At 67.9% G+C, this 54,031-nt stretch carries 58 protein-coding genes (1 of these 58 cut by a window edge); 33 read left to right on the top strand and 25 right to left on the bottom strand.

Annotated elements, in window-relative coordinates; genetic code table 11:
• On the bottom strand, positions 1 to 468 hold the 5' portion of the coding sequence (locus AC5P7U_RS19445) for a TlpA family protein disulfide reductase (protein WP_414554913.1). Its footprint begins 105 nt before the window's first position; 468 of the gene's 573 nt are visible here — the first part of the coding sequence; the start codon lies at positions 466 to 468; the stop codon falls past the left edge of the window.
• Positions 465 to 1,739 carry a YihY family inner membrane protein gene (locus tag AC5P7U_RS19440; RefSeq protein WP_004154462.1) on the bottom strand — a complete coding sequence of 425 codons (1,275 nt, stop codon included), beginning with the start codon at positions 1,737 to 1,739 and terminating at the stop codon, positions 465 to 467. The genes AC5P7U_RS19445 and AC5P7U_RS19440 overlap by 4 nt, the downstream gene beginning before the upstream one ends.
• Positions 1,740 to 1,816: 77 nt before the next feature.
• On the opposite strand from AC5P7U_RS19440, the gene wrbA reads away from it, so the two are divergent.
• The 3 genes from wrbA to AC5P7U_RS19425 all read left to right on the top strand — a co-directional run bounded on the left by wrbA (position 1,817) and on the right by AC5P7U_RS19425 (position 3,307).
• A complete protein-coding gene (wrbA, locus tag AC5P7U_RS19435; protein ID WP_197564569.1) occupies positions 1,817 to 2,410 on the top strand; it encodes an NAD(P)H:quinone oxidoreductase in 594 nt (197 codons plus the stop codon).
• A complete protein-coding gene (locus AC5P7U_RS19430) occupies positions 2,407 to 2,742 on the top strand; it encodes a DUF2069 domain-containing protein (RefSeq protein WP_049457528.1) in 336 nt (111 codons plus the stop codon). Before wrbA ends, AC5P7U_RS19430 begins: the two co-directional genes overlap by 4 nt.
• Before the next feature lie 79 nt (positions 2,743 to 2,821).
• Positions 2,822 to 3,307, top strand: coding sequence for an asparaginase domain-containing protein (locus AC5P7U_RS19425; protein WP_040009892.1), 486 nt, complete (start codon positions 2,822 to 2,824; stop codon positions 3,305 to 3,307).
• A 184-nt stretch (positions 3,308 to 3,491) separates the two neighbouring features.
• Here the strand turns inward: AC5P7U_RS19425 and AC5P7U_RS19420 are convergent, their stop codons facing one another.
• From AC5P7U_RS19420 to sufT, 6 genes are all read right to left on the bottom strand, one after another.
• The gene (locus AC5P7U_RS19420) at positions 3,492 to 5,231 is read right to left on the bottom strand and encodes a S8 family peptidase (RefSeq protein WP_004154346.1); all 1,740 of its coding nucleotides are present in this window, start codon (positions 5,229 to 5,231) and stop codon (positions 3,492 to 3,494) included.
• 378 nt (positions 5,232 to 5,609) lie between these two features.
• Entirely contained in the window at positions 5,610 to 6,632 is a 1,023-nt protein-coding gene (locus tag AC5P7U_RS19415; protein ID WP_308308780.1) for a M23 family metallopeptidase, read from the bottom strand.
• 1 nt (position 6,633) lies between these two features.
• A complete protein-coding gene (locus AC5P7U_RS19410) occupies positions 6,634 to 6,969 on the bottom strand; it encodes a transcriptional regulator (RefSeq protein WP_004154344.1) in 336 nt (111 codons plus the stop codon).
• Entirely contained in the window at positions 6,966 to 7,622 is a 657-nt protein-coding gene (locus AC5P7U_RS19405; protein WP_004154342.1) for a hypothetical protein, read from the bottom strand. Before AC5P7U_RS19405 ends, AC5P7U_RS19410 begins: the two co-directional genes overlap by 4 nt.
• A gap of 170 nt (positions 7,623 to 7,792) precedes the next feature.
• Entirely contained in the window at positions 7,793 to 8,887 is a 1,095-nt protein-coding gene (locus AC5P7U_RS19400; RefSeq protein ID WP_004154341.1) for a branched-chain amino acid aminotransferase, read from the bottom strand.
• Positions 8,888 to 8,946: 59 nt separating this feature from the next.
• Positions 8,947 to 9,498 carry a putative Fe-S cluster assembly protein SufT gene (sufT, locus tag AC5P7U_RS19395; protein ID WP_004144911.1) on the bottom strand — a complete coding sequence of 184 codons (552 nt, stop codon included), beginning with the start codon at positions 9,496 to 9,498 and terminating at the stop codon, positions 8,947 to 8,949.
• 122 nt (positions 9,499 to 9,620) lie between these two features.
• Between sufT and AC5P7U_RS19390 the strand changes: the two genes are divergently transcribed.
• Positions 9,621 to 10,040, top strand: coding sequence for a hypothetical protein (locus tag AC5P7U_RS19390; RefSeq protein ID WP_049457537.1), 420 nt, complete (start codon positions 9,621 to 9,623; stop codon positions 10,038 to 10,040).
• 89 nt (positions 10,041 to 10,129) lie between these two features.
• On the opposite strand, the gene AC5P7U_RS19385 is transcribed toward AC5P7U_RS19390, so the two are convergent.
• A complete protein-coding gene (locus AC5P7U_RS19385) occupies positions 10,130 to 11,590 on the bottom strand; it encodes an NAD(P)(+) transhydrogenase (Re/Si-specific) subunit beta (protein WP_004154337.1) in 1,461 nt (486 codons plus the stop codon).
• Positions 11,587 to 11,907 carry an NAD(P) transhydrogenase subunit alpha part 2 gene (locus AC5P7U_RS19380; protein WP_004154336.1) on the bottom strand — a complete coding sequence of 107 codons (321 nt, stop codon included), beginning with the start codon at positions 11,905 to 11,907 and terminating at the stop codon, positions 11,587 to 11,589. Before AC5P7U_RS19380 ends, AC5P7U_RS19385 begins: the two co-directional genes overlap by 4 nt.
• A gap of 98 nt (positions 11,908 to 12,005) precedes the next feature.
• On the opposite strand from AC5P7U_RS19380, the gene AC5P7U_RS19375 reads away from it, so the two are divergent.
• Genes AC5P7U_RS19375 through AC5P7U_RS19365 form a run of 3 tightly spaced genes read left to right on the top strand, consistent with a single transcriptional unit; the run spans position 12,006 to position 13,379 of the window.
• On the top strand, positions 12,006 to 12,590 hold the full coding sequence (locus tag AC5P7U_RS19375) for an RNA polymerase sigma factor (protein ID WP_164138354.1): 585 nt from the start codon (positions 12,006 to 12,008) through the stop codon (positions 12,588 to 12,590).
• Positions 12,587 to 12,913, top strand: coding sequence for a hypothetical protein (locus AC5P7U_RS19370; protein ID WP_197564572.1), 327 nt, complete (start codon positions 12,587 to 12,589; stop codon positions 12,911 to 12,913). Before AC5P7U_RS19375 ends, AC5P7U_RS19370 begins: the two co-directional genes overlap by 4 nt.
• A 4-nt stretch (positions 12,914 to 12,917) precedes the next feature.
• On the top strand, positions 12,918 to 13,379 hold the full coding sequence (locus AC5P7U_RS19365) for a DUF3106 domain-containing protein (protein ID WP_197564573.1): 462 nt from the start codon (positions 12,918 to 12,920) through the stop codon (positions 13,377 to 13,379).
• Positions 13,380 to 13,442: 63 nt separating this feature from the next.
• On the opposite strand, the gene AC5P7U_RS19360 is transcribed toward AC5P7U_RS19365, so the two are convergent.
• Entirely contained in the window at positions 13,443 to 14,522 is a 1,080-nt protein-coding gene (locus tag AC5P7U_RS19360) for an NAD(P) transhydrogenase subunit alpha (RefSeq protein ID WP_004154332.1), read from the bottom strand.
• Positions 14,523 to 14,573: 51 nt separating this feature from the next.
• Complete coding sequence (gene pacR, locus AC5P7U_RS19355; RefSeq protein ID WP_308308778.1) at positions 14,574 to 16,895, bottom strand: PacR family protein; 2,322 nt, start codon at positions 16,893 to 16,895, stop codon at positions 14,574 to 14,576.
• A gap of 331 nt (positions 16,896 to 17,226) precedes the next feature.
• Here pacR and AC5P7U_RS19350 point away from each other — a divergent pair, with 331 nt between their 5' ends.
• Genes AC5P7U_RS19350 through AC5P7U_RS19335 form a run of 4 tightly spaced genes read left to right on the top strand, consistent with a single transcriptional unit; the run spans position 17,227 to position 20,081 of the window.
• Positions 17,227 to 17,808, top strand: a complete 582-nt coding sequence (locus AC5P7U_RS19350) for a nitroreductase family protein (RefSeq protein ID WP_065428689.1) — start codon at positions 17,227 to 17,229, stop codon at positions 17,806 to 17,808.
• Positions 17,805 to 18,740, top strand: coding sequence for a 5'-3' exonuclease (locus AC5P7U_RS19345; protein ID WP_308308776.1), 936 nt, complete (start codon positions 17,805 to 17,807; stop codon positions 18,738 to 18,740). Before AC5P7U_RS19350 ends, AC5P7U_RS19345 begins: the two co-directional genes overlap by 4 nt.
• Entirely contained in the window at positions 18,737 to 19,291 is a 555-nt protein-coding gene (locus AC5P7U_RS19340; protein WP_308308775.1) for an NUDIX hydrolase, read from the top strand. Before AC5P7U_RS19345 ends, AC5P7U_RS19340 begins: the two co-directional genes overlap by 4 nt.
• The gene (locus AC5P7U_RS19335) at positions 19,284 to 20,081 is read left to right on the top strand and encodes an N-formylglutamate amidohydrolase (protein WP_495221367.1); all 798 of its coding nucleotides are present in this window, start codon (positions 19,284 to 19,286) and stop codon (positions 20,079 to 20,081) included. Before AC5P7U_RS19340 ends, AC5P7U_RS19335 begins: the two co-directional genes overlap by 8 nt.
• Before the next feature lie 77 nt (positions 20,082 to 20,158).
• Here AC5P7U_RS19335 and AC5P7U_RS19330 read toward each other — a convergent pair whose 3' ends face one another.
• On the bottom strand, positions 20,159 to 21,574 hold the full coding sequence (locus AC5P7U_RS19330) for an MFS transporter (RefSeq protein WP_414554910.1): 1,416 nt from the start codon (positions 21,572 to 21,574) through the stop codon (positions 20,159 to 20,161).
• Between the two features lie 105 nt (positions 21,575 to 21,679).
• Between AC5P7U_RS19330 and AC5P7U_RS19325 the strand changes: the two genes are divergently transcribed.
• The gene (locus AC5P7U_RS19325; protein ID WP_197565136.1) at positions 21,680 to 22,564 is read left to right on the top strand and encodes a LysR family transcriptional regulator; all 885 of its coding nucleotides are present in this window, start codon (positions 21,680 to 21,682) and stop codon (positions 22,562 to 22,564) included.
• A 72-nt stretch (positions 22,565 to 22,636) separates the two neighbouring features.
• On the opposite strand, the gene pip is transcribed toward AC5P7U_RS19325, so the two are convergent.
• Both pip and prmC read right to left on the bottom strand, forming a co-directional pair.
• Positions 22,637 to 23,578 carry a prolyl aminopeptidase gene (pip, locus tag AC5P7U_RS19320; RefSeq protein ID WP_004154323.1) on the bottom strand — a complete coding sequence of 314 codons (942 nt, stop codon included), beginning with the start codon at positions 23,576 to 23,578 and terminating at the stop codon, positions 22,637 to 22,639.
• 48 nt (positions 23,579 to 23,626) lie between these two features.
• Positions 23,627 to 24,484, bottom strand: coding sequence for a peptide chain release factor N(5)-glutamine methyltransferase (gene prmC, locus AC5P7U_RS19315; protein WP_308308772.1), 858 nt, complete (start codon positions 24,482 to 24,484; stop codon positions 23,627 to 23,629).
• Positions 24,485 to 24,829: 345 nt separating this feature from the next.
• Between prmC and ahpC the strand changes: the two genes are divergently transcribed.
• From ahpC to AC5P7U_RS19290, 5 genes are all read left to right on the top strand, one after another.
• Positions 24,830 to 25,393, top strand: coding sequence for an alkyl hydroperoxide reductase subunit C (gene ahpC, locus AC5P7U_RS19310; RefSeq protein ID WP_004144811.1), 564 nt, complete (start codon positions 24,830 to 24,832; stop codon positions 25,391 to 25,393).
• Positions 25,394 to 25,618: 225 nt separating this feature from the next.
• Complete coding sequence (ahpF, locus tag AC5P7U_RS19305; protein WP_495221365.1) at positions 25,619 to 27,211, top strand: alkyl hydroperoxide reductase subunit F; 1,593 nt, start codon at positions 25,619 to 25,621, stop codon at positions 27,209 to 27,211.
• 85 nt (positions 27,212 to 27,296) lie between these two features.
• Positions 27,297 to 28,262, top strand: coding sequence for a LysR substrate-binding domain-containing protein (locus AC5P7U_RS19300; RefSeq protein WP_004154319.1), 966 nt, complete (start codon positions 27,297 to 27,299; stop codon positions 28,260 to 28,262).
• A 123-nt stretch (positions 28,263 to 28,385) separates the two neighbouring features.
• Positions 28,386 to 28,790, top strand: coding sequence for a nucleoside diphosphate kinase regulator (gene rnk, locus AC5P7U_RS19295; protein WP_004154317.1), 405 nt, complete (start codon positions 28,386 to 28,388; stop codon positions 28,788 to 28,790).
• A gap of 50 nt (positions 28,791 to 28,840) precedes the next feature.
• Entirely contained in the window at positions 28,841 to 29,797 is a 957-nt protein-coding gene (locus tag AC5P7U_RS19290; RefSeq protein WP_004154316.1) for a transaldolase, read from the top strand.
• Between the two features lie 550 nt (positions 29,798 to 30,347).
• On the opposite strand, the gene msrA is transcribed toward AC5P7U_RS19290, so the two are convergent.
• The gene (gene msrA, locus AC5P7U_RS19285) at positions 30,348 to 31,013 is read right to left on the bottom strand and encodes a peptide-methionine (S)-S-oxide reductase MsrA (protein WP_049457340.1); all 666 of its coding nucleotides are present in this window, start codon (positions 31,011 to 31,013) and stop codon (positions 30,348 to 30,350) included.
• A gap of 30 nt (positions 31,014 to 31,043) precedes the next feature.
• Positions 31,044 to 31,307 (bottom strand): putative signal transducing protein, encoded by a 264-nt coding sequence (locus AC5P7U_RS19280; protein ID WP_004154314.1) that lies wholly within the window; start codon positions 31,305 to 31,307, stop codon positions 31,044 to 31,046.
• A gap of 198 nt (positions 31,308 to 31,505) precedes the next feature.
• Between AC5P7U_RS19280 and AC5P7U_RS19275 the strand changes: the two genes are divergently transcribed.
• The 6 genes from AC5P7U_RS19275 (at position 31,506) to AC5P7U_RS19250 (ending at position 36,886) form a co-directional block, all read left to right on the top strand.
• Positions 31,506 to 33,254 (top strand): glutamine--tRNA ligase/YqeY domain fusion protein, encoded by a 1,749-nt coding sequence (locus AC5P7U_RS19275; protein ID WP_495221364.1) that lies wholly within the window; start codon positions 31,506 to 31,508, stop codon positions 33,252 to 33,254.
• A 43-nt stretch (positions 33,255 to 33,297) separates the two neighbouring features.
• A complete protein-coding gene (locus tag AC5P7U_RS19270; protein WP_495221362.1) occupies positions 33,298 to 33,960 on the top strand; it encodes a hypothetical protein in 663 nt (220 codons plus the stop codon).
• A 49-nt stretch (positions 33,961 to 34,009) separates the two neighbouring features.
• Positions 34,010 to 34,732, top strand: coding sequence for a DUF6348 family protein (locus AC5P7U_RS19265; RefSeq protein WP_197564431.1), 723 nt, complete (start codon positions 34,010 to 34,012; stop codon positions 34,730 to 34,732).
• 97 nt (positions 34,733 to 34,829) lie between these two features.
• The gene (locus AC5P7U_RS19260) at positions 34,830 to 35,390 is read left to right on the top strand and encodes a nucleoside deaminase (protein ID WP_004154307.1); all 561 of its coding nucleotides are present in this window, start codon (positions 34,830 to 34,832) and stop codon (positions 35,388 to 35,390) included.
• Complete coding sequence (gene rlmM / locus AC5P7U_RS19255; RefSeq protein ID WP_312560111.1) at positions 35,374 to 36,441, top strand: 23S rRNA (cytidine(2498)-2'-O)-methyltransferase RlmM; 1,068 nt, start codon at positions 35,374 to 35,376, stop codon at positions 36,439 to 36,441. Before AC5P7U_RS19260 ends, rlmM begins: the two co-directional genes overlap by 17 nt.
• Positions 36,442 to 36,490: 49 nt before the next feature.
• Positions 36,491 to 36,886 (top strand): EF-hand domain-containing protein, encoded by a 396-nt coding sequence (locus AC5P7U_RS19250; protein ID WP_312560110.1) that lies wholly within the window; start codon positions 36,491 to 36,493, stop codon positions 36,884 to 36,886.
• 147 nt (positions 36,887 to 37,033) lie between these two features.
• Here AC5P7U_RS19250 and AC5P7U_RS19245 read toward each other — a convergent pair whose 3' ends face one another.
• Entirely contained in the window at positions 37,034 to 38,215 is a 1,182-nt protein-coding gene (locus AC5P7U_RS19245) for a UbiH/UbiF family hydroxylase (protein WP_495221361.1), read from the bottom strand.
• A complete protein-coding gene (ubiH, locus tag AC5P7U_RS19240) occupies positions 38,212 to 39,420 on the bottom strand; it encodes a 2-octaprenyl-6-methoxyphenyl hydroxylase (RefSeq protein WP_495221360.1) in 1,209 nt (402 codons plus the stop codon). The genes AC5P7U_RS19245 and ubiH overlap by 4 nt, the downstream gene beginning before the upstream one ends.
• A gap of 107 nt (positions 39,421 to 39,527) precedes the next feature.
• Between ubiH and AC5P7U_RS19235 the strand changes: the two genes are divergently transcribed.
• From AC5P7U_RS19235 to AC5P7U_RS19190, 10 genes are all read left to right on the top strand, one after another.
• Complete coding sequence (locus AC5P7U_RS19235; RefSeq protein ID WP_008264471.1) at positions 39,528 to 40,112, top strand: hypothetical protein; 585 nt, start codon at positions 39,528 to 39,530, stop codon at positions 40,110 to 40,112.
• Positions 40,113 to 40,120: 8 nt separating this feature from the next.
• Complete coding sequence (locus tag AC5P7U_RS19230) at positions 40,121 to 40,675, top strand: cob(I)yrinic acid a,c-diamide adenosyltransferase (RefSeq protein WP_008265473.1); 555 nt, start codon at positions 40,121 to 40,123, stop codon at positions 40,673 to 40,675.
• Positions 40,676 to 40,684: 9 nt separating this feature from the next.
• Positions 40,685 to 41,623, top strand: a complete 939-nt coding sequence (locus AC5P7U_RS19225) for a histone deacetylase family protein (RefSeq protein ID WP_133933862.1) — start codon at positions 40,685 to 40,687, stop codon at positions 41,621 to 41,623.
• Positions 41,624 to 41,712: 89 nt separating this feature from the next.
• Positions 41,713 to 44,211, top strand: a complete 2,499-nt coding sequence (gene lptD / locus AC5P7U_RS19220) for an LPS-assembly protein LptD (RefSeq protein ID WP_197564424.1) — start codon at positions 41,713 to 41,715, stop codon at positions 44,209 to 44,211.
• Positions 44,208 to 45,551 (top strand): peptidylprolyl isomerase, encoded by a 1,344-nt coding sequence (locus tag AC5P7U_RS19215; protein WP_414555768.1) that lies wholly within the window; start codon positions 44,208 to 44,210, stop codon positions 45,549 to 45,551. Before lptD ends, AC5P7U_RS19215 begins: the two co-directional genes overlap by 4 nt.
• Positions 45,552 to 45,554: 3 nt before the next feature.
• The gene (gene pdxA / locus AC5P7U_RS19210; RefSeq protein ID WP_197564423.1) at positions 45,555 to 46,535 is read left to right on the top strand and encodes a 4-hydroxythreonine-4-phosphate dehydrogenase PdxA; all 981 of its coding nucleotides are present in this window, start codon (positions 45,555 to 45,557) and stop codon (positions 46,533 to 46,535) included.
• Complete coding sequence (rsmA, locus tag AC5P7U_RS19205) at positions 46,532 to 47,335, top strand: 16S rRNA (adenine(1518)-N(6)/adenine(1519)-N(6))-dimethyltransferase RsmA (RefSeq protein ID WP_133933859.1); 804 nt, start codon at positions 46,532 to 46,534, stop codon at positions 47,333 to 47,335. Before pdxA ends, rsmA begins: the two co-directional genes overlap by 4 nt.
• A 13-nt stretch (positions 47,336 to 47,348) precedes the next feature.
• On the top strand, positions 47,349 to 47,732 hold the full coding sequence (apaG, locus tag AC5P7U_RS19200) for a Co2+/Mg2+ efflux facilitator ApaG/CorD (protein ID WP_133933858.1): 384 nt from the start codon (positions 47,349 to 47,351) through the stop codon (positions 47,730 to 47,732).
• Between the two features lie 15 nt (positions 47,733 to 47,747).
• Positions 47,748 to 48,773 carry a symmetrical bis(5'-nucleosyl)-tetraphosphatase gene (locus AC5P7U_RS19195; RefSeq protein WP_197564422.1) on the top strand — a complete coding sequence of 342 codons (1,026 nt, stop codon included), beginning with the start codon at positions 47,748 to 47,750 and terminating at the stop codon, positions 48,771 to 48,773.
• Positions 48,770 to 49,423 carry a DUF1287 domain-containing protein gene (locus AC5P7U_RS19190; protein WP_312560108.1) on the top strand — a complete coding sequence of 218 codons (654 nt, stop codon included), beginning with the start codon at positions 48,770 to 48,772 and terminating at the stop codon, positions 49,421 to 49,423. Before AC5P7U_RS19195 ends, AC5P7U_RS19190 begins: the two co-directional genes overlap by 4 nt.
• A 77-nt stretch (positions 49,424 to 49,500) precedes the next feature.
• Here the strand turns inward: AC5P7U_RS19190 and AC5P7U_RS19185 are convergent, their stop codons facing one another.
• Genes AC5P7U_RS19185 through AC5P7U_RS19160 form a run of 6 tightly spaced genes read right to left on the bottom strand, consistent with a single transcriptional unit; the run spans position 49,501 to position 53,733 of the window.
• The gene (locus AC5P7U_RS19185; RefSeq protein ID WP_312560447.1) at positions 49,501 to 49,992 is read right to left on the bottom strand and encodes a dihydrofolate reductase; all 492 of its coding nucleotides are present in this window, start codon (positions 49,990 to 49,992) and stop codon (positions 49,501 to 49,503) included.
• A gap of 5 nt (positions 49,993 to 49,997) precedes the next feature.
• Positions 49,998 to 50,792 (bottom strand): thymidylate synthase, encoded by a 795-nt coding sequence (locus AC5P7U_RS19180; protein ID WP_414555764.1) that lies wholly within the window; start codon positions 50,790 to 50,792, stop codon positions 49,998 to 50,000.
• The gene (gene lgt, locus AC5P7U_RS19175) at positions 50,789 to 51,676 is read right to left on the bottom strand and encodes a prolipoprotein diacylglyceryl transferase (RefSeq protein ID WP_004154286.1); all 888 of its coding nucleotides are present in this window, start codon (positions 51,674 to 51,676) and stop codon (positions 50,789 to 50,791) included. Before lgt ends, AC5P7U_RS19180 begins: the two co-directional genes overlap by 4 nt.
• A gap of 51 nt (positions 51,677 to 51,727) precedes the next feature.
• Positions 51,728 to 52,222 (bottom strand): TPM domain-containing protein, encoded by a 495-nt coding sequence (locus AC5P7U_RS19170; protein WP_053511366.1) that lies wholly within the window; start codon positions 52,220 to 52,222, stop codon positions 51,728 to 51,730.
• Entirely contained in the window at positions 52,222 to 53,109 is an 888-nt protein-coding gene (locus tag AC5P7U_RS19165) for a TPM domain-containing protein (protein WP_414555762.1), read from the bottom strand. The genes AC5P7U_RS19170 and AC5P7U_RS19165 overlap by 1 nt, the downstream gene beginning before the upstream one ends.
• 3 nt (positions 53,110 to 53,112) lie before the next feature.
• On the bottom strand, positions 53,113 to 53,733 hold the full coding sequence (locus AC5P7U_RS19160; RefSeq protein ID WP_008266893.1) for a LemA family protein: 621 nt from the start codon (positions 53,731 to 53,733) through the stop codon (positions 53,113 to 53,115).
• Between the last annotated feature and the right edge of the window lie 298 nt (positions 53,734 to 54,031).

Here is a 54,031-nt window from a genome sequence, read left to right as displayed (position 1 = left end):
CCCACGCGGGGTGGCGAAATCGGCCGGCGGATCGAACGGGTCCACGATCACGATCGGGTAGGTCACCGGATGCTTGGTCAGGAACGCCTGCATCTCAGGCGCCTCGATGTCCTCATAGGCCAGGCCGACCACTTCGATGTTGCTGCGCATCGCATGCAGCGCCGACAGCTCCGGCATCTCCTTGCGGCACGGCGCGCACCAGGTCGCCCAGAAATTCACCACCACCCACTTGCCACGATGCGCGGCCAGGTCGTAGTCGCTGCCATCCACCGCCTTCATCTTCAGGGTGGGAAACTCGGCGGTGGCGCGCTCGGCCGGGGTCTCCTCCACGGGAGCCGGTGCACTCGGCGTCGGTGCCTGTGCCGGCGGCTGGCTGCTGGACGGGGTCGGTTCCTGCGCCGGCTTGCAGGCGGCAAGGGCCAGCGCCAGGGCCAGCGGGAGCAGCAGCAACGGGGTCTTGCGGGTCATGGCGTGTCTCCGGAATCGGTATAGATATCGCTGACCTTGCGCTTGAGGCGTTCGCGCAGGGGCAGTCGCAGGTCGTCCAATGCCGCCAGGGCGGCCCGGCCCAGGCTGTCATCGCGGTACGGCAGGTGCTGTTCGGCCACCGGGATGCGCAGCTGGGTGCATTCGTACAGGTCGGCCAGGCTGACCTGGTCCAGGTCGCGCGACAGCAGCCACTCGCCTTGCTCGTCGCGGCGCAGCAGGCCGATCTCCTGCAGGTTGCAGGCCAGGTCATGCAACAGGGAGTCCGTCAGCATCGGCTCCAGCCGCAGGATTTCATCATCGGCCAGGCCCCTGCCCTTCAAGCGTGCATGATGGAAGCGGCCGAGCAGGCGCAGCAGGCCGTAGAACTCATAGCCCTGCGGCAGCCGCAATTCAACCGGCTGGTAGCGGAAGGCGGCCATCGACGAGGACAGGGACGCGCCCAGCAGCACGGCCACCCAGCACAGGTAGATCCAAAGCAGCAGGATCGGCACGAAGGCGACCGTGCCATACAGCTTCTGGTAGGACTGGAAGCTGCCCAGGTAGGCGCCGATGCCCCACTTCACCAGTTCCAGGATCACCGCGGCCAGGATCGCGCCGGGCACCGCGTGCCGCCATTTCACGGTGTGGTGCGGCACCACCCGGAACATCAGCGTGATGCACACGAACTCGATCAGGATCGGTGCCAGCCGCAGTGCCAGTTCGGCCAGCCAGCGGCCCTCCTGTGTACCGAACAGCGGCATCGCGAACACCCGCGCCGATACCGCCAGCGAGGCGGCCGCCAGCATCGCGCCCAGGGTCAGTACGGTCCAGTAGACCAGGAAGCGGGTCAGCTTGGGCCGGGTCGAGCCGACCCGCCAGATCTGGTTGAAGGTCTCTTCAACACTGTTGAGGGTGATCAGCAGCGACACCACCAGGGCGATGAAGCCGGCCGCGGTCAGCTGGCCGGCACTGGCCGAGAACTGCCGCAGGTAGCCCTCGGCCGCACGCGCGGCATTGGGTACGAAGTTGGAGAAGACGTAATCGCTGAGCTGGTCGCTCCAGCGGTCGAAGACTGGGAAGGCCGAGAGCACGCCGAACACCACGATCGCCAGCGGCACCAGCGCGAACACCGTGGTGTACGCCAGCGCCGCCGCTGCCTGGAACAGGCGGTCGTCGAGGAAGCGATGCCACAGGAAGCGGCCGAAACTGATGGCCCGTGCGCGATCCCGCGCGCGCTCCATCCACAGGTTGAGCGTATCCAAAGGTTCCATCGGCGAAAGGGTACCCGATGCGGAATGCTCGCAGGATAGCCATACTGGTGGCCAGACGACGAGGAGAAGCGGGCACGATGGGCGAGATTCTGGTGCTGTACTACAGCCGGGGCGGTTCGGTGGCACGGCTGGCGCGCCAGATCGCGCGGGGCATCGGCGAGGTGCCGGGGATGGGCGCGCGCCTGCGCACGGTGCCGCCGGTGGCCGCGGTAACCCAGACCGCGCAGCCGCCGGTGCCCGACGATGGCGCCCCCTACGTGAGCGTGCAGGACCTGGTCGAATGCCAGGGCCTGCTGCTCGGCAGCCCGACCCGATTCGGCAACATGGCCGCGCCGGTGAAGCACTTCCTCGATGGCCTGGGCGCCGAATGGGTCAATGGCACGCTGTCGGGCAAGCCGGCCGGCGTGTTCACCTCCACCGCTTCGATGCATGGCGGCCAGGAGTCGACCCTGCTGTCGATGCAGGTCCCCCTGCTGCACCACGGCTGTGTGATCGTCGGCATCCCGTTCACGGAGCCGGCGCTGAGCCATACCACCAGTGGCGGCACGCCGTACGGTGCAAGCCACGTAGCCGGTGCCTCCGACGACCCGCAACCGACCGACGACGAGGCCGTGCTGGCCCGCGCGCTGGGCCGCCGGGTGGCCGACATCGCGCAGCGGTTGGCCCGATGAACCGGCCGCCGCGCACGGTCCTGCTGTTGGCCCTGATGGGGCTGGCTGCACTGTTCGCAGGCTGGTTCATCAATGACAAGCACTGGCTGGCCACCCAGCTGGTGTTCACCGCGCCGCCGCTGGCGCTGGCCTTTGCGCTGCGGCTGGGCTGGCGCAAAGCCGGCTTCTGGGCCTCGGTACTGGCCCTGGGCTGGTTCAGCCACGGCGTGATGAGTGCATGGAGCCACCCGGAAACACGCTGGCTGGCGCTGATCGAGATCGGCCTGGCCCTGCTGGTGATCTTCAGCGCCAGCCTGCCAGGGCTGCGCGCCCGCTTCGGCAAGCGACGCTGACGCTGCGGCCGCCGGGCCGTATCATCTGTGTTCCTGGCCCCGCGCCGCTGTACCTGTCCTGGTTTCGCGCATGCACATGATGGAAGAGCTCCTGGTCGTCACCACCGGCGGCACGATCGACAAGATCTACTTCGACGACAAGTCGGACTACCAGATCGGCGATCCGCAGATCGGCATGATCCTGCGCGAGCTGGGCGTGACCTTCCGTTTCAACGTGATTCCGATCCTGCGCAAGGACTCGCTGCACATCAACGATGAGGACCGCGAGCTGATCCGCGCCACCATCGCCGCGCAGCCAACCCGCCACGTGCTGGTGACCCACGGTACCGATTCGATGGTGCAGACCGGCAAGGTGCTGGCGACGATCCCGGACAAGACCATCGTGATGACCGGCGCGCTGAGCCCGGCCCGTTTCCGCGGCTCGGATGCGGAGTTCAACATCGGCTGCGCGATCGGTGCGGTGCAGTCGCTGCCGACCGGCGTGTACATCGCGATGAACGGGCGGATCTTTGATCCGCAGCACGTGCGCAAGAACGTGGCGGCGAACCGCTTCGAGTCGGTCTGAGGAACGGCGTGCCGACCAAGGTCGGCACCCACCAAAGCGCTGCCCTTGTAGTGCCGAGCCATGCTCGGCAACCGCGCGGCACAGGCATCCCAAACCAAAGGTCGTGCCGACCAAGGTCGGCACCCACCCAAAGAGAAAACGCCCCGGCCGGAGCCGGGGCGTGCCCATGGAGAGGGACTTGGGCTCAGTACTGGGCGTTGAGGGTCAGGCCCGAGAAGGTGCTGTACGCCTTGACCCGCACATACCAGGTGCCGGCAGCGGGGCTGTTGATGGTGCAGGTTTCGCTGTTGCCACTCAGGTACGGGCGGCAGGTGTAGGTGGTATCGGTCGGGGCACTGCCCTGGCGCACGTAGAGGTCAGCATCACCGCTGCCGCCACTGATCGCCACGCGCAGCTGGGTGCTGCCAGCCGGAACCGCGACGGTGTAGTTCAGCTCGGCACCAGTCGCGGCGCCCAGGCCGGTCACCGGCACGTTGTTCTGCAGCACGTTGCCACCCGGGTTCGGCCCACCACCGTTGATTGCCGCAGCAACGGCGGCATCGGCGTTGACGATGCCCGCGCCACAACCACCCGAGCAGGCACCGGGCAGCGGACGTGCGGTGCTCTTGATGATGCTCTCGACCTGTGCCGGACTCAGCGGGCTGGGCGCTACCGACTGCATCAGTGCAACCACACCGGCCACGTGCGGCGCCGCCATCGAGGTGCCGTTGTAGGAGGCGTAGGTGGCGCTGCCCGGCGTGGTGGTGCCGGTGTTGAGGGTGGACAGGATGCTCTGGCCCGGGCCGGAGATGTCGATGCCGGCACCATAGTTGGAGAAGCTGGCACGCGCACCGGCCGAGGTGGTCGCGGCCACCGCGATCACGTTCGCACAGTTGGCCGGCACCGACGAGGACACGTTGGTGTTGCTGTTGCCAGCGGCCACCACCACCGTGGTGCCACGGCCGACCGCACCGTTGATTGCGTTCTGGTAGGTGGACGAGCAGCTGCCGCCGCCGCCCAGCGAGAGGTTGATGACCTCGGCCGGATTGGCGTTGGCCGGCACGCCGCTGACGGTGCCACCGGAGGCCCAGACGATCGCATCGGCGATATCCGAGGTGTAGCCACCGCACTTGCCGAGCACGCGGACCGGCACGACCTTGGCGTTGAACGCGGTGCCGGCCACGCCGGTGCTGTTGTTGGTCACCGCCGCCACCGTGCCGGCGACGTGGGTGCCGTGCCAGCTGGAGTTGGAGGCCGGAATGCCCGGGCCGCACTCGTTGGCACCGTACCAGTCGCCTTCGTCGTTCGGATTGCTGTCGCGGCCACCACCGTCGCGCGCCATTGCTGCGTCGCTGATGAAGTCATAGCCGGGCAGGATGTTGGCGTTGAGATCGGGATGGTTGGTGATGCCGGTATCGATCACCGCCACCACGACGCCGGTGCCGGTCGCCTTGTCCCAGGCCGGCCGCACGTTGATCGAGGCGTTGGAGGTGCCGAAGCCCCACTGTTCGCTGAAGCGGGTGTCGTTCGGCGTCAGCGTTGCACGCATGATCTGGTCGACTTCGACGTATTCCACGTTCGGGTCGGCAGCGAGCTTGCGCATCAGCAGCTCGGATTCGGCCTGGTCGAGCGGACGATCGGTCCTGACCACGGTCGGGCCGACGGCCAGCTTGCGCACTTCCTGCAGGCCCAGCGCGCGGCCCTGGCTGCTGGCCAGGCCTGCGGCGGCACTCTTCAGCGAAGAGGCCAGTGCGGTGGTGTTGGCCACCGGCGCACTGCCGTCACGGTACTTCACGATGAAGCGCTGGTGCGTCGGCGCGGACTGCAGGCCGCTGAGCTGGACGTCACCGGCCAGCGCAGGCGTGGCCAGCAGCAGCGATGACAGAACGGACGCACCAAGGACCACCCACACTCGACGCACACGCGGTTGCGTTACCTGGGACATCGTATTTCCCTTTCTAGTGGTGTGAATGCCGGAATCGGCAGAAACACCGGCCCGAACCGTGGGCTGGCTTGCGTTGGCGAGGTTCGAAGTCCGGCGAGTCAGCGGATCCCCCTTTTGATCCGCCGTGCAGATGACGCTAATGACCAAAACCGGACACCACAAGATTTTCAGCGTCTTTTCAGCAAGATGAAATGTCTGATCTGAGACTTTACGGGTCGAGGGTTTGTGAAGGTGAAGGAACTTTCGCGCGCCCTGCACAGCCCTGACTGGGAGATGTCATGTCCACGCATGACTTTGCCGACATCGGCGTCCGCTCACCAACGGCGACGGCCGCCCGGCATCGCAACGGCCATCACGCATGTGCTTCAGGGAACAGCGCTACTGTGCCTGCGCACCACCGGCGGGACGAACATGCTGCCCCTTGACCGGCTCACCGCGCGCGACGGGCTGGCCATCGGCCAGGTAATCGGAGAACTGCGCCGGCAGCGCCGCGCCAACACCGAATACAGGCCCTGCCTGCAGCTGGTAGTGCAGGTGCGGCTCGGAGGAATTGCCGCTGTTGCCACAGTCAGCCAGACGCGCTCCGCTGCGGACCCTCTGCCCCGGTGCGACGCGCACGCTGCCCTGCCGCAGGTGCGCCAGCACCGAGTACTCGTCATTGCCGTGGTCGAGGATGACCCGGTTGCCGGTGAGCTGCGCCGCATTCATCTGGCCAGGCACGTTGTCGGCAACACTGTCGACCACCTCAACCACGGTGCCGTCGGCAGGCGCGAGGATCGGGCGACCGAAGCAGAAGTAGTCTTCATTGCGCAGCCCGTCGCCGCGGTGCGATCGCCCCTCGCGGACCATCAGCAGGTCCAGCGCGAAGCGCTGGCCGGCGTGGGCCGCATGGTAGTTCTGTTCGATGCTGCGCCCACCCCAGAACACGAAGAACTCGTCGGCGAACGGCAGTTGCAGCCGCGTGCGGGTGGTGTAGTCAAGGAACCGGCTGGCCGCAGCCTGTGGGGGCGAGGACTGTTCGGGGCGGATGTAGAAGCCGCTGATCCGCCCCTCGGCGTCGAGTGCCCACAGCACCTGGACGATGCCCGGGCGCTTTTCGAAACGAGCCTGGCGCAGATAGGTGTCGTTTCCGTCAGCGCTGCCAACCTTCTCGCTGACCACTTCCGTTTCCGCCCCCCAGCCGGAGATCACCTGCTCTCGCAGGGCCACCAGGTTCTGCCTGGACTGCAGCGCCGCCTGCATCTGCGGCGTCATCCGCTCCCACAGGGCGTCGATGTGTCCCTCGTAGAACTGCGTGGTCAACGCCGCCCCCTGCTGGCGCGGATCGCTCGTCGCGGCGCTGCCGCCGAAGGCTGGAAGGGCGAGAACCAGAACTGCAATCAGGCGTGGAAGCAATGTCATGTCAGGGCTCCTTGCGATCCGGAACGGGAATACCGGCGACGATTGCCGCCAGCTGCGTGCGGTACTCGGTAAGGGCCTGTCGCCCCACCGGCGTCAGCTGCAGGGTGGTCAGGGGACGCTTGCCCCGGAACGTCTTGTCGATGGCAACCAGCCCGGCCGCCTCCAACTTGCTCAGATGGCTGGACAGATTGCCTTTGCTCAGGCCACTGAGATGCTCGACGAAACCGAACTCGGCCGATTCGGCGCCGGCCAGGATCGACAGGATCAGGAGGCGTGCCGGTTCGTGGATCAGGCGATCAAGCTGCAGCAGCGTGCGGGCATCAGGCAATCTGCTCATTCGGGGTGTGCCCGCCCCGCCACGAACATGCGCATCTCGGCCTGCAGGCGGAGGAAGCGCTGGTGATCACGCCAGCCGACGACGATCAGCGCGATGGACGCCAGCGGGAACACGGCGGTGCTCGGCCCGAACCCATAGGTCTGCCCGGTGAAGGCCAGCGCGGCCTGGCACATCAGGAACACGCCCACGATGAACTCCAGGGGAGTACGCAGCCAACGCCACACCACCCAGGGCAGCATCGCCACCACCCCGAGGTAACCGAGTGCGCGCAGGTCCCAGGGCCGCTCCCCCATCGGGGCCAGGCGGGTCAGCACGCTGCCGACCACCAGCACGCTCACCAGCGCGGTGAAGGCGATGAAGAATCGCTGGAAATTGCGCTCGACCGGCGTGACCTGCTCCTCGACCTGGCCCAGCCGCTGGTAGTAGCGACGCGCAAGCCACTGCTTGCCGACGATCCACAGCACGGGCATGGCGATCAGCACGATGCGCAGCGCCAGGGTGGTCGGCAACAGGACGCCGGCCAGGAAAGAGGCCAGGCAGGCAACGCCACCAGCCATCGCCGACAGGCCGCCGGCGCTTCGCGAGTACCGCGAGTATTCACGGGTCAGCGCCTGCAGGCGCGAGGAAGGGTCGATGACGGATGGCTGCTGCATGACATGCTCCATCGGGGGCGCTTGAATTAAGTTTGCACTGCAAACCTATTTGCGTCAACCAATTCCGGCAGCGATCCGGCGGCCCCATAACGCAGAAAGCCCGTCACGGGGGACGGGCTTTCCGGGAACGCGGTCGAGCCTGGCTCGACGCTACCGTTCACTGCGGGCAATCAACCCAGCTTGACCAGCCAGTTGTGGCGGTCCGGCAGACGGCCGTACTGGATGTCGGTCAGTTCCTTGCGCAGCGACATGGTCACTTCGCCGGCCGGCGCGTTGATGTCGCCGACCGAGAAGCCCTCGCCCTTCAACTGGCCAATCGGAGTGACCACCGCCGCAGTGCCGCAGGCGAACACTTCGCTGATCGCACCGGAGGCCACACCGTCCTTCCACTCGTCGATGCTGACCTTGCGCTCCTCGACCTTCATGCCGCGGTCGCGCGCCAGCTGCAGGATGCTCTCGCGGGTGATGCCCTCAAGGATGCTGCCGGACAGCTCCGGGGTGACCAGCGTGCCGTCCTTGTAGACCAGGAACACGTTCATGCCGCCCAGTTCTTCCAGGTACTTGCCTTCGACCGGGTCGAGGAACAGTACCTGCGAGCAGCCCTGGGCCTGCGCCTTCTGCTGCGGCAGCAGCGAGGCGGCGTAGTTGCCACCGCACTTGGCCGCACCGGTGCCGCCCTTGGCTGCACGCGCGTACTCGGTGGACAGCCAGATCGATACCGGGGCCACGCCCTTGGCGAAGTACGGGCCGGCCGGGCTGGCGATGACGTAGTAGCCGGCCTTGTGCGCGCCGCGCACGCCGAGGAAGGCTTCGTCGCCGATCATGAACGGACGGAAGTACAGGCTGGACTCGTCGGCCGACGGCACCCAGGCGCTGTCCACCGCGATCAGCTGCTTCAGCGATTCAACGAAGATCTCCACCGGCAGTTCCGGCAGCGCCAGGCGCTGCGCCGAACGCTGCAGGCGACGGCCGTTGGCATCCGGGCGGAAGGTCCAGATCGAACCGTCGGCGTGGCGGTAGGCCTTGATGCCTTCGAAGATTTCCTGGCCGTAGTGCAGCACGGCTGCAGCCGGGTCCAGCTGCAGCGGGCCGTAGGCGCGCACGTTGGCGTTGTGCCAGCCGGCATCCTTGTCCCAGCGCACTTCCACCATGTGATCGGTGAAGTGCAGGCCGAAGCCCGGCTTCTCCAGGATCTGGGCGCGCTCTTCAGCGCTGCGCGGGTGGTCCGAACGGGTGACGGCGAAGCTGGGAATGGACTGGGACACCGGAGATTTCCTGTTCTGGTTGCGGGTAGTGCCGGGCCCGCGTCGCTGCGGGCCGTGGGTCAAAGCATGCCGGTCTCGAGCCGCGCCGCTTCGGACATCATGTGCTGGTTCCACGGCGGGTCGAATACCAGCTCGACGTCGGCCTCGGCCACCGTCGGGATCATTTCGAGCTTGCTGCGCACATCATCGACCAGGATGTCACCCATGCCGCAGGCCGGTGCGGTCAGGGTCATCTTCACGTCGATCTCGCGCTGGCCTTCGTCCAGGTGCTTGATCTCGACCTCATAGACCAGGCCCAGTTCGACGATGTTCACCGGAATTTCCGGGTCGAAGCAGGTGCGAAGCTGCTGCCACACCAGCTGTTCCACCTGTTCATCGGTGGCATCGGCGGGCAGCTCCAGCGGTGCCGGGGCCTCCTTGCCGATGGCGTCGCCGTCCTTGCCGGCGATGCGGAACAGGTTGCCCTCGACGAACACCGAATAACTGCCACCCAACGCCTGGGTGATGTACCCATAGCTGCCGGCGGGCAGGGTCACGGTATCGCCCTGCGGGACCATCACGGCCTCGCAATCGCGTTCGAAGTGGACAGGTTCGCTGCTACGGGAATACATGGGGACCGATATGGGGCCGTGGCCGAGGCCACGCAAGACGGCATTCTAGCCCAGCCGTCCTGCCACCGCCGGTGCACTGCGGCAAACCACAGTATCCTGTGGGCGATCTTCTGGGAGCTTCGATGTCCTCCAATGCCGCGCGTGCCAGGACCGTGACCTGGCTCTGGCCCTTCATGCTGTTGCTGGGCCTGGTTGTTGCTCCCCTTGCCTGGATGGTGCTGGCGCTGATGACCGGTCGGCAGGTCGGCTGGATGGCGGTACTGACCGCGCTGGAACTGGTGTTCATGCTGCGCATGGGCACGCTGGGGCCGGGCCGCCTGCGCATCGCGCTGGTCGTGCTGGGCACGCTGCTGGTCGCCGCCGTGGCCAACTGGACCATCGCCAGCGCCTGGATGGGCGGCTCGATCGGGCTGGGCCTGTGGGACGCCAGCCTGCGCATGGGTCCGCACCTGGCCTGGACCCTGATCACCCTGGCCAATGGCGCGATGGAATGGCTGTGGCTGGCCGTGGCCGTGATCGTCGGCGCCTGGCTGGCGCGCTGATCGTACCGGCAGGTAGTGCCGGCCGCTGGCCGGCAGAAGCGTGCGGACCAGGGTCCGCACCTACCGCCCCCGCGGATCCGACCCGGCCTTCAGTGCCCGCCGTCGAGCGCCTTCAGTTCACTTACCAGTGAGGCCGCCGCTTCAGCACCATCGCCGTACAGCATGCGGGTGTTGTCGGCGTAGAACAGCGCATTCTCGATGCCGGCAAAGCCGGTACCCTTGCCGCGCTTGATCACCACTACATTGCGCGCGTTGACCACGTCCAGCACCGGCATGCCGTAGATCGGGCTGGCCGGATCGGTACGCGCGACCGGATTGACCACGTCGTTGGCACCGATCACCAGCACCACGTCGGTGTTGGCGAACTCCGGGTTGATGTCATCCATGTCGGCGATCAGGTCATAGGGCACACCGGCCTCGGCCAGCAGCACGTTCATGTGCCCGGGCATGCGCCCGGCCACCGGATGGATGGCGAACTTCACCTTCACCCCGCGCTGGCCCAGCCGCTGCGCCAGTTCCCAGATCTTGTGCTGCGCCTGCGCGACCGCCATGCCATAGCCGGGCACGATCACCACGCGCTCGGCGAAGGCCATCATCGCGGCCACGTCGGCCGCTTCGATCGGCTTCTGCGAACCGGAGATCGCCTGCGCCTCGCCCCCGGCCCCGCCACCGAAGTTGGAGAACAGCACATTGCGGATCGGCCGGTTCATCGCCTTGGCCATCAACCGCGTCAGCAGGATGCCCGCCGCACCGACCATCATGCCGGCGATGATCAGCGCCTCGTTGCCCAGCACATAGCCTTCGAACGACACCGCCAGGCCGGTGAACGCGTTGTACAGCGAGATCACCACCGGCATGTCGGCGCCACCGATCGGCAGCGTCATCAACACGCCCAGCGCCAGCGCCAGCACGAAGAAGGCGACGATCGCCCAGGTGCTGAGCGTGGTGGCGGCGATGATCGCCAGCACCACCACCGCAAGCGCCACCACCAGGTTCATCACCTGCTGGCCCGGCCAGGTCACCCGCTTGTCGAGGCGGCCATCCAGCTTGGCCCAAGCGATCACCGAGCCGGACAGTGACACCGCGCCGATCGCCGCACCCACCACCGCCAGCAGCAACACCGTGCCCGACGGTTGGCGCGCGGCCAGGTCGGCCAGTGCCTGCTCGCTCCAGTGCGTGGTGTCACGGTGGGCCAGGAAGGCATAGCGCAGCAGCTCCACTGCGCCGATGGCCGCGGCCGAACCGCCACCCATGCCGTTGTACAGCGCCACCATCTGCGGCATGTCGGTGATGGCAACCTTGCCGGCCGACCACCAGGCCAGCCCCGCGCCGAGCAGCAGCGCCACCAGGATCAACGGCACGTTGTGCAGTTCGGGCAGGAAGAAGGTCGCCACCGTGGCCAGCAGCATGCCCAGCCCGGCCCAGCGGATGCCGCTGCGTGCGGTCAGCGGCGAGGCCATGCGCTGCAGGCCCAGCAGGAACAGCGTAGCGGCGACGAGGTAGCTGGCCTTGACCAGCCAGTCGAGCAGTTCGACGGTGCTGATGTTCAAGCCTGCGGCTCCTTCGGTTCGTCCTTGACGCCCTTTGGCGCGCTCGGCTTGAACATTTCCAGCATGCGCACGGTGACCACGTAGCCACCGGCGGCGTTGCCGGCGCCGAGCACCACGGCGAGGAAGCCCAGCGCTTTTTCCAGCGGCGTCTGCGCATGCCCCAGCACCACCATCGCACCGATCAGCACGATGCCGTGGATGAAGTTGGAACCCGACATCAGCGGGGTGTGCAGGATCACCGGCACCCGCGAAATGATCACGTGGCCGGCAATGGCCGCCAGCATGAAGATGTACAGCGCTACGAACCCGTCACTCACTGGCAACGCTCCCGCTCTGTCTTCGTCGGCCCATCATAACCACGGGCTGAACCCGGCGCGTACCCCGCGTCAACCGAAGCGACGCTCACGCGTTGTCGATGGTGACCCCGAGCGAGGAACCGTACCCTGTGCTGGTGAGCAGCCCCGTCCCCCCGAGCGCCGAGACCGATGCCCTGCCGGCGTCGCTGGAAGCGTTCCTGGCCAGCGTCGGCCCGCGTGCGTTCCGCTTCGCCGAGGCCGGCCTGCGCCAGCGCGAAGACGCCATGGATGCGGTGCAGGACGCACTGATGCGCATGCTGGACTATGCCGACAAGCCGGCCGCCGAGTGGGCGCCGCTGTTCTGGAGCATCCTGCGCCGACGCGTGATCGACCTGCAGCGCCGGCGCCGCTTCCGCCTGCCGTTCTGGCGCGACAACCAGGACGCCGACGGGGGCGAGATCGACTGGGCCGACCCCGGCCCGGACCCGGCGCAGGCGCATGAGCAGCGCCAGCAGTACCAGCAGCTGGTGCAGGCACTGCGCACGCTGCCTGCGCGCCAGCGCGAGGCCTTCACCCTGCGCGTGCTGCAGGACCTGGACGGGGCCACCACCGCCCGCGCCATGGGCTGCAGCGAAGGCGCGGTAAAAACCCATCTGGCACGCGCCCGGCAGGCGCTGCAGGACTATCTGGAGACCCACCCGTGAACCGCTCCCTGCCTTCCGATGACACCCTGCGCAGCCTGCATGCGCAGTCGCTGCAGGCGCTGTCGCCGGCCACGCTGGCCCGGTTGCGCCTGGCCCGCCACGGCGCCACGGCGGCCCATCGCGGGCGCTGGCGCTGGTGGCTGGCCAGTGCCTGTTCGCTGGTGGTCGCGCTGGGTATCGGCCTGCAGTTCAGCGGCCACGGCCCCCTGGCGGGCCCGGCACCGGCTCCGGTGCTGGCCTCGGTGGAAGACAACAGCGCGCTGTACGACGAAAATCCCGATCTGTACCTGTGGCTGGGCGATACCGACCTGGCGATGGAGTGAAGCCATGCCCCGTTTGAACATCCTGCCGCTGTTGTTGAGCCTGTCACTGCTGCCGGCCGTCCCGGCGCTGGCGCAGAGCGCCGCGCACGCTCCTGCCGCGCGCGCCCTGCCGGCCGCGCCCCTGCCGGCGTGGGAACAGCTGAGTGAAGCCCAGCGCGAATCCCTGCTGGCACCGCTGCGCGACCGCTGGAACGGCGCCGATGCCGGCCAGCGCCAGCGCATGCTCTCGCATGGCCAGCGCTGGCAGTCGATGAGCCCGGAGGAGCGCGACAAGGCCCGTCGTGGCCTGCGCCGCTTCGAGCACATGAGCCCGGAACAGCGCGAACAGGCGCGTGCCCTGTTCGGGCAGATGCGCGACATGCCACCTGCGCAGCGCGAAGCCCTGCGTGAGCGCTGGTCGCAGATGACGCCGGAACAGCGCAAGGACTGGGTGCGCGACAACCCGCCGCCGGCGAAGCCACGGTAAGCCTTCGGGATAGCGGGGATCAGATCCCTTTGCCAGCGGCAAAGGGATCTGATCCCACGTCATTCACGACTGCCAGCGCGTCTTCGCCAGCAGTTCGTCTTCCCAATCGAAGCCGAGCTGGCCCTCGCGCACGAACAGCGCGACGAAGTTGAGCAGGTTGCGCGCATACATTTCGCTGGCCTGCGTCGCACCACGACTGGCCAGGCCCAGCGGGCCATCGATGGTCACCCCTTGATGCTCGATGCACTGCCCTGGCTGGGTCAGCGCGCAGTTGCCGCCGCTCTCTGCGGCCAGATCGACAATCACGCTGCCGGTGGCCATGCCCTCCACCATCACCGCGGTCACGATGGTCGGTGCCGGGCGCCCCGGCACTGCCGCCGTGCAGATCACCACATCGACGCCGCGCAGATGGTCGGCCAGGCGGCGCTGCTGTTCGGCGCGCTCCTCATCGGTGAGCGCGCGCGCATAGCCGCCCTCGCCGGCCGCGCTCACGCCCAGGTCGAGGAAGCGCGCACCCAGCGACTGGATCTGCTCGCGGGTTTCCGGGCGCACGTCGAAGCCCTCCACCTGCGCGCCGAGCCGGCGCGCGGTGGCAATCGCCTGCAACCCGGCCACGCCGGCACCGATCACCAGCACCTTGGCCGGCCGCACGGTACCGGCGGCGGTGGTCAGCATCGGGAAGAAGCGCGGCGCGCGTTCGGCGGCGATCAGCGCGGCCTTGTAGCCGGCCATGCCGGCCTGCGAACTGAGCACGTCCATCGCCTGCGCGCGGGTGGTGCGCGGCAGCTGCTGCAGCGGGAACAGGTGCAGACGATCGTCGGCAGCGAGTGCAGCCAGGGCCGGATCGCTGGCCGGGGTCAGCAACCCGACCACGCTGGCACCCGGCTTGAGCTTTTCCAGCACCCCCGCAGGCGGTGCCTGCACGCACAGCAGGATGTCGATCTCGCCCCAGCGCTGTGCATCGAACGCACGGGCACCGGCATCGTCATAGGCGGCATCGGTGAAACCCGCCGCGAGGCCGGCACCGCTTTCGTACCAGACGGTGATGCCCAGGGCACCGAGCTTGCGCGCGGTCTCCGGCGTCAGCGCCACACGCCGTTCGCCCGGCGCGGTCTCCTTGATCCCCAGCAACGCCACGGCCATGCAGGTCCCCGCTGATCGGTGAGTTTTCCCGATCCTAGCAGGCGGCCCCGCTCAATGCAGGGTGGCGCTGCCCGGGTCCAATCGATCGATCACACCCTGCATCGCGCTGTCGAAGGCGCCATCGTCAACGTGGGCACGCAGGCGGCCCAGCCGCACCATCACCGCCAGCTCTTCCGGCGAGGCCACGCAGAAGCGCACACCGCGGCGGTTCACGAACAGCAGGCGCGAAGAGATCGGGCTGACCCAGGACAACTTGCCGGCCTGGACCTTGCCGTCCTTGTCGACGAAGTCCAGCCAGTTGCCGATTTCCATGCGACGGAAGCGATCGGCGTCGGCATTGTCGAAGTCATCGGCATCGATCTGGCCTCCCAGTTCCACTGCCGGCGATTCGGCCACCGGCGGTGCCGGCAGTGCGACCTGCGGCAGCTCCGGCAGCGCGCGCTGCAGCTCCGGCCGGGACTCGGCAATGCCCTGCAGGGTGTCATGCAGGGCGTCGATGGCGCCGGTCGCCGCGTCGCCATGTACGCCGACACTGGCGAACACCTTGGCCAGCGCCGGCTGCCAGGCCTGCAGCCACGGCTTGCCGACGATCTGGCGGCGGGCCTCGGCCACTTCCTCCAGCAGGCCGTCGCCCAGGCCCAGGGCCTCGGCCACCGACGCGCCCTCCTCGCCCTCGCGCAGCAGCGCCAGGGTCAGGTGGTGCTGCCACGGCTGGCGCAGGAACTCGGCGATGGCCGGCGGCAAAGTGGCGTCACCGATACGGCGATCCAGCTCCGCCCCGGCACGGCTGCGGGCCATCTCCAGCTTTTCCTGGCCGCGCTGGGTCTCGGCGGCACGGCGCTCGGCGATTTCCACACGGCGGCGATGCTGCACCAGGAACTCGCGGAATTCTTCTTCCAGGGTCAGGAAGATCGCCAGGTTCTCGTTGAACTCGGCCACCAGGCGCTCGATGATTTCCTCGACCTTGGCCATCAGCATGCGCTCGGCCTGGCTCTCGCCGGTGTTGCCTTCGCAGGCCTCGGCCAGCGAATTGAGCAGCTTGCGGGCCGGGTGGGTCTTCTGCACGAACATGCGGCGGTCGAGCATCGCGACCTTGACGAACGGCACCACCAGGCGGCCGATCAGCTCGCGCGAGCGGCCTTCCAGTTCGCGCTCGTCCAGCATCACATCGAACAGCATGCCGACCAGGTCGATCGCATCTTCGTCCTGCGGGTCCAGCCGGGTCTGGCCCGGATCGACGCCGAGGCGGGTGGCACTGGACAGCACCTCGCTCTTCAGGCGCTGCGCCAATGATTCACCATCCTCGCCGATCGCTGCACGCAGCGTCGCACTGGGCGTGGCCTGCAGCAGCGACAACACCGACATCATCTCGCGCTGGCTGAGCGGACGCTGCTGGCCGATCGCCACCTGCGCGGCCGACGTCGCATCCTCGCGTACGTGGCGGGTCTGCTGCAGCAGTTCGTGCAGCGCTTCCAGCAGCATGCCCTGCTGGCCGGCGTAGGCCTCGCCAGTCCCGCTGTCTTCGCCCGGCAGGTGCTGCTGCATGTGGCCACGCCGCTCGGACCAGCGCGCGGCAAAGCGCTGTGCCCAGGCCGGCGCGGCCTGTTCGTCATCGCCGAACTCAGTGTCGAAGCCCGCGCCCTGCCGCTGTTCCACCAGGTCGTCTAGGGCCGAGGCCATGCGCGGGTCGGGCGCGGCCGACGGCGGACGCCGTGGCGCCCCCATCTGCGACATCACGCCGGCCGCAGCCAGTTGTTCGTCGAGCTTTTCGTAGATGCGGCCGACCGGTGCGCGCAGGTCACGCTCGCACAGCTTGATCAGCACCAGGTGCACTTCCGGGGCCAGTTCACAGCCGGCAAAGGCTTCGTGGATGGCGACACCCAGGTGCTCGGGGCTGATCGGGTTGTGATCGGCATCCAGTTCGCTGCCACCGATCAGCCGGCCCAGTCGGCGGTCGAGCCGCGCCAGCACCGGTTTGAAGTCACGCAGCAGCACGGTGGCGAAGTTGCGCACCGCCAGCCGCGATTCCAGCACATGTTCCGCCAACAGGCTCAGGCCGTCCTCGGCCGGGCCGGACAGGGTCGTTTCGGCCGACAGCGGTTCACCGCTGGCCAGCGCCTCCCAGGCCCGCTGCAGATGGCCCGCAAAGGCGGCCGCGATATCCTCGCGGCGGCGGCGCAGTTCACGCATCGCATCCAGGAACAGCAGCTGCGACGAACCGGCATTGCCGGCCCGGTCGAACAGCGCATCGTCGAACCGCGCCAGTGCGGCCCCGAAGGCCTGGCACAGCGCCGGCAGGACCATGTCCCGGGCACGCTGGAGCTGGGCCGGGTCACGCCCCGGCGATCCCATCGGTGTGGGCACGCTCATCATTCGGGAAGGCTCCCCACCTTCTCTGGTACGACAGACAGCATGGACATCGCGACGGCCGGCACACCCCATGCACCGGTACGTCGATGGTAGGCCGGCCAGCCCGTCGCGGACAGTGAAACAGTCCTCACTTCAAACCTCATGACCGGCGGCCCGGCAAGATAGATATCGTAAGCCGTGCAAGGCCTGCGAGGCGAGGGGAAGCGGCCGTCCGTTTCCCGCCAGTGGCATGACGTTCATCACAGTTTGATATTCAAAGGCCGGACGCGACACAAACGGCGTCGTTGACCACCCCGACTATAATCAAACACCCGTGATGACCGGTTCAGACTCCATGCCCGACCCCGCCGCCCTGCTTGCCCTGGATGCCCGCCGCTCAGTGCCCTCGCGGCAGCTCGGCGAGCCCGGACCGGACCCGGCCACCCTGCAGCGGATGCTGGCTTCGGCGGTGCGCGTGCCCGACCACGGCAAGCGCGTGCCGTTCCGCTTCCTGAAGATCGCCGGCGATGCACGTCACACTCTGGGCGACTTCCTGGTCGAACGCAGCCGCCAGCGCGACCCGCATGCCGGCGAGGCGGTATTCGAGAAGGACCGCCAGCGCTTCAGCCACGCGCCGCTGGTGATCGTGGTGGTGGCCAGCCCGCGCCCGGACCCGAAGGTGCCCGAGCAGGAGCAGCTGATGACCGCCGGCTGCGTCTGCTTCGCCCTGCTGCAGGCGGCACAGGCGCTGGGCTTCGGCGCCCAGTGGCTGACCGCGTGGATGGCGTTCGACCCCGCCGTGCAGGCCCACCTGGGCCTGGCCGCGGGCGAAAGCATCGCGGGTTTCATCCACATCGGTACTCCGAAGGCCGAGGTTCCCGAGCGCGAGCGCCCCGACCCTGCGGCGCTGCTGCGCGACTGGACGCCGCCAGCATGACCCTGCCGGCACCGGCGCCCTCGCTGTACCTGGTTGATGCCAGCATCTACGTGTTCCGCGCCTGGCACTCGCTGCCGGACCAGTTCCAGGATGCACAGGGCTGGCCGACCAACGCCGTGCACGGCTTTGCCCGCTTCCTGCTGGACCTGCTTGAGCGCGAGCGCCCGCGGCACATCGCCATCGCCTTCGACGAAGCGCTGGACAGCGGCTTCCGCCACCGCCTGTACGCGGCCTACAAGGCCAACCGCGACCCGGCCCCGGAAGCACTGAAGCGCCAGTTCGTGCACTGCAAGGCACTTTGCGCCGCGCTGGGCCTGGTGGTGCTGGCCCACCATGACTACGAGGCCGATGACCTGATCGGCAGCGCCCTGCACCAGCACCGGCACAGCCATCGTGGCGTGATCATTTCCGCCGACAAGGACCTGTCGCAGCTGCTGCTCGAACACGACGAGCAGTGGGACTACGCGCGCAACCAGCGCTGGGACGTGGCCGGCGTCAAGGCGCGGCATGGCGTGCATGCACACCAGATCGCCGACTATCTGGCGCTGTGCGGCGATGCGGTGGACAACATTCCCGGCGTCAGTGGTGTCGGCAGCAAGTCCGCCGCCGTGCTGCTGGCGCACTTCGGCAGCATGGATGCGCTGTACGAACGCCTGGACGAAGTGCCGTTCCTGCGCCTGCGCGGCGCCGCGCAGATGGCGGTGCGCCTGCGCGAGCAGCGCGAGCACGCCCTGCTGTGGCGCCAGCTGACCACCATCGCGCTGGATGCGCCGCTGGAAGGCAGCCAGCCCGGACTGCTGCGCCAGGCCGCCGACCCGGAGCTGCTCGGTGGCCTGTGCCAGACCCTGCGTTTCGGCCCGATGACCCGCCGCCGGCTGTTCGATGCCGCCGGCCTGGCCGACCCTCTTCCCATCCACAGCGAGCCCGCATGAGCCAGCGCACTACCGAAGCCCCGCGTGTCGTCTATGAAGGCAAGTACCAGCGCATGCTGGTGCGCGGCACCTGGGAATACAGCGAACGTACCCATGCCGGTGGCCTGGCGGCGATCATCATCGCCGTCACCCCCGAGGACAAGGTGCTGTTCGTCGAACAGTTCCGCGTGCCACTGCAGGCACCCACCATCGAGATGCCGGCCGGCCTGGTCGGCGACATCCATGCCGGCGAGTCGATCGAAGTCTCGGCCGTGCGCGAGCTGGAAGAGGAAACCGGCTGGACCGCCGATCACGCCGAAGTGCTGATGATCGGCCCGACCTCCTCCGGTGCCAGCAGCGAGAAGATCGCCTTCGTACGCGCCACCGGCCTGCGCCGGATCGGCGAAGGCGGCGGCGATGACAGCGAGGACATCACCGTGCACGAGATTCCGCGCGCGCAGGCCGCGGCGTGGCTGGTGCAGAAAATGGGCGAAGGCTACGAGCTGGATGCCAAGCTGTGGGCCGGCCTGTGGATGATCGAGCACCACCTGGACGGGCGCGCGCGTGGCTGACGCCGATCTGCACGCGCTGCCGGCGTTGCTGGGTGCCGACGACCCGGCGCTCTACACGATCCACCAGCCGCAGGGCGCCTCGCCGTTCCTGCTGCTGGCCGACCACGCCGGCCAGCAGGTGCCGCGTGCCCTTGCCGGCCTCGGCTTGCCGCAGGCCGAACTGGACCGCCACATCGGCTGGGACATCGGCATTGCCGGCACCACCCGCGCATTGGCCGAACGGCTCGATGCCTGGGCGATCGAACAGACCTATTCGCGGCTGCTGATCGACTGCAACCGCCCGCTGGCCTCGCCCACGCTGATCCCGGAAGTGAGCGACCACACCAGGGTGCTGGGCAACGCCGGGCTGTCGGCGGCGCAGCGGCAGCAGCGCATCGATGCGATCCACGCGCCCTACCATGCACGCATCGACGCCGAACTGGACGCACGCCGCAATGCCGCCCGCCCCACCCTGCTGGTGATGATGCACAGCTTCACCCCGGTGATGAACGGCATGCAGCGGCCGTGGCAGGCCGGCGTGCTGTACCACCAGGACACGCGATTTGCGCATGCACTGCTGCAGGCGCTGCGCGACGAAGGCGACCTGGTGGTGGGTGACAACGAACCGTACTCGGTGAGCAGCACCAGTGACTACGCAGTGCCGGTGCATGGCGAAGGCCGCGGCCTGGTGCATGTAGAGCTGGAAATCCGCCAGGACCTGATTGCCGATGCCGCCGGGCAACAGGCATGGGCCGAGCGGCTGGCGCGGATCTTCAGCGCGCTGCAGCCGCAGTTGCTGGCCCTGGCATGACCCTATCCACGCATGGCGTGGATCTACCCCACGGCGGGTAGTGCCGGCCGCTGGCCGGCAACGTCAGGGTAGTGAGATCAATGCGTTTGCCGGCCAGCGGCCGGCACGACCGCTACCGCTGCCGGGCGCAGGCCCAGCGCGATCACCACGCCGAGCATGGCGAACAGCGCGGCGCCGTACTGTGCATTGACCATGCCCTGCAGGGCATCGGGACTGGTTGCTGCCTGCGTGCCGCGCGCGGCGTTGGCGACCATCACCAGTACCGCCAGTCCCAACGCGCCGCCGATCTGCTGTGCGGTGGCGGCCATGCCAGATGCCACACCCTGCTGCGGCCCCGGCACGCCCTGCCCGGCCACGATCCACATCGCCGTCCAGCTCATGCCCTGGCCCACGCTGAGCACCACGATGCCCGGCAGCAGCGGCCAGTAGCCGGCGCCATGCGGCATCGCCAGCGCCACCGCAGCGATACCGATGGCGCCGGCGGCGAATCCCCCGGCCAGTACATGCCGTGGCGAACGCCACCGCAGCATGCGTTCGGCAATACGGATGCCGAAGGTGCACACCAGTGTCGGCAGCAGGAAGGCCATCCCGGCCTGCAGCGGGCTCCAGCCGTAGCCGTCCTGGAAGTACAGCGCCAGGAAGTAGTACTGCACGCCATAGCTGCTCATGAACGCGAAGGTCAGGCCGAGGGCCGCACGCAGGCCAGGCAGGCGCAACAGCGAAAACTGCATCAGCGGGTCACGGCTGCGCTTTTCGATCTGTACGAACACCGTCAACAGTACGGCTGAAAGCAGCAGGCAGATGAGCGTGGCCGGTGCCGTCCAGCCCCACTCCGGGCCTTGCACCAGGGTGGTGACCAGCAGGCTGCCGCCGGCAGTGACGGTGAGGCAACCGGCCAGGTCGAATGAACGGCCCTGCACCCGTGCGCCATCGGCCGGCAGCCACGCGCCGGCCGCGACCGCGCACGCCGTGGCCAGGGGAACGATCACCGCCAGCACCGCCGGCCAACCGAACGCCTGGGTCAGCACCCCGCCCAGCAACGTGCCCAACGCCAACCCGACCGCGCTGGCCATGCTCCAGATCGCCAACGCGCGGTTGCGCACCGGGCCTTCCGCGTACAGCGTGTTGATCAGCGCCAGCGTGGCCGGGAACAACAATGCAGCGCCGATGCCCTGCGCCGCGCGCGCGATGATCAGCAGGGTGGCGTTCGGCGCCAGCGCGCCCAGCAGCGAGGCCAGCGCGAACAACAGCATGCCCAGCCGGTAGAAACGGCGGCGGCCGATCAGGTCGGCGGCACGCCCACCCAGCAGCAGGCTGCCGCCGAAGGCCACGGTGTAGGCACTGACCACCCATTGCAGCTGCTGCGCGTTGATCTGCAACGCGCGGCCCATGTCATGCAGGGCGACGAAGATGATGGTGGCATCCAGGGCGATGATCAGCTGGGCAGTGGCCAGCAGGGTCAGCGCCCAGCGCGGGTACTTGAGGGGAGGCATCGGCAGTCTGGCGCGGTGGGGGAGCGCAGTCTCATTGATGCAGCCGAATCAATAAACCCCCAATCCACCATATCTGTCATGATTTTCGGCATGAATGAAGCCCCGATGGACCTCAATGCCGTGCGCATGCTGGTACAGGTGGCCGAGGCACGCAGCTTCACCGTCGCTGCCGGCCAGCTCGGCCTGAGCCAGTCCGGGCTGTCGCGCGCGATCAGCCGGCTGGAAGCCACGCTGGGGGTGAAGCTGCTGCAGCGGAACACCCGCAACGTGGCACTGACCCCGGATGGTCGCCAGTTCGTCGATCAGGTCTCGCCCCTGCTGGCCGGCCTCGACGACGCCGAGCGGCAACTGGCCGACCGCCCGTGCACACCCTCGGGCACGTTGAAGATCAGCGCACCGTCGATGTTCGGGCGCAAGGTGCTGGTGCCGCTGCTGGCGCCGCTGCTGCAGCAGCATCCGCAGCTGCAGGTGGAGGCTGTGCTCAGCGATCGTCTGGTCGACCTGGTCGAAGAAGGGTTCGATGCCGCACTGCGCACCGGCGTCATCGCCGACCAACGCATCGTCGCGCGTCCCCTGCGTCCGCTGCGCTGGGTGACCGTGGCCAGCCCGCAGTACGTGGAGCGCTGTGGCTCGCCGCTCGATGTGGCCGCGCTGCAGGATCATGCCTGCCTGGCGGTGCGCAACCTGCGTAGCGGCCGCCTGGTGGATTGGCAGTTCCTGCAGGACGGGCAACTGCGTGAGTTCACCCCACCAACGCGGATGGTGTTCGACAGCGGTGATCCGCTGGTGGAAGCGGCGATCGCCGGCATCGGCATCGTGCAGGTGATGGATTTCGCGGTGGCCGACGCGCTGGCCGATGGCCGCCTGCAACGCGTGCTGCAGCCGCTCGAAGGCCGCAGCCGTGCGTTGTCGTTGATCTACCCGCCTTCGCGCCAGCACTCACCGAAGCTGCAGATACTGGCCGACGCGCTGCTGGCCGGGGAGTGGTAGCGCCGGCCGCTGGCCGGCACCTCCAGGAATTCAACCGTCTCAGGTTTGCCGGACAGCGGCCGGCACTACCGATCAGGCAAAACCATCGGTGGCGCGCACCAGCGCGTCCACATTCTCCGCTTCGAACGCCGAGTGGCCCGAGGCCGGGGTGATTTCCAGCTTCGCCTTCGGCCAGACCTTGGTCAGGTCCCAGGCATTGGCCAGCGGGCAGACCACGTCGTAGCGGCCGTGCACGATCACACCCGGGATGTCGGCGATGCGGTGCGCGTCGCGCAGCAGCTGGTCTTCCACCTCGAAGAAGCCACCATTGACGAAGTAGTGGTTCTCGATGCGGGCGAAGGCCAGGGCGAAATGCGGGTCTTCGTGGCTGTTGATGAAGTCATCATCGACGTGCAGGAAGCTGGTCGCGCCTTCCCACACCGCCCACGCCTTGGCCGCTTCCAGCCGCGTGGTTTCGTCGTCGCTGGTCAGGCGGCGGTGGAAGGCCGAGATCAGGTCGTGGCGCTCGACGGCCGGAATCGGCTTCAGGTAATGCTCCCACGCATCCGGGAACAGGCGGTTGGCGCCTTCCTGGTAGAACCACTCCAGTTCCCAGCGGCGCAGCATGAAGATGCCGCGCAGCACCAGTTCGGTCACGCGCTGCGGGTGGGTTTGGGCATAGGCCAGGGCCAGGGTCGAACCCCAGCTGCCGCCGAACACCTGCCAGCGATCGACCTTCAGGTGCTCGCGCAGTTTTTCGATATCGGCAACCAGGTCCCAGGTGGTGTTGTCCACCAGGTCGGCGTGCGGGGTGGATCGGCCGGCACCGCGCTGGTCGAACAGGATGATGCGGTACTTGGCCGGGTCGTGGAACTGGCGCATCTTGTCGCTGCAGCCGCCGCCCGGACCACCGTGCAGCATCACCACCGGCTTGCCGTCCGGGTTGCCGCACTGTTCGAAGTACAGCGTGTGGCGGTCGTCGACCTTCAGGGTGCCGACGTCGTAAGGGGTGATGGCGGGGTACAGCGTACGCATGCTTGCAGCTCCAGGGTGATGCCCTGCCGGGGCAGGAGAACCCCCATTCTAGGCCGGTCGCCGGCCGAGGGTGATGCGGTCGCGCTGCTCCAGGTCCCGCACGGTCTTCACGTCGGCGAATGCTGCCGCCTCGAACAGCGCGCGGATCGCTTCGCCCTGGTCCCAGCCATGTTCGATCAGCAGCCAGCCGCCGGGCAGCAGGTGCGCCTGGCCGCCGTCGACGATGCGGCGGATGTCATCCAGGCCATCCACGCCAGAGGCCAGCGCGGTAGCCGGTTCGAAGCGCAGGTCGCCCTGCTGCAGATGCGGATCGTCACTGGCGATGTACGGCGGGTTGCTGGCGATCAGGTCGAAGCGCGCGCCCTGCAGCGGCGCGTACCAGTCATGCCCGCCCTCGGCGAAGCGCACGTTGTGCAGTTCATGGCGCGCGGCGTTGCGCGCGGCTACCGCCAGTGCACCCGCACTGGCATCGGTGGCCAGCACCTGCGCCTGCGGCCGTTCGCTGGCCAGCGCCAGCGCGATCGCGCCGCTGCCGGTACCGAGGTCGGCCAGCTGCAGCGGGCCGTCCAGTGGCAGGCGATCCAGCGCCAGTTCCACCAGCAGTTCGGTTTCCGGGCGCGGAATCAGCGTGGCCGGATCGACGTCGAGGTCCAGCGTCCAGAAACCGCGGCGGCCGGTCAGGTAGGCCACAGGCTCACCGGCCACGCGACGCGCCAGCAGCGCTTCGAAGGTGGCGAGTTCAGCGGCGGGCAGCGGATCGGTAGCGTGTGCGAACAGCCAGCTGCGCGGGCGCTCCAGCACGTGCAGCAGCAGCAGTTCGGCCTCATGGCGGGCCTCGATGCCGCCCAGGCGGGCACTGGCCTCGGCCACGACCTGGCGCAGGGAGGGTTCGGTTTTGACGGACATGCCGCAATTGTAGAGTCGAGCTTGCTCGACTGCTTTTGATTGAGATGACGGGCGGGTCCGGGAAAGCCGTCGAGCAAGCTCGACGCTACGGAACGCCGGAATCCGTTCAGGTTCTAGCGGACGGGATAAGGAAGAGCTATCGGCCGCCTTCACCCGCCAGGGAAGATTTTCCTTGTCACACAGGCACTTGCAGGATGGATGCGGTCAGGTTCAGTGCCTGCTCATTGCGTTTTTATAGACTCCATCTATCAAATAGATGCAATCAATGGATTGTTCTTATCGATGGCGAATCGGTAACCTAGCTCCTGTCGATTCACCCACTCCCCTTCACCCAGAGGAATAACGATGTCCCTGATCAACACCCAGATCCAGCCGTTCGAAGCCAACGCTTACCTGAATGGCGAGTTCATCAAGGTTTCCGACAGCACCCTGAAGGGCCAGTGGTCGGTCCTGATCTTCATGCCGGCCGCCTTCACCTTCAACTGCCCGACCGAGATCGAAGACGCTGCTGACCATTACGCCGAGTTCAAGAAGGCCGGCGCCGAGGTCTACATCGTCACCACCGACACCCACTTCTCGCACAAGGTGTGGCACGAAACCTCGCCGGCCGTCGGCAAGGCCCAGTTCCCGCTGGTCGGCGACCCGACCCACCAGCTGACCAACGCCTTCGGCGTGCACATTCCGGAAGAAGGCCTGGCCCTGCGCGGCACCTTCATCATCAACCCGGAAGGCGTGATCAAGACCCTGGAGATCCACTCCAACGAGATCGCCCGTGACGTCTCCGAGACCCTGCGCAAGCTGAAGGCTGCCCAGTTCACCGCCGCCAACCCGAACCAGGTGTGCCCGGCCAAGTGGAAGGAAGGCGAGAAGACCCTGACCCCGTCGCTGGACCTGGTCGGCAAGATCTAAGGCAGTACCGGCCTGCCGTGGCCCCACGCCACGGCGCGCCCTTCATCCCCGTGCCGGTCCCCCCGCCGGCGTGGGGGTGAACCCAAGACAGCCAATGCTCGCCCGCCTTGGCCAGCCAGCCCCTTCCACGGTCGCTGTCTTGGGTTCACCCCTACCCCCTGCTGGTCCGCTACCTTCTACAGCGGTGCCACGCCCCCTGTTTGCCTGAAGCCAGGAGATGACCCGATGTTGGACGCCAACCTGCAGTCGCAGCTGAAGACCTATCTGGAGCGCGTGACCCGCCCGATCCAGATCACCGCGCACGCCGACGACGGCGCCAAGTCGCAGGAGATGCTGGAACTGCTGCAGACCCTGGAAAGCCTGTCGGACAAGATCTCGTTGCAGGTGCTGCGCGACGGCCAGGGCCGCGTGCCGTCCTTCGACCTTGGCACCCCGGGCCAGGACATCCACCTGACCTTCGCCGGCCTGCCGATGGGCCATGAGTTCACCTCGCTGGTGCTGGCCCTGCTGCAGGTCGGCGGCCACCCGTCCAAGGCCACCGCCGAGCTGATCGAGCAGGTGCAGAACCTGGAGGGCGACTTCAAGTTCGAAACCTACTTCTCGCTGTCCTGCCAGAACTGCCCGGACGTGGTACAGGCGCTGAACCTGGCCGCCGTGCTCAACCCGCGCATCCAGCACGTGGCCATCGACGGCGCCCTGTTCCAGGACGAAGTCGAGAAGCGCGAGATCATGTCGGTGCCGACCGTGTACCTCAACGGTGAAGTGTTCGACCAGGGCCGCATGACCCTGGAGCAGATCGTCGCCAAGCTGGACACCAATGCCAGCAAGCGCGATGCCGAGAAGATCGCCGCCAAGGATGCCTTCGACGTGCTGGTGGTCGGCGGTGGCCCGGCGGGTGCGGCCGCAGCGATCTACGCCGCGCGCAAGGGCATCCGCACCGGTATTGCCGCCGAGCGTTTCGGTGGCCAGGTGCTGGACACCATGGCGATCGAGAACTTCATCTCGGTGAAGGAGACCGAAGGCCCGAAGCTGGCCACGGCGCTGGAGCAGCACGTGCGCGAGTACGACGTGGACATCATGAACCTGCAGCGCGCCAGCGCGCTGGTGCCGGCCGGTGAAGACGGCCTGGTGCAGGTGCAACTGGAGAACGGCGCGGTGCTGAAGTCGCGTTCGGTGATCCTGTCCACCGGCGCGCGCTGGCGGCAGATGAACGTGCCGGGCGAAGACCAGTACCGCAACAAGGGCGTGGCCTACTGCCCGCATTGCGATGGCCCGTTGTTCAAGGGCAAGCGCGTGGCGGTGATCGGCGGCGGCAACTCCGGCGTCGAGGCGGCCATCGATCTGGCCGGCATCGTGTCGCATGTAACCCTGCTGGAATTCGATTCCAGCCTGCGCGCCGACGAAGTGCTGCAGAAGAAGCTGCGCAGCCTGGCCAACGTGACCGTGCTGAACAGCGCGCAGACCACCGAAGTGCTGGGTGACGGCAGCCGCGTCACCGGCCTGGTCTACAAGGACCGCGTCGGCGGCGATGCCCACCGCGTCGAGCTGGAAGGCATCTTCGTGCAGATCGGCCTGCTGCCCAACACCGAGTGGTTGAAGGACACCGTGGCACTTTCGCCACGTGGCGAGATCGTCATCGATGACCGTGGCCAAACCAACCTGCCGGGCGTGTTCGCCGCAGGCGATTGCACCACGGTACCCTACAAGCAGATCATCATCGCCATGGGCGCTGGCTCGACCGCCGCACTGAGCGCGTTCGACCACCTGATCCGCTCGTCGGTGAGCAACAGCAGCGGTGCCGTTGCTGAAGCGGCCTGATCCACCGTTCCCAGATCACCGGGAACATTGTCTGCCTGCCGGGTAACCAAGCCGTCAGCCGGTCCGTTACCCCTGGGGTGTAAGGATGAACCTACGTGATCTGAAGTACCTGGTAGCCCTGGCCGACCACAAGCATTTCGGCCGGGCTGCCGCCTCCTGCTTCGTCAGCCAGCCCACGCTGTCGACGCAGATCCGCAAGCTGGAAGAAGAGCTGGGCCTGCCGCTGGTGGAACGCGCGCCGCGCAAGGTGATGCTGACCCCGGCCGGGCAGGAAGCCGCGGCCCGCGCACGGGTGATCGTGTCCGAAGTGGAGCAACTGAAGGAAGCGGCACGACGCAGCCGCGATCCGGAAGCCGGTACGGTGCGCCTGGGGATCTTCCCGACCCTGGGCCCGTACCTGCTGCCGCATGTGATCCCGCGCATCCGCGAACGCTTCCCGGAGCTGGAGCTGCTGCTGGTCGAGGAAAAGAGCGACGTGCTGCTGGACCGCCTGCGCGAAGGCAAGCTCGATGCCGCGCTGCTGGCGCTGCCGGTGATCGACGACCAGCTGCATGCCGAGTTCCTGTTCGAGGAGCCGTTCCTGCTGGCCGTGTCCGGGCGCCATCCGCTGGCCCGCCGCGAACACCTGGACGTGCAGGAGCTGGCCACGCAGAAGCTGCTGCTGCTGGAAGACGGCCATTGCCTGCGCGACCAGGCGCTGGAAGTGTGTCGACTGTTCGGCGCCAACGAGAAATCCGAGTTCCGCGCCACCAGCCTGGAAACCCTGCGGCAGATGGTCGCCGCCGACGTCGGCATCACCCTGCTTCCCAGCCTGTCGGTGCAGCCGCCGGTGCCGCGCTCGAACAACATCCGCCTGCTCGACTTCACCGGCGAAGGTCGTCCCAGCCGCCGCATCGCCATGATCTGGCGCCGCAGCTCGGCGATGAATGGCTTCCTGATGGAGCTGGCCGACCAGTTCAAGCGGCTGCCGCATGCACTGTTCACCCTCGACGCGGTGAATGCCGCCGGCGACGACGCCAATGCATTGCCCGGCCCCGCGCTGAACGGCTGAGCCCCCGCAGCATTGGTCCGGAATCGGCAGGAGTCGATTCCGGTCGCATTTGTCCCCACAATACAGACAGGCGGCGCCAGCGGGTGCCGCCTTTTGCATGGTTTTCAACCAAGGAGCGTCACCATGAACACCGCCAGCGGCCTGCCGCCGTCGATCACTGTTTCCACCTTCGACATGGACCGCCTGGAGGCCATGCTCGACTCCCCTGCGCTGAGCCAGACGCCTGCCGCGCTCGCGCTTGCTGAAGAACTCAACCGGGCCACCGTGCTGGCGCCGGACCAGATTCCCGAAGGCATCGTCATGATGCATTCGCGCGTGGAATGCGAAGATGAAGTGTCGGGCGAAAAACACGTCCTGACCCTGGTCTTCCCCCGCGAAGCCAACGTCGATGAAGGCAAGGTTTCCGTGCTGGCCCCGGTCGGCAGTGCCCTGCTCGGCCTGGCCATCGGCCAGAGCATCGACTGGAATGCGCCCGGCGGCCGCAAGCTGCGCCTGCGCGTGACCGCGGTCCACAACGACCGCCCCTGATTACCGCTGCGCACCGCGCGCGATTCGATCCCCCTGCACCAGGAGCCGTAATGAGTACCCCGTCCAAACTGTCCCAGCTGCGCGAACTGTCCGTGGTCGTTGCCGATACCGGTGACTACGACGCGATCAAGCGCCTGCAGCCGGTGGATTGCACCACCAACCCGACCCTGGTGAAGAAGGCGCTGGACCTGCCGGTCTACGCCGAACTGATCGAACGCGAACTGGCCTGGGGCCGCCAGCAGAGCGGTGACCGCGAAGCCGTGGTGCACGCCGTGGCCGACCGCCTGACCATCGGCGTCGGTGCGTTGCTGAGCACGCTGGTGCCGGGCCGCGTGTCCACCGAAGTGGACGCCGACCAGGCCCACGATACCGCCGCGACCGTGGCCAAGGCCCGCCAGTTCATCCAGATGTACGCCGATGCCGGCGTGCCGCGCGAGAAGATCCTGATCAAGATCGCTGCGACCTGGGAAGGCGTGGAAGCCGCGCGCATCCTGCAGGCCGAGGGCATCGACTGCAACCTGACCCTGATCTTCAACCCGACCCAGGCGCTGGCCTGCAGCGAAGCCGGCGCGTTCCTGATCTCGCCGTTCGTCGGCCGCATCCTGGACTGGTACGTGGCCAACGGCCAGGCCCCGGCCAGCATCGATGAAGACCCGGGCGTGAAGTTCGTGCGCGGCGTGTATGCCGAGTTCAAGCGCCGCGGTTCGCCGACGGTGGTGATGGGCGCCTCGTTCCGTTCGACCGCGCAGATCGAAGCGCTGGCCGGCTGCGACCGCCTGACCATTTCGCCGGACCTGCTGGAGAAGCTGGACGCCGACCATGGCGAGCTGCCGCGCAAGCTGGTGGCCGGTGCCGCCGACGGCGCAGCGGTGACCCCGATCGACGCAGCGAAGTTCGCCGCCGACCTGGCCGCCGATCCGATGGCGACCGAGAAGCTGGCGACCGGTATCGATGCGTTTGCCAAGGATCTGCAGGCGCTGCGCGAGCGCATTCGTTCGGAACTGTGATTCCGGCGAACGGCTGAGCCCCTCGTGGTGGGGACTCAGAGCAAAAGCCGCGCTGGGTCGGGCGGGTTGGGTTCGCGGGAGACGCCGTGAATCCATCCCTGGAGGCTTGGCCGCCGCATCCATGCGGCGGACACTCCCGCGAACCCAACCCGCCCGCCCTCTGACAGTTTCCGGTGGCCGCCCGCCACGGAAGAAAGAAAGAAAAGCAACAGCGGGTCGCGCGCTGCGCTTGCTCGCAGTCGAGCAAGCTCGACTCTACGGAGCACTGCATACAAACAAAAGGACGCGGCGAAGGCCGCGTCCTTTTGTTTTCCTTCAGTCCGTCAGTAACCCATGCTCTTGCCCACCGTCACAGGGAAATGATCGGAGGCGGGACGGGTGCAGATGGCGGGACCGTCCACGGCATGGATGCCGTGGCCGAGCCCCCAAGGACGGGTTTACGGCGTGTCCCGCCATCTGCACCCGTCCCGCCCAACTCACAACAACCCAGAGCCGCTTTGGCTTTGGCTTCTGCCGTAGATTCTGCCCGCCGCAGGCGGACCACCGCGCGTCAGCGCGGCCCCTCCACATCCAGCCCGATCGGGCAGCTCACGCCGGTGCCGCCGATACCGCAGTAACCGTTCGGATTCTTCGCCAGGTACTGCTGGTGATAATCCTCGGCGTAGTAGTACGTCGGCGCCGGGTACACGATCTCGGTGGTGATCGGGCCGTAGCCGGCCGCATCCAGCTGCGCCTGGTAGGCCTCGCGGCTGGCCAGCGCGGCGGCGTACTGGGCCTCGTCGGTGGCGTGGATCGCCGAGCGGTACTGGGTGCCGGTGTCGTTGCCCTGGCGCATGCCCTGGGTCGGGTCGTGGCTTTCCCAGAACAGCTGCAGCAGCCGCTCCAGGCTCACCACCGCCGGGTCGAACACCACCTGCACCACTTCGGTGTGGCCGGTCAGGCCCGAACACACCTCTTCATAGGTCGGGTTCGGGGTGATGCCACCGGCGTAACCCACCGAGGTGCTGTACACGCCCGGCTCGTTCCAGAACTTGCGTTCGGCGCCCCAGAAGCAGCCCAGCGCGAAGCGGATCTGCTGCAGGCCGGCGAAACGGTCCTTCAGCGGATGACTGTTCACGAAGTGCTGGTTGCTGTGCAGCGGCAGCGGCTGCTCGCGCCCCGGCAGCGCTTCTTCCGGGCGCGGCAGGCGCTGCTTGAAGGCCCCGATGCCGAGGATGCCCTGGCCAATTCCCAACATGTTGCGCTCCTACGCCGGAAGGCCGGCAATGTCGTCTGCATCTGAAATGGGGTCGTCCGGCGCGTGGCCCAAGTCCAGCGAGGCTACGATGTCCTCCGCCTGCGGCCGCGCCGCATCCGGGATGCCGACCCGCAGTACGCCGAACAATGGCAGCTCGCCCATGCCACCCAGCAGCTGCTCGCCAAACACGAAGGCGGGGATGCCGGCGTCTTCCAGCGCGTGCTTGACCAGGTGGGCATCGAACAGGTTGTCGGCCTTGTACACGATGTGCATGCGGCGGCTCCTTGGGGCAGGGGTCCAGCATACGCCCGGACGCTGAATGCTGGCGCTGTGCTCGCCGGCCAGCGGCCGGCACTACCGGAAGAGGGGTTGGTAGTGCCGGCCGCTGCCCGGCACCCCAGGCGCCGCCGGGCAGCCCTGCGCCGTACGCGCTAGACTGTTGGTCTTTCTGCCCTTTTTCGCCCCAGACTCATGTCCGAGCACACCCCCGCCAGCCCCGAGACCCCCGCCGACAGCCACGAAAAGCGCGATTTCATCCGCCAGATCGTGCGCGAGGACCTGGCCAGCGGAAAGCACCAGGCGATCAAGACCCGCTTCCCGCCCGAGCCGAACGGCTACCTGCACATCGGCCATGCCAAGTCGATCTGCCTGAACTTCGGCATCGCCGGTGAGTTCAGCGGTGTCTGCAACCTGCGCTTCGACGACACCAACCCGGCCAAGGAAGATCCGGAATACGTGGCCGCGATCCAGGACGACGTGCGCTGGCTGGGCTTCGAGTGGAACGAGCTGCGCCACGCCTCGGACTACTTCCAGACCTACTACCTGGCCGCCGAGAAGCTGATCGAACAGGGCAAGGCCTATGTCTGCGACCTGTCGGCCGAGGAAGTGCGCGCCTACCGTGGCACCCTGACCGAGCCGGGCCGCCCGTCGCCGTGGCGCGACCGCAGCGTCGAGGAGAACCTGGACCTGTTCCGCCGCATGCGCGCCGGTGAGTTCCCGGATGGCGCGCGCACCCTGCGCGCCAAGATCGACATGGCCAGCGGCAACATCAACCTGCGCGATCCGGCGCTGTACCGCATCAAGCACGTCGAACACCAGAACACCGGCAATGCGTGGCCAATCTACCCGATGTACGACTTCGCCCACGCGCTGGGCGATTCGATCGAGGGCATCACCCACTCGCTGTGCACGCTGGAATTCGAAGACCACCGCCCGCTGTACGACTGGTGCGTGGACAACGTGGATTTCGCCCATGACGACGCGCTGACCCAGCCGCTGGTCGACGCCGGCCTGCCGCGCGAAGCGGCCAAGCCGCGCCAGATCGAGTTCTCGCGCCTGAACATCAACTACACGGTGATGAGCAAGCGCAAGCTGATGGCGCTGGTCACCGAACAGCTGGTGGACGGCTGGGAAGACCCGCGCATGCCGACCCTGCAGGGCCTGCGCCGCCGTGGCTACACGCCGGCGGCGATGCGCCTGTTCGCCGAGCGCGTGGGCATCAGCAAGCAGAATTCGCTGATCGACTTCAGCGTGCTGGAAGGCGCGTTGCGCGAAGACCTGGACAGCGCCGCGCCGCGCCGGATGGCCGTGGTCGACCCGGTCAAGCTGGTGCTGACCAACCTCCCCGAAGGCCACGAAGAGCAGCTGACCTTCAGCAACCATCCGAAGGACGAAAGCTTCGGCAGCCGCCAGGTGCCGTTCGCACGCGAAGTGTGGATCGACCGCGAGGATTTCGCCGAAGTGCCGCCGAAGGGCTGGAAGCGCCTGGTCCCGGGTGGCGAAGTGCGCCTGCGTGGCGCCGGCATCATCCGCTGCGATGAAGTGATCAAGGATGCCGACGGCACCATCACCGAGCTGCGCGGCTGGCTGGATCCGGAATCGCGCCCGGGCATGGAAGGCGCCAACCGCAAGGTCAAGGGCACCATCCACTGGGTCAGTGCCGTGCATGGCTTGCCGGCCGAAATCCGCCTGTACGACCGCCTGTTCTCGGTGCCGAACCCGGACGACGAATCGGAAGGCAAGACCTACCGCGATTACCTCAACCCGGAATCGCGCCGCACCGTCACCGGCTATGTCGAGCCGGCCGCGGCCAGCGCCGCCCCGGAGCAGTCGTTCCAGTTCGAACGTACCGGCTACTTCGTTGCCGACCGCCGCGACCACGCCGAAGCCAAGCCGGTGTTCAACCGCAGCGTGACCCTGCGCGACACCTGGTCGGCCTGAGGACCTGCGCGGGCGCCAGCACGGCGCCCGCTCGCCCGCGACGATGATCACCGCCCTCTCCGCCCTGCTCTGGTTCATCTCGCAGCATCCGCTGCTGACGTTCTTTGCAGCGATGGTGCTGGCCGGGCTGGTCTCGTGGTGGCGGCGCTTTCCGGGCTACGCCATCGTGGTGTTCCCGCTGGCGATGCTCAACATCTTCCTCGGCAGCTTCCTCAACGCCACCTTCCTCAATTCGGTGGGTGAGCGCGGTGAAGCGGTGATCGTCAAGGCCGAGGAAACCAACTCCACCCTCAACGAACAGTACATCTGGCGCTACGAAGCGGTGCTGCGTACCGCCGAGGGCCGTGACGTGGAGGTGGTGTTCCATACCAACACCGCCTCGCTGTGGCCACTGGAGAACGCGATCCGCATCCCGGCGCAGGACCAGCCGTTCGTGGTGAAGTACACCCCGGGCTTCCCGCGCAACTTCGTCATCCTTACCAACGAATCACCGCACGGCATCGCGCAGGCCCGGGCCAGCGCGCGCGAACGGGTGGAAGCGGCCGCACGCAAGCTGCATTTCAGCCCGGGCAACGCCGATTTCCGCGCAGACTATCGCCGCGAGCTGGACACCTGGCTGCGCGAGCATGGCAATGATCCGCAGCAGCAGCGCGACGCGCAGCGCTATCGCGCCGAACTCGAAGCGCTCGACGCGATCGATCGCTAGACCCCAGGCACGGCCTGGATGTTCCACCCCATCCATCCACAGGCCTGACATGACCACGACTTCCACCGCCCTCCTCCCGCTGCTGCAGCAGGTCCTGCAGGGCGCCGGCATCGCCAGCCGCGTCGACGGTGGCGCACTACTGCTGGACAGCGGCCTGCGCCTGACCCCGCATGCAGTGGCCGCGAATGAACGCGACAACGGTGGCTGGCAGACCTCTACCGTCATCGAGACCCAGCACCCCGTGCTGTTCGCCGACGGCCTGTTCGAGTACCAGCACGCCAACGGTGCCGACGAACAGGCCTCGCTGCTGTCCGGCTTCCAGACCTGGATCCGGGTGGACCTGGCGACCCTGCAGACCGCCGTCGGCGCGGCAGACGCACAGGGCCTGCCGATGTTGGGCCTGAGCTATCCGGGCGCCGACGAAGGCGAAGAACTGCAGCGCACCGTGGTGCTGGGGCCGCTGGCGCACTACCGCGCACAGGAGGTGGATGCCTCCACCTGCAGCGAGGACGACCACGGTTCCTGCCCGTGCTGCCTGTTCACCCGCAGCATGGACGCCTTCGATGAGCTGCTGAGGGCGCGCCCGTTCCTGGCCATCCGCCTGTTCGCCTCGCGCGACGCCGAAGGCCTGTGCGAGGCCGATTGCCGGGTCAACGGCCACGATTTCGCCGCTGCCCTGCCCCTGCTGCGCGCCTATGCCGCCAGCTGGCCACAGGCCGGCCTGGAGTTCCGCAAGCAGTACGTGGTGATCCGCACCGGCTCGCCGGGCTGACCCGTCGCCACACCCGGTACAGGCCGGTGCGGCTACACTGCGCGCCGGTTTCCCAAGCAACCGCACCTTCTTCCATCCCACACGAGGCACCCCCGCGATGCTGTACGCGCAAGTCCACCTGACCCTTCCCGCCTGGATCCACGACCAGATCGACCTGGATCGTCGATATCCCGGCGATGAGGCCAAGGTCGCGCTGGCGATCGAGCTGTCGCGGCTGAACGTCGAGCACGCCAGTGGCGGCCCGTTCGGCGCGGTGGTGTTCGGCCCGGATGACAAGGTGATCGCTGCCGGCGTGAACCGGGTGATGCCGCACGCGACCTCGCTGGCGCACGCCGAGAACATGGCCTACATGCTGGCCCAGCAGCGCCTGCAGACCCCGCGCCTGAACGCGGTGCTGTCGCCGGTCACCCTGGCCACCAGCTCGCAGCCGTGCTGCCAGTGCTACGGCGCCACAGTGTGGGCCGGCATCGACCGCCTGCTGATCGGCGCCAACTCGGCCGACGTCGAGGAACTGACCCCGTTCGACGAAGGCCCGCTGCCGGCTGACTGGGTGGGCGAGCTCAACAAGCGCGGCATCGAAGTGGTGCAGGGCCTGAACCGCGACGCCGCACGCAGCGTGCTGCGCGCCTATGGGGAAAGCGATGGCGCCCGTTACTGAGGCCGGCATCGGCCTGCTGTGCCTGTGCCGGCAGGGCTTCGAGCCCGAGCTGGCCGGCGAGCTGCAGTTCCGCGCGGGCGAAGCCGGTTTCGCCGGCTATGCGCGCACCCAGCGCAATGACGGCTATGTGCTTTTCATGTGCGACGAAGCCGCTGCATTGGCACCGCGCCTGCGCTGGCGCGAACTGATCTTCGCGCGGCAGAAGCTGGTGGTGCTGGCCGAGTTGCCGCAGCTGGACCCGAGCGACCGCATCACGCCGATGCTGGAGGTGCTGGCCGATGCGCCGCGCTTCGGCGACCTGTGGGTTGAGCACCCCGACTCGGATGCGGGCAAGCCGCTCTCCGGCCTGGCGCGTGCCTTCGGCAACGCGCTGCGCCCGGCGCTGCGCAAGGCCGGCAAGCTGGCCGACAAGCCGAACAACCGCCTGCCACGCCTGCACGTGGTGTTCGTCGATGGTACCCATGCCTTCGTCTGCATCGCCGACCCGGCCGACAGCGCGCCGTGGGCGCTGGGCATTCCGCGCCTGAAGCTGCTGCCCGAAGCCCCCTCGCGTTCGGCACTGAAGCTGGACGAAGCGCTGTTGACCCTGCTGACGCCGGAAGAACGCGAGGCACTGGCCAAGCCTGGCATGCGTGCGGCCGACCTCGGTGCTGCACCGGGCGGCTGGACCTGGGTGCTGACCCGCCAGCACATGCACGTGCTGAGCATCGACAACGGGCCGCTGCGCCAGCACGTGCTGGACACCGGCCTGGTCGAGCACCTGCGCGCCGATGGCTTCCACTGGCATCCGGAACAGCCACTGGACTGGATGGTCTGCGACATGGTCGAGCAGCCGCGCCGCGTGGCCGAGCGCATGGCCACCTGGTTCCGCGAAGGCTGGTGCCGGCACGCGATCTTCAACCTGAAGCTGCCGATGAAGAGGCGCTGGGACGAGACCCGGCTGTGCCTGGACCTGTTCCAGGACCAGGCCGGCAAGCCGCTGGTGGTACGCGCCAAGCAGCTGTACCACGACCGCGAAGAGATCACGGTACTGGCCTCGCCGCTGCGCTGAGGCCATCGTGCCCGCCGGGCAGGGCCCGGCGCTACCGAGGGATGCAACCATGCGATACCGCTCGACTCCGATACTGATCGCCCTGCTGGCGGCGGCTCCCGCCCTTGCCCAGCAGTTGCCGCATACGCCCGCGCACAGCCAACCGCTCGGCCCGACCGGAGGCGCGATCCGCCAGCAACCGCTGGGCGCTGGCCGGGTCACCGGCAGCGTGGAGATTGCACAGCCGGCCGGCGAAGCACAGGTGACCGTACGTTCGCTGGAACCGAGCAGCGTGGTCGGCCAGTACCGCATCCGCTTCAGCGACCTGGACGTGAACGGCGATGGCTTCATCAGCCGCGAGGAAGCACAGGCCAACCCGGCGTTGGCCGACGAGTTCAACGCGCTGGACCGCAGGCACCGCGGCAAGCTCGACCGCGCCGACCTGGCCGGTTGGCTGGTGGATTGATCCGCCGTCGCGATCTTCATCCACGCATGGCGTGGATCTACTGACGCCGGGCACACGACCCGCTCCCGGTAGGTGCCAACCTTGGTTGGCACACTGTCGGAGCGTGCCAACCAAGGTTGGCACCTACCAGAGCGGCCGGTACTCCGATCAGACGCCCGCGGCGCGTTTCCAGAATGCCTGCACCAGCGGCGGCCATTTGCCGACGCAGCCCAGCGCGCGGCCGCGGGCCAGGGTCAGGTGCATCTCGTCATTGGAGAACAGGCGGTTGATCGCATCGAAGCTGTAGGCGGCGATGTGAGTGTCGCTGCGGCGTTCGCGGGCCCAGCGCTGCAGCCGCTGCGGTGAAAGGCGTGGCTGGCCGCGGCGTTCCGTCGAAGGCGCCAGCCACTGCTGCAGGGCGGCGACATCGCGCAGGCCCAGGTTCACGCCCTGCCCGGCCAGCGGATGCACGACATGCGCGGCATCGCCCAGCGCCAGTACGCGACCGGCGACATAGTGGCGAGCGAGCTGACGACGCAGCGGGAACGCCGCACGTGCCGAGGCCAGCCGCAGTTCGCCCAGGCGGGCGGCAAAGGCACGGGTCAGTTCGCGGTTGAACGCCGCTTCGTCCAGTGCCAGCACGCGCGCGGCTTCATCCTCCGGAAGGGTCCAGACGATCGAACTGCGGCGCTCGGCCACCGGCAGCAGCGCCAGCGGTCCGGTCGGCAGGAAGCGCTGCCAGGCCGTGGCCTGGTTCGGCAGTTCGCTGTCCACGTAGGCCACCACGCCACGCTGGCGGTAGTCATGCCGCTCGACCTCGATCCCGGCCAGCTGGCGCAGGGTCGATTCGGCGCCGTCGGCGGCCACCGCCAGCGCCGCCTCCAGGCGACGGCCGTCGTCGAGGCGCAGCCGCACGCCGGCCTCGTCCTGCTCCAGCGCCTCCACCCGCGCCGGGCAATGCAGCTGCACGCCCGCGGCCGGCAGCGCCGCCCACAGGTGATCCTGCAGCAGGCCGTTCTCGACGATGTAGCCGAGCTCGCGCCGACCGAAGCGGTCCGCGTCGAACAGCAGGTCCTCGCCACCCGCGGCGTCCCACACCTGCATGCGCCGGTACGGCCACGCGCGGGCCTGCGCGATGGCAGGCCACACGCCCAGCCGGTTCAACAGCTGCACATTGTCAGCGGCGAAGGCAAACACCCGCAGGTCCGGCTGCGCGGCCTGCCAGGGTGCCGGTTCACGCCCTTCCACCAGTGCGACCGAGAGCCCGGCATCGGCCAGTGCCAGCGCGCAGGCCGCGCCCACCACGCCGCCGCCGACGATCGCCACGTCCAGTCGCGCGCGCCGGTTCATGCGGCTTCTCCTCGGCACAGGCGCGGCACCTCGCCGCGGAAGCCCATCGCGCCACCGACCAGCATCGACTGCACCGCAGCACGTTGCGCGGCGACCAGGCCGAGGCTGCGCAGCGGTCGCATCAACGGTGCCGGATTGCTGGTCAGTCGCGCCAGGCCACCGGAGAACGCCACCGTCTGCCGGCGGTCCTCCTCACGGCGCGCGACATAGGCCTGCAGCAACGCGTCACTGCCGGCGTCCTCATGCGCATCCTCCAGCAGCTCGGCCAGGGTCAGCGCATCGCGCAGGCCCAGGTTGAAGCCCTGTGCGCCCAACGGGTGGATGGTCTGTGCGGCATTGCCAAGCAGCACCGCGTGCTCACCGGCCAGCGCGCGCGCCAGCACCTGGATCAGCGGATACGCACTGCGCGGGCCGGAGTCGAGCAGGCGGCCGGCACGCCAGCCGATCGCATGCTGCAGCCGCTGCAGCCAGGCGGCATCATCCAGCGCCATCACCGCGTCGGCCTGGTCGCGCGCAACACCGTGCACGGTGCCGAAGTGGCGGTCGCCTCGCGGCAGCAGCGCGGTCGGGCCGGTATCGGTGAAGCGCTCCCACGCCGTGCCATCCGGCGCGCGCTGGCTGCGCACGCGGGCGACAAACAGCGTCTGCTGGAAATCATGGCGGTCGACCTCGATCCCCAGCGCATCGCGCACGCCACTGGTGGTGCCATCGGCACCGACCACCAGCCGGGCCAGCAGCACGCGTTCGCCCGCCTCGTCGGCCACCCGCACCTGGCGGTAGCCATCGAGTACCCCGCCCAGCCCCAGGAAACGCATCGGCCGGTAACGGCGCAGTCGCGGCAGCTCCTGCAGCCGTGCCTCCAGGGCCTGGCCGAAGTCGCGCGCAACCACCACCTGGCCGAACCAGGGCCGGTCATAGTCACTGGCCTCAAGCTGCACGCGGCCGAAATCACCGGCGCGGCTGACATGGATGCGGCGGATCGGGCCCGGTGCCATCGCCAGCTTCTGCATCACCCCCAACGCGGTCAGCGCGTTGACGGTGGCCGCGGCGAAACTGAGGTTGCGCTGGTCGAACACCGCCGGCAGCTCACCGGCGGGACTGGCCTCGAGCAGGCCTACGTCGCGGCCCAGGCGCTCCAGGGCAATGGCCAGGCTGGCGCCGACCAGGCCGCCTCCGACGATCAGCACGTCATGTCGTTCACTCATGCGTTCATGATACGCGCTCGTCCCGACTGTACGTAGAACGGGACCACGCCTGCGCCATCCCGTGCGGCGGGCTAGAATGAAACCTGAATCCGCCCCGGGCCCCCACCATGTCCGACACCGCCAACCGTGCCTTCGTCCTGTCCGTACTCGTACTGCTGCTGGCGGCGACCCGGGTCAATCACTTCGCGGCCATTCCCGATGCCTCCTGGGCCGTGTTCTTCATCGGCGGCTTCTATCTGGCGCGCTGGACGCGCTGGGCGTTCCCGCTGCTGATGGTGTTCGCGGTGCTGGTCGACTGGATCGTGATCCGCAGCAGCGGCCTGGATTTCTGGCAGCACTACTGCGTGTCGCCGGGCTACTGGCTGCTGCTGCCCGCGTATTTCTCGCTGTGGGCCGGCGGCATGCTGCTGGGCCGCAACTACCAGGGCGCGCGCTGGCCTGTGCTGGCCAAGGGCGCGCTGCTGCTGGTCGCCTCGGTGGCGGTCTGCCACCTGCTGGCGCAGGGCGGCTTCTACTGGACCAGCCGCAACGTGGCCGAACCGACCCTGGCCGGCTGGGCGCAGAACTACGCGCAGTGGTTCGGGCCGTACCTGCGCACCACCGCAATCTACGTGGCGCTGGCCGCCGCCCTGCAACTGGCCGTGGAGCAGGTCCTGAAGCTCCAGCAGGCCCGCCGCGACATCCGCCACTGAGCCGCGCCATGGGCCATCGCCTCTCGCGCATCTACACCCGCACCGGCGACGACGGCAGCACCGGCCTCGGCGACGGCCAGCGCGTGGCCAAGGATGACGCGCGCGTTGCCTCCTTCGGCACGGTCGACGAGGCCAATGCGGCGCTCGGCCTGCTGCTGGCGGCGCCGCTGCCCGAAGACGTGCGAGCGCTGGTCGTGCACCTGCAGCACCAGTTGTTCGACCTGGGTGCCGAGCTGTGCATCCCCGGCCACGCCGCGATCCATGCCGCCGATGTCTCGGCGCTGGAACAGCAGCTGGACCACTACAACGCCGGCCTGCCGATGCTGAAGGAATTCATCCTGCCGGCCGGGGGCGAAGCCGCCGCGCGCTGCCACCTGGCGCGCACCATCGTCCGTCGTGCCGAGCGCGAGACCGTCGCGCTGGCCCGCCGCGAGGCGGTGCGCAGCGAGGCGCTGCAGTACCTCAACCGGCTGTCGGACCTGCTGTTCGTGCTGGCCCGGGTGCTGGCCCGTGCCGATGGCCACGGCGAGGCGCTGTGGCAGCCACAGCAGCGCCAGCGCTGAGTCGGCACGATGCTGGTCTATACCCATCCGTCCTGCCTGCTGCATGACCCCGGCCCCGGGCACCCCGAATGCCCGCAGCGCCTGCAGCATGTGCTCGATGCCCTGCATGCGGCGTTCCCCGGCCAGCTGCAGTGGCGCGAAGCCCCTCCGGCCAAGTTCGGCGAACTGACCCGCGTGCACGACAGCGCCCTGCTCGACGTGGTGCTGCAGCCCCAGACCGCCCCGCTGCGCCAGCTGGACATGGACACCTGGACCTCGCCGGGATCGGCCAGCGCCGCCGTGCATGCCGCTGGCGCCGGCGTGGCCGCCGTCGATGCGGTGATGCTCGGCGAGGATCCGCTGGCCTTCTGCGCGGTGCGGCCCCCGGGCCACCACGCCACCAGCAGCACCGCGATGGGCTTCTGCCTGCTCAACAACATCGCCATTGCCGCTGCCTACGCCCGCGACCGCCACGGCCTGGAACGGATCGCCGTGGTCGACTTCGACGTGCACCACGGCAACGGCACCCAGGACATCTTCCAGCACGATGCCCGGGTTTCGTACTACAGCACCCACCAGGCCGGGCTGTTTCCCAACTCGGGGCTGCGCCGCGACCGCGGTGCCGGCAACCTGATGAACATCCTGCTGCCGCCCGGAAGTGGCGGATTCCGCTTCCGCAATGTCTGGGCCGACGAAATGCTGCCGGCCATCGATGACTTCCGCCCGCAGCTGCTGTTGATCTCGGCCGGCTTCGATGCGCACCTGCGTGACCCGCAGGCCGATCTGATGCTGGAGACCGACGATTTCGCCTGGATCACCGGCGAGCTGCATGCGTTGGCACGCCGTCACGCGGCCGGCCGGGTGGTCTCGATGCTGGAGGGTGGCTACGACCTGCAGGCACTGGCCGAGTGCAGCGTGGCGCATGTCCGGACCCTGATTTCAGGCGCCGGTGGTACCGTTGCCGGATGAACCCGAACCGGCAGTCTCCACCGCCCTTCATTGCCCCTATGCAAGGGATGGGGCAAGCTACCGTCCGTTTTCGCCCGAATCCGAACCGCGTGCGCCGAGCCCTCCGACTGCTTCCCCTGCCTCTGAGCATCGCCATCAGCCTGCCGGCGATGGCCGACGACAAGCCGCTCAACTGGGGCCTGTGCCCGGCTACCGACGTGATTCCCGCGTTCACCGACGCACCCACCCCGGTCCCCGGCCAGGACAAGGCCGCCGCCGCGGCCGCCCGCGAGCAGCAGTCGACCGACATCGAGGGCGACCAGCTGCTGGGCACCACCACCGTGCCGCAGTACGAGGGCAACGTGGCGCTGCGCCGTGGCGACCAGTTCGTCGGCACCGACAAGCTCAGCTTTGATACCGAGACCGGCAACTACATCGCCGACGGCAATGTCCGTTACCAGGACGGGTCGATCCGGATGATCGCCAAGCGTGCCGAGGGCAACCAGGAAAGCGACACCCACAAGATTTCCGACATCAAGTACCAGCTGGTGTCGCGTCGCGGCAACGGTGACGCCGAGTCGGTCGACCTGCAGGGCGCGGTCGGCCAGATGCACCGCTCGACCTACACCACCTGTGATCCGTCGCAGCCGGTCTGGAAGCTGTCCGCGCCGCAGATCGAGGTGGACAACGACGAGGGCTTCGGCACGGCCCGCAACGCCGTGCTGCGTATCGGCAACGTGCCGGTCCTGTGGGCGCCGTACTTCAAGTTCCCGATCGATGACCGCCGCAAGACCGGCCTGCTGTTTCCGCAGCTGGGCATGTCCGGCCGCAACGGTTTCGACTACGCGCAGCCGATCTATTTCAATCTGGCGCCGAACTACGACGATACGCTGACGCCGCGCTACATGAGCCGGCGCGGGCTGCTGCTCGACAACGAGTTCCGCTACCTCTACAACGGCGGCCGTGGCGAGCTGCTGACCTCGTTCATCCCCAACGACAAGCTGCGCGACCGCGACCGCGGCCGGGTGGTGTTCACCGGGTATCACAACCTGGATGAGCACTGGCAGGCCCGCGCCAACCTGGCCTGGGTCAGCGACGAGCGCTATGTCGAGGACTTCGCCAACCGCCTTGTCGGCGTGACGGCCTCGAACCTGCAGAGCACCGTGGGCCTGTATGGCACCGGCCAGAACTGGACGGCCGGGATCATGGCCGACCGCTGGCAGCTGACCGACTACACGCTCAACGAAAGCGCCCTGCCCTACAACCGTCAACCGCGCCTGTTCCTCAACTGGGACAAGCCGGTGCTGCCGTGGCTGGACGCCGGCGTCTACGCCGAAGCGGTGCGTTTCACCCACGACGACATCAACTACAAGTACGACGCCAGTGCCGGCCCGGACCTGCAGTACACGCGCAATGGCCTCCAGCAGCGATCCGGCGTGGGCGTCAGCGGTGGCTCGCGCCTGGACGTGAAGCCGTACGTGTCGTTCCCGATCAGCGGCGCGGCCTGGTACGTCACCCCCACCCTGGCCTATCGCTACACCGGTTACCAGCTGGACCGCAGCCTGGTGGACGGCGTCAATGGCATCCGTGGGCAGATCCTGCGTTCGCAGGGCATCGATCCGACCACCGCCACGCCGGAACAGCTGCGCGGCAATACCTCGCCCAGCCGCAGCCTGCCGATCGCCAGCCTCGATGCCGGCCTGTTCTTCGATCGCGAGACCAGGATCGGTGGCAAGTCGTTCCTGCAGACCCTGGAACCGCGCCTGTTCTACCTGCGCACGCCGTACCGCAACCAGGACGAGCTGCCGATCTTCGATACCCGTGATTTCACCTTCAGCTGGGGCCAGCTGTTCCGCGATTCGCGCTATACCGGCGCCGATCGCCAGAACGATGCCAACCAGCTGACCCTGGCCCTGGGCACCCGCTTCATCGACCAGACCACCGGCAAGGAACGGTTCTCGGCGGCCATCGGCCAGATCCAGTACTTCGACGAGTCGCGGGTGACGCTCCCGGGCGGCGCGCCGGTGGAAAAGGGCAAGTCGGCCTGGATCGCCGACGGCAACTACATGATCAACGACCGCTGGACCCTGGGCGCTACCTACCAGTGGGACCCGAAGTACAAGCGCGAGGATCTGGCCAGCGTCCGTGCCCGCTACCTGATGCCCAACGATGGCGTGGTCAACCTCAGTTACCGCTATCGCATCAATGCCGGTGCCCCGGCCAGCGCCAACAAGCATGACCGGACCCTGCTGGAGCAGGCCGACCTGTCGTTCCTGTACCCGCTGAATGCGCGCTGGAGCCTGGTGGGCCGCTACTACTACTCCCTGCAGGACAAGGAACCGCTGGAAATCATCGCCGGCGTGCAGTGGGACAGCTGCTGCCTGGCCGTGCGCGCCGTGGCCCGCCGCTACGTGCGCAACCGCGAAGGCGACATGAACAATGCCATCCAGCTTGAGTTCGTGCTCAAGGGCCTGAGCTCCATCGGCCAGGACACGGACCGTACCCTGCGCCGTGCTATCCTCGGCTACAACCGCGACGACCTCTATCTCGTGCCGCCCAGCAACACCGGGGCGACCCGGGATGACTACGATCCGAATCTGATCCCATGACCAAGCGCTTCCCCGTTCTTCTCGCCTCGCTGCTGGCGGTGTCCAGCGTGTCCGCCCCCCTGCAGGTGCTTGCCCAGGAGGCGCAGGCGCTTGACCGCATCGCCGCCGTCGTCGATGAGGACGTGATCCTGCAGAGCGAGCTCCAGCGTGCGATCGCCAACATCAAGGCGCAGTACGCCGGCCGCGAAAACCAGCTGCCGCCGGAAGACGTGCTCAGCCGCCAGGTGCTCGAGCGCCTGGTGCTGGTCAAGCTGCAGGTCGCCCGCGCCCAGAGCAGCGGCATCCGGGTCGGCGACCAGGAGCTGAACCAGGCGATGAATGCCATCGCCCAGCAGAACGGGTCGACGCTGGACGCCCTGCGCCAGCGCCTGGCCCATGACGGTATCGACTTCAACGACTTCCGGGCGTCGGTGCGCGACGAGATCACCGTGCAGCGCCTGCGCCAGAGCTTCGCGCAGAGCCGCATCAGCGTCAGCGAGGGTGAAGTCGATGCCGCGCTGAAACAGCAGGCCACGGTGGGCAACCAGTACCACCTGGCGCACATCCTGGTGGCCCTGCCCGACGGCGCCAACGCCGACCAGATCGCCACCGGCCAGAAGAAGGCCGACGGTGTGAAGGCCCTGCTGGACAAGGGGGAGCTGGACTTCAACGCCGCCGCCGTCCGCTATTCGGACAGCCCCAACGCGCTGGAAGGCGGCGACCTGGGCTGGCGCAGCCTGGATGAAATTCCGCAGGCGTTCGCGCAGATGATGGAAAAGATGAAGCCCGGTGAAGTGGTCGGCCCGATCCGTGGCCCGAGCGGCTTCCAGCTGCTGAAGCTGGTGGACGTGCGTGATGCCAGTGCCACGGCCGGTGCGAATACGGTCACCGAGTACCACGGACGCCACATCCTGGTACGCGTGGACGACCACCAGACCGACGCGGCCGCCAAGGCCAAGATCGATACCCTGCGTGCCCGCATCGCCGGTGGCGCGGACTTCGAGACCGTGGCCAAGGAGTCCTCCGAGGACAACAACAGCAAGGGCCAGGGCGGCGATCTGGGCTGGTTCCCGGCCGATGCGTTCGGTCCGGCGTTCGGCCAGCAGGTCTCCGGCCTCCAGGATGGTGGCGTCAGCCAGCCGTTCCGTACCGATGCCGGCTGGCACATCGTGCAGCGCGTGGCCACCCGCCAGACCGACGTGACCAACGACAACCAGCGTGCACAGGTCCGCGAGACCATCGGCCGCCGCAAGCTGGAAGACGAGTACAACCGCTTCCTGCAGGAACTGCGTGGCGAAGCCTACGTCAGCTTCCGCAGCGGCGACCGCGCGGAAAACACCGCCACGCCGCCGCAGTCCTGACCGATGCGCCCCGAGCTCGCTCTGGTACCGGGCGAGCCCGCCGGGATCGGCCCGGAACTGTGTGTCCGACTTGCCCAGCAGCCGCGTGAAGACAGTCGGCTGCTGGCCTTCGCCGACCCGGATACCCTGCGCGCGGCTGCGGCCGCGCTGAACCTGCCCCTGCAACTGCTGCCCGAGGACGCCGAAGCGCGTGTCCCGGGTGATCTGCGCCTGCGCGTGGTCGCCAATGCCGTGCCCAGCCGGTTTGGCCAGGCTGATCCGGCCAACGCAGGGGCGGTCATCGACGCGCTTCTCGGTGCCGGCCAGGCCTGCCTCAGCGGCGAGCTGCACGGCGTGGTCACCGGCCCGGTGCACAAGGCAGTCATCAACGAAGGCGGCATCGCCTACAGCGGCACCACCGAACTGCTGGCCGACCAGGCCGGGGTGAAGGTGGTGATGATGCTGGCCAACCACATCGTGCGCGTGGCCCTGGCCACCACCCACCTGCCGCTGCGCGAGGTGGCCGATGCGATCACCGCGCCCGGCCTGGAACACACCCTGCGCACCGTGCATGCCGCGCTGCGGCGCGAGTTCGCCGTGCCTGCACCGCGCATTGCCGTGCTCGGCCTGAACCCTCATGCCGGTGAAGACGGCCATCTGGGCCGCGAGGAACTGGACCTGGTAATCCCGCTGCTGCAGCGCCTGCGCGCCGAAGGCATGGACCTGATCGGGCCACTGCCGGCCGACACCGCCTTCCTGCCGGCCAAGCTGGCCGCCTTCGACACCGTACTGGCCATGTACCACGACCAGGGCCTGCCGGTGCTGAAGTACTCGGGCTTCGAACAGGCAGTGAACCTGACCCTGGGCCTGCCCTATCCGCGCGTGGCGGTCGACCATGGCACCGCGCTGGATCTGGCCGGCCGCGGCATCGCCGATCCCTCCAGCCTGCAGGCGGCAACGGCGCTGTGTGCGCAGCTGGCGCGGCAACGTACACTGAGCGCATGAATTCCCCGCATTCCCCCTCCGGCCCGGTGTTCACCGCACCGGCCAAGAAGCAGCTTGGCCAGCATTTCCTGGCCGATCGCCACTACATCGACAAGATCGTGATGGCGGTCAACCCGAAAGATGGCGACCGCCTGGTCGAGATCGGTCCCGGCCAGGGCGCGATCACGCTGCCGCTGCTGCGTGTGCATCCGAAGCTGACGGTGATCGAGTTCGACCGCGACCTGATCGCGCCGCTGACTGCCGCCGCCGAGCCGCTGGGCGAGCTGACCATCGTCCATCGCGACGTGCTGCGCGTGGACTTCACCGAGCTGGCTGCCGGCCAGCCGATCCGCCTGGTCGGCAACCTGCCCTACAACATCTCCTCGCCGATCCTGTTCCATGCGCTGGAACATGCCGCCGTCGTCCGCGACATGCACTTCATGCTGCAGAAGGAAGTGGTCGACCGCATGGCCGCCGGCCCCGGCAGCAAGGTCTATGGCCGCCTCAGCGTGATGCTGCAGGCGTACTGCCAGGTGACCTCGCTGTTCGTGGTGCCGCCGGGCGCCTTCCGGCCGCCGCCGAAGGTCGATTCGGCCGTGGTGCGGCTGGTGCCGCGCGATCCGGCCAGCATCGGCATCAACGATCACAGGCGCTTTGCCGAGGTGGTCAAGGCCGCCTTCGGGCAGCGCCGCAAGACCCTGCGCAATGCGCTGAACAACGTGGTGTCCGCCGAGCAGTTCATCGCCGCCGGCGTGCGTCCCGATGCCCGCGCCGAACAGCTGGACGTGGCCGAATTCGTCGCTCTGGCCAATGCCTCCTGATTACACTGCCGGTATGGAAGACGCTGACGTTTATGCCATCTCCGTCGAAGTCGCGCCGCGCTTCCTCGACGATCAATCCGCACCGGAAGACGGTCGCTTTGCGTTCGCCTATACGATCCGCATCCACAACCAGGGACGGGTGGCCGCACGCCTGGTCGCACGCCATTGGCGCATCACCGATGCCAATGGCCGCGTCGAGCATGTCGATGGCGACGGAGTGATCGGCGAGCAGCCGCGGCTGCGCCCCGGTGAAGACTTCCGTTACACCTCCGGTGTCATGCTGGGGACCGATCACGGCACCATGCAGGGACACTACGACATGGTTGCCGACGATGGCACCGAATTTGCCGCGCCGGTCGCACCGTTCGTGCTGGCCATCCCGCGTACCCTGCACTGACAAGGAGGCCGAACGATGAGTGTGTGGGCGATCGGCGACCTGCAGGGCTGCTATGACGTCACCCAGCGACTGCTGGAGAAGATCCGCTTCGACCCGGCGCAGGACACCCTGTGGTTCTGCGGCGATCTGGTCAACCGCGGTGGCCAGTCACTGGAAACGCTGCGGCTGGTGCACTCGCTGCGCGAGCACTGCGTGGTGGTGCTGGGCAACCATGATCTTTCGCTGCTGGCCGTCGGTGCGCGCACCGAAGAGGAGCAGCGCAAGGTCAACCCGGACCTGCTGCGCATCGTGCAGGCAGAGGACCGCGATGAACTGCTGGACTGGCTGCGCCTGCAGAAGCTGGTGCACGTGGACCGCGAGCTGGGCTGGATGATGGTGCATGCCGGCCTGGCGCCGAAGTGGACCACGCAGATGGCCGAGAAACATGCGGCCGAAGTCGAGGCGCAGTTGCACGGCGCCGGCTACCGCAAGCTGTTCCGCAACATGTACGGCGACAAGCCCAGCTGGGCACCCAACCTGTCCGGCTATGACCGCTCGCGCGCGATCATCAATGTGCTGACCCGCATGCGCTACTGCACCCCGCGTGGGCGCATCGGCATCGAGGACAAGGGCACGCCGGGCACGCAGGAACAGGGGTTGTATCCCTGGTTCGAAGTGCCGGGCCGGGTCGAGCGCGACCTGAAGGTCGTCTGCGGCCACTGGTCCGCGCTCGGCCTGACCATCACCCAGGGTGTGCACGCCATCGACACCGGTGCGGTGTGGGGCGGGAAGCTGACCGCGCTGCAGCTCGATACCGATGAGCTGCGCGTGGTGCAGGTGCCGGGCCGCGATGTGCCGGCCCCCGTTGCCAACGCCCGTCCGCCGACGCGACCGGCACACGAGCGTCCTGCCGCTTCGGCACAGGGCAAGGAACAGGGCGGTGGCACACCTGCTGGTAACCCGGGCACCCGCGGCCCGCGCCGTCGTCGCCGTCGTGGCGGCGGTGGTGGTGGTGGTGGCTCCGCAGGCCCCGGCAACAACGGCGCCCCGCCGCAGGCATGATGCGACCGGGCCGGGCACCAGGGACGGTGCTGCTGCTGACGCTGGCGCTAGCCAGCGGCTGCCAGCCCGGTTCGCCCCCTGCTCCTACGGCCGCGCAGGACGCCGCAGCCACGCCGGCACCACCGCAGGCGCCCTCGCCGCCGCTGGTGGCCGCCGCACGCGCACAGATCGGCGTCACCGTCCGCTACGATCCGGCTTATCAGGTGCTCGCCTATCCCGGTGGTGACGTCGCGCGCGATCGCGGTGTCTGCACCGACGTAGTGGTGCGCGCCCTGCGCGATCTGGGACTCGACCTGCAGGCACGCGTGCATGAGGACATGCGCGGGAATTTCAGTGCCTATCCGGCGATCTGGGGCCTGTCACGGCCGGACCGCAACATCGATCATCGTCGCGTACCCAACCTGATGCGCTGGTTCGAGCGGCAGGGCTGGCAGCAACCGGTCACCGCCCTCGCCATCGACTATGCAGCCGGCGACATCGTCGCGTGGAAGCTCAACGGCAATGGCCTGCTGCACGTCGGCATCGTCTCCGACCGGCGGCTGGCCGATGGCACGCCGCTGGTACTGCACAACATCGCGCGCGGCACCCGCGAAGAGAACCTGCTGTTCCAGCACGCGATCATCGGGCATTACCGGATGCCGGCTCCGTAGAGTCGAGCTTGCTCGACTATGCCCTGTGTATCCACCAAGAGCAGTCGAGCAAGCTCGACTCTACAGATGCGTTGCGATCAGCGGCGCACGTAGTGAACGAAGCGGAACGCGTAGGCGTGGCGTTCGTCAGCCGGGTGCGGTTCGCTGCTCACTTCCTGCCAGTCGTGCGCATCCACCTCGGGGAAATGGGTGTCGGCCGGCACTTCGGCATCGACCCAGGTCAGGTACAGGTCACTGGCCTGGTCGAGCAGCTGACGGAAGATCTCGCCACCGCCGATGATGCACAGCTCGTTCGCGCCCTCGCCCTCGGCAATCGCCTTGGCCTCGTCCAGCGAGGCCACCGCGTGCATGCCTTCAAACGGCACCTGGCCGCTGCGGGTCAGCACCAGATTGGTCCGCCCCGGCAGCACCCGGCCGATCGATTCGGCGGTCTTGCGCCCCATCAGGATCGGCTTGCCGAGGGTCAGCGCCTTGAAGTGCTTGAAGTCGTCCGGCAAGTGCCAGGGCATGGCATTGCCCTGGCCGATGCCACGGTTGCGGTCCAGCGCGACGATCATCGACAGCTTCATCGCGCTCACACCGCCACCGGTGCCTTGATCGCCGGATGCGGGTCGTAGCCGTCGATGCGGATATCATCGAACTGGAAGCCGAACAGGTCGGTCACCTCCGGGTTCAACCACAGCGTCGGCAGCGCGCGCGGCTCACGCGACAGCTGCTCGCGGGCCTGCTCAAAGTGATTCGAATAAAGGTGGGCATCACCCAGCGTATGCACGAAATCGCCCACGCCCAGGCCGGTGGCCTGCGCCACCATGTGGGTCAGCAGCGCGTAGCTGGCGATGTTGAACGGCACGCCGAGGAAGATGTCGCCGCTGCGCTGGTACAGCTGGCAGCTGAGCTTGCCGTCCACCACGTAGAACTGGAACAGGTTGTGGCACGGCATCAGCGCCATCTGCGAAAGCTCGCCCACGTTCCAGGCGCTGACCACCAGCCGGCGCGAATCGGGGTTGCGCTTGATCTCGTCCACCAGCCACTGCATCTGGTCGATCGCACCGCCATCGGCGGTCGCCCAGCTGCGCCACTGCTTGCCGTAGACCGGGCCAAGATCGCCATTCTCGTCGGCCCACTCGTCCCAGATGCGGACCTGGTTGTCCTTCAGGTAGCCGATGTTGGTATCGCCCTTCAGGAACCACAGCAGCTCGTGGATGATCGAGCGCAGGTGCAGCTTCTTGGTGGTGACCAGCGGGAAGCCGTCGTTGAGGTTGAAGCGCATCTGCCAGCCGAACACGCTGCGGGTGCCGGTGCCGGTGCGGTCACTCTTTTCGGCGCCGTGCTCAAGCACATGCGAAAGCAGGTCCAGGTAGGCCTTCATGCCTTGCCCTCGGCGGCCACCATCGGCTGCGGCTGCAGCACCGGCGCGCGGCGCGACATCGCCAGCAGCACCAGGCCGAAGGCGATCAGCGGCAGGCTGAGGATCTGGCCACGGGTCAGCCAGTCGAAGGCCACGTAGACGCCGTTGTCGGGCATGCGCACGAACTCGACGGCGAAGCGGAACAGGCCGTACATCAGCGCGAACAGGCCGCCAACCAGGTAGCGGTGGCGCGGCTTGGCCGACACCACCCACAGCACCACGAACATCACCAGCCCTTCCAGGAACGCTTCATACAGCTGCGAGGGATGGCGGGCGAACTGGTTCAGCGCGCCGCTGGCGAACTGCGCCTGCAGGGTCGCGTGGTCCAGCTGGTTCAGCGGCGCCGGCAGGCCGGACGGAAACACCACGCCCCAGCTGCCGTCGGTGTACTTGCCCCACAGCTCGGCACCGATGAAGTTGCCGATGCGGCCGAAGCCCAGGCCCAGCGGCACCAGCGGCGCCATGAAGTCCATGGTGTCGAAGAAGTGCAGCGCGTGCTTGCGCGACCACCACCAGCAGGCGCCGAGCACGCCCAGCAGGCCGCCGTGGAAGCTCATGCCGCCATCCCACACCTTGAACAGCAGCAGCGGGTTGTGCAGGAAATCGCCCAGCGCGTAGAACAGCATGTAGCCGATGCGCCCGCCCAGCACCACGCCGAGCATGGCGTAGAACAGCAGGTCGGAGAAGCCGTTGGCATCAACGCCCGGCAGGCGCCCGTCGGCGATGCGCTTGCGGCCCAGCAGCCACGCCGCGGTGAAGCCGAGCAGGTACATGATGCCGTACCAATGCACCTTGATCGGCCCCAGCGAGAGGGCGATGGGGTCGATGTCGTGGAAATAGATCATGGAAGGTGCCTTGCGGTTGAACGCCTATTCTCGGGCCAGTGCCGCCCCGGCTCAACCAAGGAGCTGCGGGGTGTTGGGCAGGCCGTCATCGTCTGACCGCGTCGCGGCCGGAAAGTGCCCTTCCACCAGGGTCGAGACCTCTTCGATGGCGCCGCGCAGCGCCTCGACCGGGTTCGGGCCGCGCAGGCCCTCGCGCAGATGGGTGCAGACCCGCTGCCATTGCGCCGGGCTGACCCGGCCGTGCAGGCCACGGTCGGCGACGATCTCGATGGCGTGGTCGGCCAGCAGCAGGTAGATCAGCACGCCGTTGTTGTGGGCGGTATCCCAGGTGCGCAGGCGGGCGAAGGCATGTTCGGCGGCCTGGCGTGGAGTGACCTTGCGCCACAGCGCGTCCAGCGGCAGGTCGGCCTCCACCGCGAACATCACCTGCCCGCCGTGGCGCTGCTCACCGGCGGCGATGGCCTCGGTGATCGCCTGCAGCGTGGCCGGCGGGAACGCGCGTCGTACCGACGGCGAGAACAGATGGCGGCACAGACGTTGGATCATCACCAGCCCCCCGATGCGCCGCCGCCGCCGGAACGGCCACCGCCGCCGCCCCAGCCACCACCGCCACCGAATCCACCGCCTCCACCGAAGCCGCCTCCGCCGCCCCAGCTGCCACCGCCCCAGCCGCCGCCGCCGGCAAAACGGCCCGGGTGCCCAGAGAGCATGGCGACAATCAGGCCGACGATGCCGGCCAGGCCACTGGCCAGCAGCGTGGAGGTGAACAGGAACGCCGCCAGTGCCGCTCCCCCGCCGCCGAGCAGCCCACGCAACGGGCGCGGCACGCGCGAGAACACCCCGCGCAGGATGCTGCCGGCAAACACGCCGATGAACAGGGCCAGGAACCAGGTGTCGCCACCGCCGTCGGGCTCGCCGCCCCGCTGGCCACTGACCGGCGCCGGCAGGTCTTCGCCATCGATCAGCTTGACCAGCACGCCGGTGGCGTCAGTGATGCCACCGGCATAGTCACCGCTGCGGAAGCGCGGCACCAGGTACTCCTGGATGACCCGGTTGGCGATGGCATCGGGAATCGCGCCCTCCAGGCCGTAGCCGGGCTCGATGCGCACACGCCGGTCATCCTTGGCCACCACCAGCAGCACGCCGTCATCCACGCCCTTGCGGCCGATCTGCCACTGGTCGAAGACGCGCGTGGTGTACTGCGCGATGTCTTCCGGCTGGGTAGTGGGCACCACCAGCACCTGCAGCTGGCTGCCCTTGCGCTGCTGCAGGTCAGTCGCCTGCTGCACCAGCGCCTGCTGCTGCGTGGCATCCAGCGTGCCGGTGGTATCGACCACCGGCGAATCCAGCGCCGGAATCGGCGCCAGCTGCTGCGCCTGCGACGCCAGCGGCAGCCACAGCAGCAGGGCCAGCAGCGCAGTGGCCAGGCGCATCGGTCAGTGGCCCGGCTGCGGTGCCGGCTGCTGCTGCGGCGCGTTGCCGAAATCGACAGCCGGCGCGCTGGAGATCTGCGCTTCGTTGTCCACGGTGAAGTTCGGCTTGGTCTTGTAGCCGAAGATCTTGGCGGTGATCACCTGCGGGAACGAGCGGATGTAGGTGTTGTAGTCCTGCACCTGCTGGATGTAGCGGCCGCGGGCCACGGTGACCCGGTTCTCGGTGCCTTCCAGCTGCGCCTGCAGGTCGCGGAAGTTCTGGTCGGACTTCAGCTGCGGATAGTTTTCGGTGACCACCAGCAGCCGCGACAGCGCACTGCCGAGTTCGCCCTGGGCCTGCTGGAACTGCTTGAGCGAGGCTTCGTCATCGGCGTTGACGTTGATCTGGCCGACCCGCGAACGGGCGTTGGTGACTTCGGTCAGCACGCGTTCTTCCTGGCTGGCGAAGCCCTTCACGGTCTGCACCAGGTTGGGCACCAGGTCGGCGCGGCGCTTGTACTGGTTGATGACCTCCGACCAGCTGGCCTTGACCGCTTCATCCTTCTGCTGGATGGCGTTGTAGCCGCAGCCGGAGAGCAGGGAGGCCAGCAGCATCAGGGGCAGGATACGGGTGAACAGGCGCATGGCGGAGGTTCCGGGTGGGCGTGGCGCCGAGCATGCCATGGTTCGGGTGAAGGTCGGCCATCGGGCGCCGCCCCCTCCGCGGTGGTTGTGCTCATGGATCGCCTGAGTAGTCCGGGCGGGTGGGCATGGCGGGGGACGCCGTGAATCCGTCCCTCGAGGCTTAGCCGCGCCATCCATGGCGCGGATTGATCTGGCCCCCCGTCAGCGGACGCCAAGAAGCGATACTTTGATCGCACTTGGAGGTCCCTTATGTCCCGTATCACCCGTCGTAGCTACACCGATGAGTTCAAGCACCAAG

Source organism: Stenotrophomonas sp. YJH_SMC_57 (assembly GCF_059369755.1).
Note: the sequence above shows the minus strand (reverse complement) of the source record. Positions and strands in the feature narration are given on the sequence as shown.

Bases quoted from the DNA above. Each gene is read 5' to 3' on its own strand.
- AC5P7U_RS19345 (WP_308308776.1), top strand. From the start codon at position 17,805: ATGACCCTGCCGGCACCGGCGCCCTCGCTGTACCTGGTTGATGCCAGC.
- AC5P7U_RS19415 (WP_308308780.1), bottom strand. From the start codon at position 6,632: ATGACATTGCTTCCACGCCTGATTGCAGTTCTGGTTCTCGCCCTTCCA.
- AC5P7U_RS19185 (WP_312560447.1), bottom strand. From the start codon at position 49,992: ATGAAGCTGTCGATGATCGTCGCGCTGGACCGCAACCGTGGCATCGGC.
- AC5P7U_RS19340 (WP_308308775.1), top strand. From the start codon at position 18,737: ATGAGCCAGCGCACTACCGAAGCCCCGCGTGTCGTCTATGAAGGCAAG.
- AC5P7U_RS19235 (WP_008264471.1), top strand. From the start codon at position 39,528: ATGTCCGACACCGCCAACCGTGCCTTCGTCCTGTCCGTACTCGTACTG.
- AC5P7U_RS19180 (WP_414555764.1), bottom strand. From the start codon at position 50,792: ATGAAGGCCTACCTGGACCTGCTTTCGCATGTGCTTGAGCACGGCGCC.
- sufT (WP_004144911.1), bottom strand. From the start codon at position 9,498: ATGTATTCCCGTAGCAGCGAACCTGTCCACTTCGAACGCGATTGCGAG.
- AC5P7U_RS19260 (WP_004154307.1), top strand. From the start codon at position 34,830: ATGCTGTACGCGCAAGTCCACCTGACCCTTCCCGCCTGGATCCACGAC.
- AC5P7U_RS19275 (WP_495221364.1), top strand. From the start codon at position 31,506: ATGTCCGAGCACACCCCCGCCAGCCCCGAGACCCCCGCCGACAGCCAC.
- AC5P7U_RS19190 (WP_312560108.1), top strand. From the start codon at position 48,770: ATGATGCGACCGGGCCGGGCACCAGGGACGGTGCTGCTGCTGACGCTG.
- AC5P7U_RS19365 (WP_197564573.1), top strand. From the start codon at position 12,918: ATGCCCCGTTTGAACATCCTGCCGCTGTTGTTGAGCCTGTCACTGCTG.
- AC5P7U_RS19375 (WP_164138354.1), top strand. From the start codon at position 12,006: ATGGTGACCCCGAGCGAGGAACCGTACCCTGTGCTGGTGAGCAGCCCC.
- ahpF (WP_495221365.1), top strand. From the start codon at position 25,619: ATGTTGGACGCCAACCTGCAGTCGCAGCTGAAGACCTATCTGGAGCGC.
- ubiH (WP_495221360.1), bottom strand. From the start codon at position 39,420: ATGAGTGAACGACATGACGTGCTGATCGTCGGAGGCGGCCTGGTCGGC.
- ahpC (WP_004144811.1), top strand. From the start codon at position 24,830: ATGTCCCTGATCAACACCCAGATCCAGCCGTTCGAAGCCAACGCTTAC.
- pdxA (WP_197564423.1), top strand. From the start codon at position 45,555: ATGCGCCCCGAGCTCGCTCTGGTACCGGGCGAGCCCGCCGGGATCGGC.
- AC5P7U_RS19430 (WP_049457528.1), top strand. From the start codon at position 2,407: ATGAACCGGCCGCCGCGCACGGTCCTGCTGTTGGCCCTGATGGGGCTG.
- AC5P7U_RS19165 (WP_414555762.1), bottom strand. From the start codon at position 53,109: ATGCGCCTGGCCACTGCGCTGCTGGCCCTGCTGCTGTGGCTGCCGCTG.
- AC5P7U_RS19290 (WP_004154316.1), top strand. From the start codon at position 28,841: ATGAGTACCCCGTCCAAACTGTCCCAGCTGCGCGAACTGTCCGTGGTC.
- AC5P7U_RS19350 (WP_065428689.1), top strand. From the start codon at position 17,227: ATGCCCGACCCCGCCGCCCTGCTTGCCCTGGATGCCCGCCGCTCAGTG.
- AC5P7U_RS19440 (WP_004154462.1), bottom strand. From the start codon at position 1,739: ATGGAACCTTTGGATACGCTCAACCTGTGGATGGAGCGCGCGCGGGAT.
- wrbA (WP_197564569.1), top strand. From the start codon at position 1,817: ATGGGCGAGATTCTGGTGCTGTACTACAGCCGGGGCGGTTCGGTGGCA.
- rnk (WP_004154317.1), top strand. From the start codon at position 28,386: ATGAACACCGCCAGCGGCCTGCCGCCGTCGATCACTGTTTCCACCTTC.
- AC5P7U_RS19215 (WP_414555768.1), top strand. From the start codon at position 44,208: ATGACCAAGCGCTTCCCCGTTCTTCTCGCCTCGCTGCTGGCGGTGTCC.
- AC5P7U_RS19360 (WP_004154332.1), bottom strand. From the start codon at position 14,522: ATGGCCGTGGCGTTGCTGGGGATCAAGGAGACCGCGCCGGGCGAACGG.
- AC5P7U_RS19195 (WP_197564422.1), top strand. From the start codon at position 47,748: ATGAGTGTGTGGGCGATCGGCGACCTGCAGGGCTGCTATGACGTCACC.
- prmC (WP_308308772.1), bottom strand. From the start codon at position 24,484: ATGTCCGTCAAAACCGAACCCTCCCTGCGCCAGGTCGTGGCCGAGGCC.
- AC5P7U_RS19250 (WP_312560110.1), top strand. From the start codon at position 36,491: ATGCGATACCGCTCGACTCCGATACTGATCGCCCTGCTGGCGGCGGCT.
- apaG (WP_133933858.1), top strand. From the start codon at position 47,349: ATGGAAGACGCTGACGTTTATGCCATCTCCGTCGAAGTCGCGCCGCGC.
- AC5P7U_RS19280 (WP_004154314.1), bottom strand. From the start codon at position 31,307: ATGCACATCGTGTACAAGGCCGACAACCTGTTCGATGCCCACCTGGTC.
- AC5P7U_RS19270 (WP_495221362.1), top strand. From the start codon at position 33,298: ATGATCACCGCCCTCTCCGCCCTGCTCTGGTTCATCTCGCAGCATCCG.
- AC5P7U_RS19420 (WP_004154346.1), bottom strand. From the start codon at position 5,231: ATGTCCCAGGTAACGCAACCGCGTGTGCGTCGAGTGTGGGTGGTCCTT.
- AC5P7U_RS19300 (WP_004154319.1), top strand. From the start codon at position 27,297: ATGAACCTACGTGATCTGAAGTACCTGGTAGCCCTGGCCGACCACAAG.
- AC5P7U_RS19405 (WP_004154342.1), bottom strand. From the start codon at position 7,622: ATGCAGCAGCCATCCGTCATCGACCCTTCCTCGCGCCTGCAGGCGCTG.
- AC5P7U_RS19325 (WP_197565136.1), top strand. From the start codon at position 21,680: ATGGACCTCAATGCCGTGCGCATGCTGGTACAGGTGGCCGAGGCACGC.
- AC5P7U_RS19390 (WP_049457537.1), top strand. From the start codon at position 9,621: ATGTCCTCCAATGCCGCGCGTGCCAGGACCGTGACCTGGCTCTGGCCC.
- AC5P7U_RS19265 (WP_197564431.1), top strand. From the start codon at position 34,010: ATGACCACGACTTCCACCGCCCTCCTCCCGCTGCTGCAGCAGGTCCTG.
- AC5P7U_RS19245 (WP_495221361.1), bottom strand. From the start codon at position 38,215: ATGAACCGGCGCGCGCGACTGGACGTGGCGATCGTCGGCGGCGGCGTG.
- lgt (WP_004154286.1), bottom strand. From the start codon at position 51,676: ATGATCTATTTCCACGACATCGACCCCATCGCCCTCTCGCTGGGGCCG.
- AC5P7U_RS19225 (WP_133933862.1), top strand. From the start codon at position 40,685: ATGCTGGTCTATACCCATCCGTCCTGCCTGCTGCATGACCCCGGCCCC.
- AC5P7U_RS19160 (WP_008266893.1), bottom strand. From the start codon at position 53,733: ATGCGCCTGTTCACCCGTATCCTGCCCCTGATGCTGCTGGCCTCCCTG.
- pacR (WP_308308778.1), bottom strand. From the start codon at position 16,895: ATGATGAGCGTGCCCACACCGATGGGATCGCCGGGGCGTGACCCGGCC.
- rsmA (WP_133933859.1), top strand. From the start codon at position 46,532: ATGAATTCCCCGCATTCCCCCTCCGGCCCGGTGTTCACCGCACCGGCC.
- AC5P7U_RS19425 (WP_040009892.1), top strand. From the start codon at position 2,822: ATGGAAGAGCTCCTGGTCGTCACCACCGGCGGCACGATCGACAAGATC.
- AC5P7U_RS19230 (WP_008265473.1), top strand. From the start codon at position 40,121: ATGGGCCATCGCCTCTCGCGCATCTACACCCGCACCGGCGACGACGGC.
- pip (WP_004154323.1), bottom strand. From the start codon at position 23,578: ATGCGTACGCTGTACCCCGCCATCACCCCTTACGACGTCGGCACCCTG.
- AC5P7U_RS19410 (WP_004154344.1), bottom strand. From the start codon at position 6,969: ATGAGCAGATTGCCTGATGCCCGCACGCTGCTGCAGCTTGATCGCCTG.
- AC5P7U_RS19170 (WP_053511366.1), bottom strand. From the start codon at position 52,222: ATGATCCAACGTCTGTGCCGCCATCTGTTCTCGCCGTCGGTACGACGC.
- rlmM (WP_312560111.1), top strand. From the start codon at position 35,374: ATGGCGCCCGTTACTGAGGCCGGCATCGGCCTGCTGTGCCTGTGCCGG.
- AC5P7U_RS19330 (WP_414554910.1), bottom strand. From the start codon at position 21,574: ATGCCTCCCCTCAAGTACCCGCGCTGGGCGCTGACCCTGCTGGCCACT.